The organism is Microbacterium sp. ZW CA_36, assembly GCF_044987475.1.
Classification (GTDB): Bacteria; Actinomycetota; Actinomycetes; order Actinomycetales; family Microbacteriaceae; genus Microbacterium.
Genome location: NZ_JBJDRL010000004.1, coordinates 55,356 through 111,103 on the forward strand (window position 1 = coordinate 55,356; position 55,748 = coordinate 111,103).

The following is a 55,748-nucleotide window of genomic DNA, read 5'->3' on the forward strand; positions in this document are numbered from 1 at the left end:
GCACGATCGCGTCGCGCACGCGCTCGTTGCGGCCGCAGCGACGGGCGACCCGTGTGAGCTGCGACGGATGATGCACGCCGGCGTCGAGTTGACCGTCGACGGCGGCGGAGTCGTGGCCGCACCGCCGGCGGCGCTTCGCGGTGCGCGGGAGGTCACCCGGTACCTGTCCGGTGTGCTGCTCGGCCCCGAGGTGTCGCTGCGCATCGCGTCGGTGAACGGGGTGCCCGGGCTCGTCGTGTGCCGTAGCCGCGTGGTGACCGGGGTCCTGGGTATCCGTGTGCGCAGGCGTCTCGTCGTGCAGGCATGGCTCGTCGTGAACCCCGACAAGCTCAGTCGCTGGCGCGTCGACTGACCCCGCTGTCACAGATCGAGCGCCTGCCCTGTCGTAGCTGATGAGCGCACACCTCCCCGCGCTCCTCGAACGAAAGGCACATCATGGCAAAGGTCGTCGTCATCGGAGGCTCCGGGCTCATCGGCTCGAAGGTCGTCGCGAAGCTCACCGAACACGGGCACGAGGCCGTCCCCGCGTCGCCGAACTCCGGCGTCAACACCATCACCGGCGAGGGCCTCGCCGACGTGCTTCAGGGCGCGGATGTCGTCGTCGACGTGTCGAACTCGCCTTCGTTCGCACCCGACGACGTGATGCAGTTCTTCACCACTTCGACGAACAACCTCGTCGCGGCTTCGCGGGAGGCGGGCGTCGGACACTACGTGGCCCTCACGATCGTCGGGACCGATCGGCCCAACGACATCGACTACTTCGCGGCCAAGACGGCGCAGGAGAAGCTCATCCGTGAGTCGGGCATCCCGTACTCGCTCGTGCACGCGACGCAGTTCTTCGAGTTCATCGGCGGCATCGCCGCGGTGTCGGGCAAGGACGACGGCATCCACCTGCCGAACAACCTCATGCAGCCGATCGCCGCGGAGGACGTCGCGACGGCCGTCGCGCGCACCGCAGCCGGTGGGCCGTTGAACGCCGACATCGAGATCGCAGGGCCCGAGGTCATGGGACTCGACGAGCTGGTGCGCCGCGGGCTGGCGTTCCGTGGCGACCCGCGCGAGGTCGTGACCGACCCCGAGGCCCCCTACTTCGGCGCGCGCATGCACGAGCGCACGCTCATGCCGGTGGAGGGTGTGCAGGTGTTCGGCACGACGCTGGACGAGTGGCTGCCGGCGAACCCGCCGCGCGACTGAACCCGGCAACAGGTCGTCGACCGCAGGCGGACGAAACGCCCCGGCTCTCGGGGCGTTTCGTCTCGCCCGACCCTCGCCAGCCTCGCGGCGACGTCTCAGCGGCCCGCCGCGAGCTGCTGCGTGCCGATCACCGACAGAAGCTGCAGCCGGTCGTAGCTCTCGGTGCCCGGGGTGGCGGTGAGAACCAGCAGCGTCTGGCCTTGTTCGGGATCGACGAGGAACTGGCAATGCATGTCCATCACGCCGACTTCGGGGTGCTGCAGCCGCTTCTCCCGCGGGTGCGTGGAGCGCACCTCGTGCGCCTCCCAGAGCTGTGCGAACTCGGGGCTCTCGGCGAGCAGCGCGTCGACCATAGCGCCGGCGCGCGAGCTGGCGCCGAACTTCGCGTAGGCAGTGCGGATGTCGGCCGTGAAGGCCCGCGAGTGCATCGGGTGGTCTTCCACGGGGTAGACATCCCGGGCCGACGGATCCAGGAACCAGCGGTAGCCGACGCTGCGCATGTACCCGTCGAAGCGGGTCTCATCGCCGAACAGTGCGCGGGCCGCGGGGGTCTGGGCGAGGGTCTCGCCGAACTCGGTCATCACCTGGGCGGGCGTGTCGGCGAGGCGGTCGAGCACGCGCATGAGGCCGGGCGATACGTGCTCGCTGCGCAGCGTCCGCGTCGGCGCGGTGTGACCGGCGAGGCGGAACAGGTGGTCGCGCTCGTCGAGCGTCAGCCGCAGGCCTCGAGCGATGGCGGCCAGCATCTGCTCGGACGGCTGCGGCCCGCGGGCCTGTTCCAGCCGGCTGTAATAGTCCGAGGACATGTCGCAGAGCGCGGCGACCTCCTCGCGGCGCAGACCCGACGTGCGCCGCCGAGGCCCACGCCGGAGCCCGACGTCTTCAGGCTGGAGGGCTTCGCGACGTCGACGCAGGAAGTCGGCGAGCTGTGCTCTGTCCATCATCCGAGTCTGCGGCATCCGTCGGTCCGTAGCCAGGGATCGCGGATCCCTCCGTGGACGGCGGTCACGCCGGCACTCGCACGCCGGTGAGCTGCTCCGACAGCTCCCAGATGCGCCCCCCATCGGCCTCGCTCTGCAGCCGAGAGTACAGCGGCTGCTCGGCCGGCAGTCCGCTCAGGTGGCGGAAGCCCTTGGGTCCGTAGAGACGCCCGCCGCGTGCATCGGGGCTCGTCGCCGCATGAACGGCCGACAGCGCCGCAGAGGACGGGGTGCCGACGAGGATGCCGCGCCGCGACATCGCCCGGATGAACTTCACCGCCGTGGTGTCGTCGGGCCGGCCCATCCCGGGCTGCGCGGACAGCAGGTTCGTCGGCGTGATCCCGGGGTGCGAGAGGTTGCTGCGCAGGCCCCAGCCCGCGGCATCCGACCGCCGCTGCAGCTCCATCGCGAACAGGCCGAACGCGATCTTCGACGAGCTGTACGCCTTCATCGGGTCGTAGCCGTGCTGCCAGTTCGGGTCGTCCCAGTTGACGGCGCCCTGATCGGCGGCGATGCTCACCTGGCTGGTGATGTGTGCGCGTCCGGCGCGGAGGAGGGGCAGCAGCCGTGCGACGAGCGCGAAGTGCCCGAGGTGGTTGGTCGCGAGCTGCAGCTCGAATCCGTCGGCGGACAGCTGCCGAGTGGGCGGGTTCATGACACCCGCGTTCGCGATGAGAAGGTCGATCGGCCGCCCGTCGGCCAGGAGCCGATCGGCGAGGGACGACACCGACTCGAGCGACGACAGATCCAGCGGCAGGACACGGATGTCGGCATCCGGCGTCCGCTCGCGGATCCGCGCCGCGGCGGTCTCGCCCTTCTGCGGGCTGCGGACCGGCATGAGGACGCCGGCGCCGGCGCGCGCGAGGCGTGCGGCGATCTCGAAGCCGACGCCGTCGCTCGCGCCGGTGACGAGGGCGAGTCTGCCGGTGAGGTCGGGAACGGGGATGTCGAGGGTCTTCGGCATGAGGGAGGCTCCTTGTTCGAGGGGTTGCCTCCATGCTCTTGCGTCCGCCGCGGCGGATTCAGGGCGCTGTCATCCGGGGACTGACGATCCCTGGGTATGGACGCGGATCCGGCCAGGGAGGAAGGGCAGCGCCGGTGCCTGATATCGCAGAGCCGGCGCATGGTGGGGCTCGAGGGCGAACTCGGCCTGCCCGAAGCGCCACATCCGGTTGAACAGGAACACCCCGACCACGACGGTCTCGTCCGCCGGGACCTGCCAGGTGCCCAGTCCCCACTGGGCCGGCTGGCCGCGGCCCGCGATCACGAGCGTCGGCTTGATGCGGGCGTAGAGGGCGAACCAGGGCCTGTGCAGGGTCAGTTGGATGCGGCGCGTGCCGTGAGGGGGTGTGCTCATGGCGATCAGGCCGGGAGCACGCAAGCGTGCATGTCGCCGTGTGTGTCTCGTGTGCTCATTCCCGGGTCGCCTCTCGTCGTTCGCTCTCAGGCTAACCGCCGGCCGGGCGGGCGATGTCCGCGGACCGGTCGACGGCTCATCGCGACGGGCGAGGGGGAATGAGTTCGCGGGATGCTGGGCTTTAACACCGAGTGGCTGCTCGATCCGGCAGCCATGAATCTCGTTAGGAGCACCACCGTGCGCGCACTCATCCATTCCACCTTCGGCGACGCGACCGACGTTCTGGAGGTCGCGCAGCGGCCGCTCCCCGAGCCCGGCGCGGGTCAGGTGCGGGTGCGTACGGTGCTCTCCCCGATCCACAACCACGACCTCTGGACGATCCGCGGCACCTACGGCTTCAAGCCCGAGCTGCCCGCCGGCGCCGGAACCGAGGCCTATGGCGTCATCGATGCGCTCGGCGAGGGCGTCGAGCAGCTGCAGGTCGGGCAGCGCGTGACCACCGGCGGCACGTTCGGAGTCTGGAGCGAGTTCTTCGTGACCAAGGCTGCCGGTCTCGTTCCCGTCCCGGACTCCATCGACGATGAGACCGCCGCGCAGCTCATCTCCATGCCCTTCAGTGCGCTGAGCCTGCTCGACTACCTGGACGTGAAGCCGGGGGTCTGGATCGTGCAGAACACCGCCAACGGCGCTGTCGGCAAGCTTGTGGCGCAGTTCGCGGCGGCGCGCGGCGTGCACGTCCTCGGACTCGTGCGGCGCGACGCGGGCGTGACGGAGCTGGCCGGGCTCGGCATCCATGATGTCGTCTCCACCGAATCCGACGGCTGGCGCGAGCGGGCCGCAGAGATTCTGGGCGAGAATGCGCCGCGCGCAGCGGTGGACTCGGTCGGCGGCGACGCCGCCGGCGACCTCCTGTCGCTGCTCGGCGAGGGCGGCACACTGGTCTCGTTCGGCTCCATGGGGTCGAGCACCCTGAAGCTGTCGGCCGGCGACCTGATCTTCAAGCAGGCGACGGTGAAGGGCTTCTGGGGCAGCACGGTGAGCCGGACGATGGATGCCGCCACCCGCGGCGCGCTGTTCGCCGAGCTGGTGCAGCGCATCGGGTCGGGCGAGGTCTCGCTCCCGGTGGATGCCGTCTACTCCTTCGAAGAGGCGCGGTCCGCCGCCGCGGCGAGCGCCGTGCCCGGACGCTCCGGCAAGGTGCTGCTGCGGTTCTGAGCGACGGCGTGGCTCAGAACGCTGCCGCCCGCCGAGGTGCGGGCGGCGGCGGCACTTCCTTCGCCGCGATGATCGCGCCCCTCGGAATGCGCTCGACGCCGCGCTTGCCGTCGACGACCACGGTCTCGGCATCCGCGCTCAACAGCTCGCCGAGCGCGTCCGTCGCCTGCCCGGTCGGCAGCAGGTACCGCACGACCACGCGGTGACCCGGCTCGGGCAGGTTCACCATGCGCCGGGGGCGTAGTCCTTGAGGAACACGCCGAACAGGTCTTCGCCCGCCTCGCCGCGCACGATCGGGTCGTAGACCCGCGCGGCGCCGTCGACGAGATCGAGGGGCGCGTGGAAGCCCTCCTCGGCCAGACGCACCTTGGTCGGGTGCGGGCGCTCGTCGGTGATCCAGCCCGTGTCGACGCTCGTCATCAGGATGCGATCGGTCTCGAAGAGCTCGCGCGCGCTCGTGCGGGTGAGCATGTTGACGGCAGCCTTGGCCATGTTGGTATGGGGATGCCCCGGCCCCTTGTACCCGCGATTGAAGACGCCCTCCATCGCGCTCACGTTCACGATGTACGTGCGGCGCGCAGCGCTGGCCGCCATCGACGGCCGCAGCTTGGAGACGAGCAGGAACGGTGCGGTCGTGTTCGCCAGCTGCACTTCGAGCATCTCGAGCGGGTCGACCTCGTCGACGCTCTGCACCCACGAGTTGGTGTGCTCGAGGTCGGGGATCAGCCCGCCGGCGTCGATCGCCGTGCCTGCGGCGAGGCGCTCGAGCGAGCTGGAGCCGGCGGACATGGCCTGTTCGGTCAGCTCGTCGGCGCGAGCGGCTGCCGCGGCGAGGATCGGGTGGGCGGTCACCGAGCGCTCCAGCGCCTGCGGGTGCCGGTCGTTGGTGTGGCCGAACGTGACGAGCTCGGGCAGCGGCCCGTCCGGCAGAGGCGCGAGCTCGGCATCCACGAGCGGCTGATACGCGCCCGGAGAACGGCGTACCGTCTGGGTGGCGTTGTTGATGAGGATGTCGAGCGGGCCGGCGGCCGCGACATCCTCCGCCAAGCCGATCACCTGCGCGGGATCACGCAGGTCGATGCCGACGATCTTGAGCCGGTCGATCCACTCCGGCGCGTCGGGCAGGCTGCTGAAGCGGCGCACGGCATCGCGGGGGAAGCGGGTGGTGATCGTCGTATGCGCGCCGTCGCGGAGCAGCCGCAGGGCGATGTACATCCCGATCTTCGCCCGCCCGCCGGTGAGCAGCGCGCGCTTGCCGCTCAGATCGGTGCGGGCTTCGCGCTTGGCGTGGCTCATCGCCGCGCAGGTCGGGCAGAGCTGGTGGTAGAACGCGTCGACCACGGTGTACGGCTGCTTGCAGATGTAGCAGCCGCGGGCCTTGAGGAGAGTGCCGGCGGTGGGGGCGGTCGTCGCCGTCGAGATCGGGATGCCGCGCGTCTCGTCGTCGATCCGGTCGGGCGCCCCGGTTGCCGTGGCGGCGACGACCGCACGGTCGGCCTGCGCGATCGCGTCGCGGATCTCACGCCGCCGCACCTTCTTCACGGCCTTGAACATCGCCGCGGTGGCACGGCGGACGGCGACGAAGTCGGGGTGCGTCTCGTCGAGGCCCGCCATGTTGTCGAGCACGCGCAGAGTGGTCGCGAGATCGTCCGGGTCGATGCCGCTCGGCGGCAGGTCGGAGGGGGCGGAGGAATCGGGAAGCACACGTGATTCTACGCCGGGCGCCATGCGCGGTAGCTGTTAGCGTGCCTTCGTGACCACTTCGGATGCCGCCCCGACCCGCGCCCGCAGCATCCGTGTCTCGGCTGCGGTCATCGTCAACGAACGCGACGAGCTGCTGCTGGTGCGCAAGGCCGGCACGACGGCGTTCATGCAGCCCGGCGGCAAGCCCGAGCCTGGCGAGTCGCCGAGCCAGACGCTGAGCCGCGAGCTGCGGGAGGAGCTGGGGATCTCGGTCGATGCGGAAGCTCTGCGGCCGCTCGGCTCGTACACCGCCGCGGCGGCCAACGAACCAGGATTCCTGGTGGTCGCCGACGTGTTCGCCACCGACATCGGGGCGCAGCAGCCGGTGATCGGCGCCGAGATCGAAGAGCTGCGGTGGGTCACGCGAGAGGACGCCGACGGACTCGAGATCGCACCGCTGGCGCGCGAGAACTTCCTCCCGGGCTGAGCCGCGATACGGAGGTCAGGCGGCCGGCTGCGTGTGCACGTCGGTCTCGAAGCTCGTCGCGTTGAGGTCCAGGTAGATCCGCCGCTCCGTGATCGACACGGTCATCGTGTTGCGCCGCTCGAGCACGGCCGTGGCCGCCTCGACGAAACCCGGGTCGAAGCTGTGGAGCAGGATCTCGTCGCCGCGGTGGATCCGCTTCCCGGCCCACGGCGCGGCGACCTTCGCCGGATCGCGGTGCGTGTAGACCCTGGTGCGCTCGGCCTGCATGCTGCCGGTGTGCAGGCGCGCGGCATCCGGAGCCCCCACCTCGATCCAGGCGACAAGGGCACCGGTGAGGTCGCGCACGAGCACCGCCGGCTCGTCGGTGGCCGAGACGCCCTCGCTGAACGCGATGCCCTCCTCGTACTCGAGGCAGTAGGCCAGCACCCTCGTCAGCATGAAGGCGTCGGTCTCTGACGGATGCCGCGCCACACGGACCGACAGATCCTCGTAGACCCCCCGATCGACGTCGGCCAGCTGAACCGCAAAGGTGTACATCGTCGCGCCGACTGCCATAGCGTTCGAGCCTACGCGGTGCGCACGCCGGGTCCGATCGTGCTCGCTCGCTCAGCGAGCGCGGACGGACGTCAGCCCTTCGGCCACTCGATCAGCAGCAGACCCTGCTTGGTGTCGGAGACGGTCACGTGGCCGCTCGCGAAGAAGTACGTCATGCCGTATCCCTCGGCATCCGGTGCGATCGCCGTCTCGGCGCTCTCGGTGATGTAGACACCCGCGGCATCGTCTTCGCGCACCCAGCCCTGCGCGACGAGCTCATCCTGCGCGTCGGCGGCCTCGTCCTCGGAGATCGGGGCCCAGCCGAACATCGCCCCGTGGTCACCGGCGGGGCCCTCGAAGTCGGCCCACATGCACTGCAGGCCGTCCTCGATCTCGGTGCTGCCGATGTAGAGCGGCGACGCCTGCGAGGTCCAGCCGACACTCTCGTAGTCGGCGACGACCGAAGGCCCGATAAGCGTGTCGCACGTCGGATCTTCGGCGGCCCCGGCCTCAGGCTCGGGATCGGGGGTGGCCGACGGCTCGGGAGCGGCGGTTGTCGGCGTGGCCGCGTTGCCCGTCTCCTCTGGTGCGGCTTCCGGATCGGCGGCGCACGCCGACAGGAGGACCGCGGACAGGACGAGGGCGGCAGCGGCGCCGAGGATGCGAGGGGCAGGCATCGGTGAAGTCTCCGTGGGGGAAAGGAGGCGGGTGGGTGTCAGGGGGAGTGGAGCAGGTCGAGATACGCGTCGTGGAGGACGCCGTTCGTAGCGAGGGACGAGCCTTCGGCCAGCGAATCACGGCCGTCGAACGACGTGAACCTGCCGCCCGCCTCCGTCACGATCGGCACCAGCGCGGCGATGTCGTATTCCTTGACGCCGAACTCGGCGACGAACTCGAGGCGGCCCTCGGCGAGCAGCATGTACGGCCACGCGTCGCCGTAGCCGCGGTCACGCCACACCGACGACGTGAGCCGTTCGAGGGCATCGAGCTTGCCGGCATCCCGCCACTGTCCGATGCTCTGGAAGCTCACGCTGGAATCGGCGATCGCATCGACCGCCGACACGCCCAGACGCCGGGTCTGTCCTGACGGCGTCGTGGTCCAGGCGCCGAGCCCCGTGGCCGCCCACCAGCGCCGGCCGATCGCCGGCTGGCTCGCCACTCCCACGCGCGGCACGCCGTCGATCGCGAGGGCGATCAGGGTCGTCCACATCGGGATGCCCTTGAGGTAGTTGGCGGTGCCGTCGATCGGATCGATGATCCACTGCCGGTTCGAGTCGCCCGTGATCCCGTACTCCTCGCCGAAGACACCGTCGGCGGGACGCTCGGTCTCGAGCAGCGCGCGCAGGGCCCGCTCGGTCGCGAGATCCGCCTCGGTCACGTGGCTGGCGTCGGCCTTCAACCGGATGTCGAGATCCGCGGCATCGAAGCGGGACATGGAGGCCGCGTCCGCAGCGTCCGCCAGCCGCAGCGCCAGCTCGAGGTCGGGCCCCAGATCTCCCTCGAACGGCGTGTCGAACGTCGACGAGGGGGGAGTGGTGGGCACGGGTCAAGGATAGCCGGGGCGTTCCCGTCTCGATTTCACGAGACGCGATCGTGATGCTAATGTTGGTCCTCGGTTCGCCACGTTGTGAACTACGCACCTCTAGCTCAATCGGCAGAGCAACTGACTCTTAATCAGTGGGTTCTGGGTTCAAGTCCCAGGGGGTGCACCAGACAAGAAGCCCGGTAGCTCGTTGCAGACGAGGTGCCGGGCTTCTGTCTTTCCGGGCGACGGATTCAGCGACCACACTCTCCGAGCCGCAGCAGTCCCCACCTAGCGAGCTGAGCGGTACTGGACGGCTGTGTTGACGCTGACGGCTGTCACGGCGGCCGCGAGGGCGAGAAGCGCGAACGGAAGCCGGCCTGTTGCCCCGAACAGCAACGGAAGGGCGATGCCGAGCCATGCGCCGACCGCGAGGAACAGGGCGAAGAGAGTCCAGAGCAGGTATCCGACGACTGTCGTGGTCGATGAACGGTTGTCTGTCATGGCTCTCCAATCGAGTGACTACCTGATCGAATGTGACAGGTCTCCTCGCCGCTGGGGTGGGCGCTCGCGAGGGCCTTTTGCGCGAACGGCCGATTCCTTACAGACCTTCTCCGTGACCTCTTATCAAGGTGCTGTGGGGCCGAGTGGCAGGTTACGGTGGCCGTAAAGCGGCCCTCGCCCGACCGGATGATCATGTTCGACGTCATTGACTTCACTCGCGACCCTGGTGGTCTCGGTGTGGTCTTGTGGTGTCGCGCGTGATGATGTCGGAACGGCTGGTGCGGCTTGTGTCGTCGAAGCCCGACACCGCTGCGCGGAAGGAGGCTGCGTTCGCGGCTCTGTTCGAGCAGTTCTGGGTTCGGGTGAGGCGACACGTCGAGGTGTTCGTCGACGATGGGGACGAGGTCGACGAACTGGTGTCGGACGTGTTCGGGTTGGCCTGGGAGAAGCTCAAACCGGACCGGCCGATGGGGTTGCCGTGGCTGCTGCGCACCGCGGACAACAAGGTGCGGGATCGGGACCGTCGGGCGAGGTCCCGGTCTCGTGCCATGGATGCGCTGGTGCAGGGAGCGGCCGTGCAGCCCGGCTCGCTGGATGACTTGGACAAGGTGGCGGTGCGAGATGCCGTCGCCTCCCTGTCCGGCCACGAACGCCGGGTGGTGATTCTGACGTACTGGGATGAGCTGTCCGCCGGGGAGATTGCGGAGACGTTGCGCTGCAGTCCGGGGTCCGTGTGGACGACGCTGAGTCGGGCGCGCGGGAAGCTGCGGGACCAATTGGGGTTGACGGCGGACGGAGGTGAAGATGATGAATGACGACGACCGGCTGACGGCGATGCTGCGTGCTTCGAATCCGGCACGCACGCCGCTGGATGCCGGACCGGACGCGGCGGCGCTGGCGGTGCGTGACCGGATCATGGGTGCCGGGCATGTCCGTCCGCGCGTGCTTCCGCGAGTGATGTGGGTGGCAGCTGCGGCGTTCGTGGTCATCGCTGTTGCGGCGGTGTCGATCCTTGTTCCGCGTGCGCCTGCGGCGGCGGTGACCCCCGCCCCGATCGCTTTCACCTCCGGCGGCACTGTCGAGGAGGTCGTCCGCATGGCCGAGGAGAAGCTGGCTGCGGCTCCGGGACCTGAGGTGTCGTCGAGGTTCGCGCGGTCGGAATCGTGGGGTTTGTCGGTCGATGTGGATGAGCAACGGTCCGAGATCGTCCCGCAGGTGATGACCTTGGAGTGGAACCCCGACCTGTCGGGTCGCATGACGGTCGTCGCGGGGGAGCCCTACTGGCCTGCGGGCGCCGCCCGACAAGGTGAGGGAGAGGCCACCGCGCCCGGCGAGACTCTCTCGGAGATGGAGTTCGCAGCCGGGCAGTGGAACACCCCGGTCGTGGATCTCCCGGGCGCATCCCGCGAAGACATGTTCGCGTTGCTGACCGCGTTCGGGATGCCGGAGTCACCGACGGCGAGCGACGTGATCCAGGCGGTGACAGGCGTGTTCGAGCAGTGGACGCTCACGAACGAGCAGCAGGGGCAGCTGCTGCGTATCCTCGAGGAGTCCGGCGGGATGACCGTCCTCGGATCGGGAACGGACCGTGCTGGCCGAGATGTGGTCGGCCTGGAGACGAAGTCGATCTTCCCGGGTGTGGAGGACATGGTGCTGATCTCCGCGGAGACGGGCCGCATCGTGGGCGTCGAGTCGACGCGTGTGACTCCGGACGGGATCGTCCCGGCCGGGGCGGTGATCTCGTACCGGATGTGGGGCACCGATTGACGGGAAGTGGAGATGATGGGCAGTTCACGCACAAGGCTTGCAGCGATCGGGGCCGTAGCCGCCGTGTTGATCGGCGTGCTGGGCGTACCGCAGGGTGCGTTCGCTTCGACGGGGGAGCTCGTCCCGGAGCCGAGGATCGCCGCGGTCATGGCGGAGATACCCGGTGGAGTGCTCCTCGACGAGAACCACGCGGTATGGCCTGAGCTGGGAATGGCGCTGGAGACGCCGTCAGGGGTGAGCCTGCGGACCATCGGCGGCTGCACGACCGGCAACGTGTGCGTCTTCGACGGATACGGGGCCCAGGGCGCGAAGCTCTCGTGGAGCTCGTGCGGCAATCCGACCGTCGCCGCGTTCACGGTCCGGTCCATCGCGAACGACCGACCCACCGGATACGCGCAGGCCCGGTCGGGAACCACGGTTCACGCCACCGCCTACGCAGGCAGCTACGCGAATGTCTACGGGGCAGTGAACAACGTGCGATGCGTGAGCTGACGGTTCTGCGCGGGCCCCGCACGTAGCAGGACCCCGTCGGCGGCGGGCGCGCACACGACGACAGACCGGCTCGGCGACCGGCGGTCGCCTCAGGCGGCGTCGCCGACGAGCACGGCGGCGGCCTCGTCGGCGGCATCCGCTTCGCGCTCGTCGATGCGGGCGAGGGCGCGCCGGCCGAAGAGGATCGTCGCGGTGGCTACCAGGATGGATGCCGCGGCGAACAGGTACGGCACCGTCGGACCGTACGCGTGCCACAGCCAGGCGGCGAGCGGGGGAGCGGCGGCACCGCCGAGGAACCTGACGGCCGAGTACGAGGACGACGCGACGGAGCGGGGGAGGTCGGTCGCCTCCATGACGGACTCCGTCAGCACGGTGTTCATGATGCCGAGCAGCAGACCGCCGACGATGATGCAGACGACAAGCGCCGTCGCATCCTCGACGAGGATGCCGGCGACGACGAGGTCGATCGCCAGCAGCGGCAGCGTCAGGAGCATCACGGTCGTCCGCGCCAGGAACCGCAGCAGCAGCGGCGCGACCCACACGCTCGTGACCGCCAGCGCGACACCCCAGCCGAAGAACGTGAAGCCGATGCCCATCGCGCCGAAACCGAGCGGGAACGGCGAGAAGGCCAGCAGCACGAAGAAGCCGATGTTGTAGAACAGTGCGGTCACGGCCAGCACCGCGAGCGACGGGATGCGCAGTGCCTTGAACGGCGCGGACAGGCGCACGGGGACGGGCTTCTCGGCGGGTCCGCGCAGCAGCACGAGCACCGCGACGAAGGCGATCGCCATGAGCACGACGACACCGAAGAACGGGCCGCGCCAGCTCAGCTCGCCGAGGAGGCCGCCGAGGAGCGGCCCGATCGCGATGCCGAGGCCGAGTGCCGCCTCGTACAGGACGATGGCCGCGCTGCTCCCGCCGGATGCCGCTCCGACGATGGTCGCGAGGGCTGTCGAGATGAACAGTGCGTTGCCGAGGCCCCAGCCCGCGCGGAAGCCGATGATCGCGTCGACGCTGCCGCTCAGCGAGCACAGCAGCGCGAACACGACGATGAGGGCGAGACCGATGAGCAAAGTCGCCTTCGCGCCGATGCGGCTCGAGATCCAGCTGGTGACGAGCATCGCCAGGCCGGTGACGAGCAGGTAGCTGGTGAACAGCAGCTCCGTCTGCACCGGGCTCGCCTCGAGCGACTCCGCGATGGCGGGAAGGATGGGGTCGACCAGGCCGATGCCCATGAAGGCCACGACGCAGGCGAACGCCACCGCCCAGACCTGTGCGGGCTGACGCCATACCGAGACGGCCGAGCCGCCGTGCGCGCTCATCGGGCCGCCTCCGCGGCGTCGGCGAGGGGTGCGGTGCGCGTTCGATCGAGCTTGCGCGTCAGGACGGCGGCCGTCGTCCGCAGCGCGTCCCATTCCGCCGGCTCGAGGTCTTCGAAGTGCGGCGCGAGGGCGGCGGTCAGCTGCAGCAGCCACGTCTGCAGCGCCTCGAGGCCCAGCGGCGTCACCTCGACGACCGTGGCTCGCGAGTCTGCGGCATCCGTCGTCTTCGCGACAAGTCCGTGCACGGTCATCTGACCGACGAGGCGGGTCATGCCGGGCTGTGTCACGCGGCTGAGGCGGGCGAGCTCGCCGATCCGCAGTGCACCGTGGTCGCGGAGGATCGTGAGCGTGCGCCATTGCGCAGCGGGTGTCTCGTTCGCTGTCTCGAGCGCCGCGACGCGGGTCAGCGCGTGGGCGGCGACGATGAGGGTCTCGATGTCCTGATCGTGTGTCACCGCACAAGCATACCGCGGGTATATACCCATGGTATCCAAATTGGCAGACGTCCCGATTGGGTAACGACACCGTCGAAAGCGGCGCCTCGACTTGCGCCGAAGCCGCGCGTTTCCTAGATTGCAAGAACCTGAATCGGATCTCATGTTTGAGCGAAGCACCGGTTCGAGGCACCAGATCCTTCCAATGGGGAAAGGCACGCACATGCGGGTTACGAAGAAGTTGCTCCTGGGCTCCGTGGTCGTCACGGCAGCGCTGGCCCTGGCGGCGTGCGCGCCGTCGGCAGAGCCGAGCGGCGAGTCCACCGACGGCGGCGGACCCGAAGAGGTCACCGTCGGCATCGTCACGAGCGAGTCCGGTCCGCTCGCCGGCTACGGCAAGCAGTACCTCGACGGTTTCCAGGCCGGCCTGGACTACGCCACCGACGGCACGGGCGAGATCGACGGCACGACCATCACCATCGAGAACCGCGACGACGCGGGCGACCCCGACAAGGCGGTCACCGCCGTCAAGGAGCTCATCGGCGAGGGTGTCAACATCATCGCCGGCACGGCATCGTCGGGCGTCGCGCTCGCGGTCGCCGAGCAGGCCGAGCAGAACCAGGTGCTGTACATCTCAGGCCCGGCCGCCGCCGACGCGATCACCGGGATCAACGACTACACGTTCCGCTCCGGCCGTCAGAGCGCGCAGGATGTCGCGACCGCGGGCACCTTCCTCGACGACATCGAGGGCAAGACCGTGACCGTGTTCGCCCAGGACAACGCCTTCGGTCAGGGCAACGTCGCCGCGGTCGAGGCGATCCTCGGCGGCAAGGGCGCCACGGTCAACTCGGTCCTCGTCGCCGAGGACGCCACCGAGTTCACGCCGTTCGCCCAGCAGGTGCTCGCCGGCACCCCCGACCTCGTGTTCGTCGCGTGGGCCGGCGCCACGTCGGGAGCGATGTGGCAGGCGATGAGCCAGCAGGGCGTCCTCGACGAGATCCCGGTCGTGACCGGGCTCGGCGACTCGGCGACGTTCGGCGCCTATGGCGAGGCATCCGAGAAGATCAACTTCCTGAACCACTACTTCCCGGGTGCTGCCGACAACGACGTCAACACCGCGATGGTGGAGGCGATCGAGGATGCGGGCGGCACGCCCGACCTGTTCAGCCCCGATGGCTTCAACGCGGCGATCATGATCGTCCAGGCGATCAAAGAGGGCCAGGGCGACGTCGACGCGATGGTGTCCGCGCTCGAGGGCTTCGAGTTCGACGGGCCGAAGGGCGCGATGACGGTCCGCGCGAGCGACCACGCCCTCATTCAGGAGATGTACCAGGCCAAGCTCGTCGCGAAGGACGGCACGTTCGTGCCCGAGCTCGTCGATACCGTCTCTGCCGACGACGTGGCGCCGGCCGAGGCCGAGTAGCGGCGGCATCCAGCGAGCCCATGTCGGCGAACGAGCGCAGCGAGACGGCACCCCGCGTGGCGACACGTCTCGTCTGCTCGCTGCGCTCGTCGCTCGACGACCAGGTACAACGAGAGGCACCGCGCCCATGAGCACGTCCGTTCCGTCCGCGCCGCCCGTCGCCGATACCGCGCGCCGCGGCTCGCCGCTGCGCATCGAGGGCCTCGGCCTTCAGATCGGCGGCGCGACCATCCTCAAAGACGTCGAACTCGACGTCGCCGCCGGGTCGCTGGTGGGAGTCATAGGTCCGAACGGCGCCGGCAAGACCACGCTCTTCAACGTGATCTCGGGACTGATGAAGCCCACCTCGGGCCGGGTGGTGCTGGACGACCGCGACATCACCACGGCCTCGGTCCCGGCGCGAGCGCGGGCGGGGCTAGGGCGCACTTTCCAGACGGCGAGCCTGTTCCCGAAGCTGACGGTGCTCGAGAATGTGCGCCTCGCGGCTCAGGTGTCGCTCGGCGGTTCGGGGTCGCTGCTGCGCTTCCCGAGGCGGACGGATGCCGCGACCGAACTGGCACGCGACAAGCTCGACATCGTCGGGCTCAGCCACATGCGCGACGCGATGGCCGGCGATATCTCGCACGGCGACAAGCGCAAGCTCGAGATCGCGGTGCTGCTGGCCACGGAGTCGAGCATCGTGCTGCTCGACGAGCCGATGGCCGGCGTCGGCTCGGGCGACGTGCCCGGCCTCGTCGAGAACATCCGGGTGATGCAGCGCGAGAAGGGCTGCACGCTGCTGATGGTCGAGCACCACATCGACGTGCTGATGGGACTCGTGGAGAAGGTCGCCGTCATGTACTTCGGCACGATCATCGCCTACGACACCCCGCAGCGGATCATGGAGAACCCTCTCGTGCAGAGTGCGTACCTCGGCACCGGGTCGACCGGAACGGAGGCCGCATGAGCGCGGCACCGCCCGATGGGGGAGCCTCCACTCCGCCCGTCCTCACCGTGTGCAACCTGCGCTGCACCATCGCGGGCCAGCAGGTCGTCGAGGACGTCTCATTCGACGTCCCCGCCACCGGCATCACCGCGGTGCTCGGACGCAACGGCGTCGGCAAGACCTCGACGCTGCGCGGCATCCTCGGTCTCATCTCACGCCGCGGCGAGGTCCGCCTCGCCGGCGAGCGCATCGACGGACTGCCCACCCACCGCATCGTGCGCCGCGGTGTCGGGTACGTGCCCGAAGACCGCGAGGTCTTCGCGAAGCTCACCGTCGCCGAGAACCTCGCCCTCGCCGAGCGGCAGCGGCAGCCTCGGCGGGAGTTCGTCGCGGAGCTCTTCCCCGACCTCGTCGCGCGGCGGGACCAGCAGGCGGGCACGCTCTCGGGCGGCCAGCAGCAGATGGTGTCGGTGGCGCGTGCGCTGATCAACGACAACATCCTGCTGCTCGTCGACGAACCCACCAAGGGCCTCGCGCCGAAGATCGTCACCGAGGTCGCCGACGCGCTGCAGGAAGCGTCCAAGACCGTCCCGATCCTGCTCGTCGAGCAGAACCTCGAGGTGGTGCGGCGGCTCGCCGACGACGCCATCGTGATCGCGGGCGGACGCGTCGCCCACGTCGGCAAGGCACGCGACATCCTCGACGATGAAGACCTCACACGCCGGCTCCTCGGCGTTCACGTGGAGCACGCCGCATGAGCACCCTCGTCCTCACCCTCATCACCGGCGTCGGCCTCGGCGCCCTGTACTTCCTGGTCGCGAGCGGCCTCAGCCTCATCTACGGCCTCATGCACGTGCTCAACTTCGCGCACGGCGCGTTCCTCACGCTGAGCGCCTTCATGGGCTGGATGGTGGCGCAGGCGCTCGGCACGGCATCGTGGGGATCCTTCCTGCTGTCGGTGCTCGCGGGCGCCGCCGTCGGCGCGGTCTTCGCCACCCTGACCGAGCTCGTGCTCATCCGCCCGCTGTACGAGCGGCACATCGAACAGGTGCTGGTCACCGTCGGCCTCTCGTTCGCGGCCGTCGCGCTGTTCGAGGGCGTCTGGGGCACCGATCCGATCCACATCGCCGGACCCCCGTGGCTCAAGCAGACCACCGAGGTGCTCGGCGCCCGCATCCCCAACACGTACTGGGTGCTCATGATCGCCGCCGTGCTCGTGCTGGCAGCGCTCGTGCTGTTCCTGCAGAAGACCCGCTACGGCATGATCATCAGGGCCGGCGTCGAGAACCGCTCGATGGTCACCGCGCTCGGCATCGACGTGCGGCGTTCGTTCACCCTCGTCTTCGCCATCGGCGGCGCCGCGGCCGGCATCGGCGGCGTGCTGGCGATGCACTACTCGACGTTCGTCTCGGCCCACCTCGGACAGACGCTGCTCATCTTCGCGTTCATCGTGACCGTCGTCGGCGGCCTCGGGTCGCTCACCGGTGCCGCCGTCGCGTCGGTGCTCGTCGCGGTGCTGCAGCAGTTCGCGAACTTCTACCTCGGCGGCACCGGCGACTTCATCGTCGTGATCCTCCTGGCACTCGTGCTGCTGGTGCGCCCGAGCGGACTCCTCGGGAGGAAGGCATGACCCTTCGACAGGCTCAGGCACCCCGGGGGGATGACTCGGGGGCTCGCGTGCGTCGCTTCGTCCCCGCGATCGTCGGCGTCGCACTGGTGGTCTTCATGGCGGTGCTGCCGCTGCTCAACCTTTCGCTCCCGGGAATCCTGCCGACCCCGACGTACATGCCCGGGACGCTGGCGCTGCTGTCGCTGTGCATGGTGTTCGCCGCGCTCGCGCTGTCGTACAACCTGCTGCTCGGATCGGGAGGGATGCTGTCATTCGGGCATGCCCTGTACTTCGGCGCCGGCGCGTACGGCCTCGGCATCGCCCTCGAACACTTCGGCGTGCCGCTGTGGCCGGGCGTCTTCATCGCCCTGATCGGCGGCATGATCATCGCCCTGGTGACCGGCGCGGTGTCCATGCGGGTGTCGGGCATCCCGTTCGCCATGGTGACACTGGCCTTCGCCCAGGCGGGCTCGGTGCTGGTGCGCCGCAACTCGCAGATCACCGGCGGCGAAGAGGGACTGAGCCTGAACACGGAACAGGTGCCGGACTTCCTCATCGGCGTCGTGAACACGCGGAACCTCTACTGGTTCGCCCTCGGCGTCCTCGTAGTCGTGTACCTCGTGACGCTGTGGGTCGACACTTCGCGCCTCGGCCACCTGGCCCGCGCGACACGCGAGAACGAGCAGCGCGTGCGCGTGCTCGGGCTCTCGCCGTACCGCGTGCGGCTTATCGTCTTCGTGATCGCCGCGGGCCTTGCCAGCCTCGCCGGCGTCGCCTACATGCTGCTGCAGTCGGGCACCGTGCCGCGATCGGTGTCGGCCGACCTCACGATCACCGTCCTCGTGATGGTCGTATTGGGTGGCGTCGGCTTCCGATGGGGTGCGATCGTTGGCGGTGTGCTCTACACGCTGCTCGATCAGCGACTCACGGTGCTCGCCGGATCCGACGCGATCGCCGGGCTGCCCGACGTGCTGCGCGTGCCGCTCTCGGAGCCCCTGTTCCTCTTCGGCGTGCTGTTCATCGTCGTGGTGATGTTCCTTCCGGGCGGCATCGCCGGCACGATCGATGCCGCCGTCCGCCGCCGCCGCGGTGAGAAGGTGCGCGACTCGCTGCGCCGGCTCGACGATGCCGACGAGACTGCCGAGGCGCCCGCCGCGGCAGACCGGGTGGGCGCATGACCTGGACCGCCGACCCCGACATCGACGACGGGCCTCACACGATCGGCCGTTGGATCGTCGACCGTGCGAACCGCTCTCCCGAGCGCATCGCGATAGACGACCGCGGCGTGACCACCGACTACGCGACCCTCGCGGCCCGGGCGACGGAGTTCGCCGACGCCCTGCGCCAGGCGGGCTACGGTCCCGGCGACCGCATCGCCACCGTGTCGGGCAATTCGACCGATCACGTGGTGGCGTTCTTCGCCTGCGCGCTCTCGGGTATCGCGTTCGTGCCGCTGTCGTGGCGGCTCACCCCGCGGGAGCTCGCCGATGTGCTCACCCGCTCCGACCCCGCCCTGGTGCTGATCGAGGACGAGCACGCAGCGCTCGCCGGCGAGGCGCTGCGCGTCGCAGCGGCGGCGGCGCCGGTCGCACCGCTCGGCTCGACAGGGGTGGAGATCTCCGTCCCGCGCGCGGCACGCCCGCGGCTGCGCCGGCCGGTGCGCGACGACGACCCGCTGCTGGTGATCTTCACGTCGGGCAGCGAGGCGGCTCCCAAGGGGGTCGTGCTCACCCATGCGAACTGCTTCTGGAACAACCTCGCGCTTGCGCAGGCGCTGCCGCTCGGCCAGGACGACGTGGTCCTCGCGATGCTGCCCCAGTTCCACGTCGCCGCGTGGAACTGTCAGCCGCTGCTCGCCTGGTGGGTCGGAGCGACCGTCGTGCTCGAGCGGTCGTTCCAGCCGGCCCGCGTGCTGCAGCTCATCGCCGACCGGCACGTCACCGCGATGATGGGCGTGCCGACGCAGTATGCGATGCTCGCCGGCGACCGCGAATGGGAGAAGACGCTCCCTACGGCATCCCTGCGCCTCGCCCTCGTCGGCGGTGCCACGATGCCGGCATCGCTGCAGGAGGCGTGGACAGAGCGCGGCATCCCGCTGACGCAGGGATACGGACTCACCGAGGCGGCGCCCAACGTGCTGCACCTTCCTGCCGCCGAGGCCGCCGGCGCGCCGGGCGCCGTCGGACGGCCGTACCCGCACGTGTCGGTGCGCGTGGTCGACCCTGCGTCGGAGCTTCCGCTCGAGGGCGAGGCCACCGGCGAGCTCTGGGTGCGCGGTCCCAGCGTGTTCGCGGGCTACCTCGGCGATGACGCCGCGACGGCACGGGCGATGAGTGGGGACTGGCTGCGCACCGGCGATCTGGTGTCTCGCGACGGCGACGGCGTCTTCCGTGTGGTCGACCGCCTCAAGGACATCTTCATCTCGGGCGGCGAGAACGTCGCCCCGGCCGAAGTCGAACACGCGCTGAGCCTGCATCCGCTCGTCGCGGCCGCCGCCGTGGTCGGGGTGCCCGACGAGGTATGGGGAGAGCGGGGTGTCGCGTTCGTGGTGCCCGTCGCCGGAGCAGCGCTCTCGGCGGACGAACTGCTCGCGCACGCACGCCGCAACCTCGCGGCGTTCAAGGTGCCCGTGCATGTCGAGCTGGTCGACGAGCTGCCGCGCTCGACGATCGAGAAGCTCGCTCGCTCGCGACTGCGCGATCGAGCCCGGGAACTGGTGGGTCGCTCACGGGAGATCGTGGACGGAGAGAGCGGGCGTGGCGTCATCAGCGCGTCTACGAAGGGGGAGTCTCGATGAGCATGTCCGATGAACTGGTGGACCACCCGGAGGCGCTGGTCTCGTCTGCGACGGGACGACCGCTGACCAAACGGGGCGAGGCGACCCGGGGGCGGCTGCTGGAGGCCGCGGAGCTGGTGTTCGCCGAACAGGGCTACCACGAGGCATCCATCGTCAAGATCACCGAGCGCGCGGGCATCGGACTCGGCACGTTCTACCTGTACTTCGACAGCAAGCAGGCGATCTTCGAGGCGCTCGTGCTCGACCTCAACCGCCGTGTGCGACACTCGATGTCGGAGGCGATGGCCGGGGCATCCTCTCGCCTGGAAGCCGAGCGTGCGGGCTTCGCGGGGTTCTTCCGGTTCACCGCCGAGCACCCGGCGCTGTACCGCGTGGTGCGCGAGGCCGAGTTCGTCTCGCCCGAAGTCCTCCGCACGCACTACACGCGGATCGTCGAGGGCTACGAGGCGGGTCTGCGCGCCGCACAGGCGGCGGGCGATGTCGACCGCGGCCTCGACCCGGAGACCACCGCGTGGGCGCTGATGGGCATGGGCGAGCTGATCGGCATGCGGTTCCTGCTGTGGGAGCGCGACGCCGACGGCAAGCCCCCCGCACAGCTGGACCCCGTGGTGTTCGCCGGGATGACCCGGATCATCGACAACGCCCTCGCCCCCCGATCGGGCAGCGGCGACCGAGAGAAGGAAGCGTGATGGCAGACAAGGACCTCGCGGGCAAGCGCGCCCTGGTCACCGGCGGCGCGAGCGGCATCGGCCTGGCCTGCGCGCACGAGTTCGCGTCGCGCGGTGCGCACATCGTCATCGCCGACCTGAACGCGGATGCGGCGACCCAGGCCGCGACCGCCGTCGGCGGAGAATCCTGGGTGGTCGACCTCGCCGATACGAGCGCGCTCGACGACCTGACGCTCGACGTCGACATCCTCGTGAACAACGCGGGGATCCAACGCGTCGCGCCCATCCCTGAGTTCGATCCCGAGGCATTCCGGCTGATCGTGCGCCTGATGCTGGAGTCGCCGTTCCTGCTGATCCGCGCCGCGCTGCCCGCGATGTACGAGCGGGGCTGGGGTCGCGTGATCAACATCTCCAGCGCGCACGGGCTGCGCGCGAGCGCGTACAAGTCCGCGTACGTCTCAGCCAAGCACGGGCTCGAGGGCCTGTCGAAGGTGACCGCGCTCGAGGGCGCGCCGCACGGCGTCACGAGCAACTGCATCAACCCCGCGTACGTGCGCACGCCGCTCGTCGAGAAGCAGATCGCCGACCAGGCGAAGCTGCACGGGATCCCCGAGAGCGAAGTGGTCGAGAAGATCATGCTCACCGAGAGCGCCGTCAAGCGGCTCGTCGAGGCCGACGAGGTCGCCTCGCTCGCGGGGTGGCTGGCGTCGGACAGGGCCGGCATGGTCACCGGCGCCTCGTACACGATGGACGGCGGATGGACGGCTCGGTGAGCGTGACGGAGGCGGGACACCGGTACCGCGAGATCGATGTTCCCGTCGAGGGCGGGATGCTGCACGCGGGCGTGTGGGAGCCGTCGGATGTCGACGCCGACGCAGACGCGCCGACCGCGTTGGTGGTGCACGGTGTCACGGCGTCCCACCTCGCATGGCCGTTCGTCGTGGAGCGCCTGCCCGGCGTGCGCGTCGTCGCCCCCGACCTGCGGGGCCGCGGTCGCAGCAACGGCATCGTCGGCCCGGCGGGGATGGCCGCGCACGCCGACGACCTCGCGGTACTGCTCGATGCTCTCGCGATCCAGCAGACGCTCGTGGTCGGACACTCGATGGGCGCGTTCGTCTCGGTCGTCCTCGCCCACCGGCACCCGGAGCGCGTATCGAGGCTGCTCCTCGTCGACGGCGGGCTGCCGCTCGACGTCCCGGCCGGGCTCAGCACCGACGAGCTCGTCGCCGGCATCCTCGGACCGACCGCGGCACGGCTGTCGATGAGATTCGCGAGCACGGGGGAGTACCTCGACTTCTGGCGACGGCACCCCGCGTTCGACGGCGCGTGGACGCCTGAGCTGGAGCGGTATCTCGCGTACGACCTCGTCGGCGACGGCGCGGGTGCGTTCCGTCCGGCGACGAGCTACACGACGACCGCCGACGACACGCTCGACATGAATGCCGGCACCGCACTGCCAGAGGCGCTGGCCGGGCTGCAGCATCCTGCCCGCCTCGTCACGGTGCCCCGCGGGCTGCAGAACGAACCTCCCGGACTGTACGCGCCCGCGCACTTGGAGCGGCTGCTCGCCGCCTACCCCGGCGTGGAGCACGAGCGGGTCGACGGTTTCAACCACTACACGATCGTGATGTCGCCCACCGGCGCGGATGTCGTGGCCGCCGCCGCCCGCGAGGAGCTCGCGGCGGCGAGCCTTCGCTGACGGCTTCGGCCCGCCGTCCGGCCCCCCTCGTTAACGAGCGGCGGCGATGCGCGTGGTCAGCTGGTGGGCGTGGGCGAGGAGGGTGCGGCCGAGCTCGGGGAGGCGCTCGGGGCCGAACCGGAACTCCACCCCCGTCAGGCTGAGCGCCCACTGGGGGTGGCCCTCCCGTGTGAAGACCGCGGCGCCGATGCCGTACGAGCCCTCGACGATGAGGCCGGGGTTCACGGCGTAGCCGCGTTCCTGCGTGTCGCGCAGGCGTGTCCGCAGCCGCGGCTCGCTGTGCGACGCACCCCATTCGCGTGCCAGTTCCGGATGACGGTCGAAATAGGCGTCCACATCGTGGGGAGGCAGGAACGCCAGGATCGCGAGCCCGGCCGACGCGACGCCCAGCGGGAAGCGCACGCCCTCGGACAGCACGAACGAACGGATGGGGAAGCTGCCCTCCTCGCGCAGCAGGCACACGGTCTCGTCGCCCCGGCGCACAGAGAGGAACGCGCTCTCCTCGGTGCGCACGGCGAGCGAGCGCACGATGTCGCGGGCGATCCCGGTCACGTCGTAGCGGGATGCCGCGACCGTGCCCATCAGGAACAGCTCGGGTCCCGGCATCCACCGTCCCGTCCGGTCGTCCTGGTCGACCAGGCCCTCCTGACGCAGCGCGGTGAGCAGCCGGTGCGTCGTGGGACGGGTCAGGTCGGCCCGGCGGGCGAGTTCGGCCACCGGCATCCCGTCGTTCCCGCCCGACGTGACCAGGCGCAGCAGGTGTGCGGCGCGCGCGATCGACTGGGCGCCGGGAATGATTCGTTTGACTGCGCTGCCCACAATATGGACGGTACGCCGCGCAGACTCCACATCGCAAGCGCGGGGCTGGCCGGGTGGGCCTGCCGGGCGGAGGATTGTCCGCAACTCAGGAAAATCTGCGCCGTCCGCTCGGGCGGACCGCGCGATTCCGCGACAGAGCGCGCGATCGTCCTGAGTTGGGAACGGTCGAGGCGGCCGCAGAACACACGAGGGAGTGCACGTGATCGACAAGACCTGGGGCTCGGCGGCCGAAGCGGTCGCCGACATCCCCGACGGCGCTTCGCTCGCGGTGGGAGGGTTCGGACTCTCGGGCAACCCCATCGCCCTCATCGAAGCGCTCCTCGCACAGGGGACGAGCGATCTCAGCATCGTGAGCAACAACTGCGGCGTGGACGACTGGGGTCTCGGCATCCTCCTGAACGCCAAGCGCATCCGCAAGATGACGTCGTCGTACGTGGGCGAGAACAAGGAATTCGAGCGGCAGTTCCTCTCGGGCGAGCTCGAACTCGAGCTGACGCCCCAGGGCACGCTCGCCGAGAAGCTGCGTGCGGGCGGGTCGGGCATCGCCGCGTTCTACACGCAGACCGGCGTCGGCACCCAGGTCGCGGAGGGCGGGCTTCCTCGCCGTTACGCGGCCGACGGCAGCATCGCGGTGGCGTCGCCCGTGAAGGACGTCCGCAGCTTCGACATCGCCGGCACGCCTCGCGACTACGTGCTCGAGGAGTCCATCGTCACCGACTTCGCGCTGGTGCACGCGCTCAAGGGCGACCGCCACGGCAACCTCGTCTTCAACAAGGCTGCGCGCAACTTCAACCCGCTCGCGGCCATGGCCGGGCGGGTCTGCATCGCCCAGGTGGAGGAGCTCGTGGAACCTGGCGAACTCGACCCCGACAGCATCCATCTCCCCGGCATCTACGTGCACCGAATCGTGGAGGTCGGATCCGACATCGAGAAGCGCATCGAGCGGCGTACGGTCAGCGTTGCGCAGGCCGCCTCGCGCGAGATGCCGGAAGGAGCCTGAGATGCCGCTGAACCGCAACGAGATGGCCGCCCGCGCTGCTGCGGAGCTCGCCGACGGCTCGTACGTCAACCTCGGCATCGGGCTGCCGACGCTGGTGCCGAACTTCGTGCCCGAGGGCGTGACGGTCGTGCTGCAGTCCGAGAACGGCATCCTCGGCGTCGGGCCGTACCCGACCGAGGAGAACGTCGATCCCGACCTGATCAACGCCGGCAAGGAGACCGTGACGACTCTGCCCGGCGCCGCCTTCTTCGACTCGGCGACGAGCTTCGGCATGATCCGCGGAGGCAAGATCGACGCCGCGATCCTCGGCGCCATGCAGGTCTCGGCGTCCGGCGACCTCGCCAACTGGATGATCCCCGGGAAGATGGTGAAGGGCCCCGGCGGCGCCATGGACCTCGTGCACGGCGCCGCGAAGGTGATCGTGCTGATGGAGCACGTCGCCAAGGACGGCTCGGCCAAGGTCGTGAACGAGTGCTCGCTGCCTCTCACGGGTCGCGGAGTGGTCGACCGCATCATCACCGACCTCGCGGTCATCGATGTGACGGATGCCGGACTCGTGCTGGTCGAGACGGCGCCCGGCGTCACGGTGGCCGAGGTCGTCGCCGCGACCGAACCGGAGCTGCTCGTCTCGGACGAACTTAAGCCGGAGCTGCTCGTCTCGGACGAACCTAAGGTGGAAGCATGAACCACGACGACGTCGTCATCGTCGCCGCTGCGCGGACTGCGCAGGGGCGGCTGAAGGGCCAGCTGGCTTCACTCACCGCGGTGCAGCTCGGCAGCGCCGCGATCCGCGGCGCGCTCGAGAAGGGTGGCATCCCGGCCGACGCCGTAGATGCCGTGCTCGTCGGCCAGGTGCTCGCCGCCGGCAGCGGGCAGAATCCCGCGCGGCAGGCGGCCGTAGGAGCCGGCATCCCGTGGGAGGTCCATTCGGGATCCGTCAACAAGGTGTGCCTCTCGGGACTCACGGCGATCATCGACGGCGCGCGCATGATCACGGTGGGCGACGCGACCGTCGTGGTCGCCGCCGGCATGGAGTCGATGACCCGTTCGCCGCACCTTCTCATGGGCTCGCGCGACGGCTGGGCGTACGGCTCCATCGAGGTGCTCGACCACATGGCTTACGACGGGCTCACCGACGCGTACGACCGCGAGAGCATGGGCGCCTCCACCGAGCGGCACAACGATCGGTTCGAGATCACGCGCGAGGCACAGGATGCCGTGGCCGCCCGATCGCACCAGCGGGCTGCCGCCGCGCAGGCGGAAGGGGTGTTCGACGCCGAGATCGTGCCGGTCGAGATCCCGCAGCGCAAGGGCGACCCGGTCGTCGTGACCAAGGACGAGGGCGTGCGTCCCGAGACGACGGTCGAGACCCTCGCGGGACTGCGGCCCGCCTTCGCACAGGGCGGGTCGATCACCGCGGGCAACTCGTCGCAGATCTCCGACGGCGCCTCGGCCGTCGTCCTCACGACGCGCTCCCACGCCGACGAGAACGGCTGGAACGTGCTGGCCGTCGTCGGTGCCTCGGGCCAGGTCGCAGGTCCCGACAACTCGCTGCACGCCCAGCCGGCGCGGGCGATCGAGCAGGCGCTGGCCAAGCAGGGCATCTCCGCGTCGGACCTCGACATCGTCGAGATCAACGAGGCGTTCGGCGCCGTCGTAGCTCGCTCCCAGGCTGAGCTCGGACTCTCGGACGAGGTCGTCAACCCGCACGGCGGCGGCATCGCGATCGGGCACCCGATCGGGGCGTCCGGCAACCGCCTCGTCGTCCACGCGGTGCACGAGCTCGTCCGCCGCGGCGGCGGCACGGCCGCTGTAGCGCTCTGCGGCGGCGGCGGCCAGGGCGACGCGCTGATCCTCACGCGCTGAGGGCAGTTTCGGTCGTTGAGCGAGCGAGGAACGTGGTCGTTGAGCGAGCTTGCGAGTCGAAACGCAGAGACGAAACGCCTCCCGTGCACGTCGGTGGCTCGATGCGTTTCGTCTCGGTCGCCGGCGCTCGCTCAGCGACCGGGGCGGGGGAGTGGCCCGCCTGAGTCGGGGTCAGGTCAGCGGTCGAGGCGACGCTTGAGCAGCTTCTTCTCGCGGCCGTGCACGGGAGAGTCGTTCGCGATGAGTGCGCCGCGCGATGCCCGGCGCACATCGACGATGGCCCCGACCGCGAGCGCCAGCGAGATGCCCCAGCTGAGCCATGCCAGCGCCATGCGCCAGGTGAACGGCTCGTTCTCGCGGAGGCCTCTCAGCAGCGTCAGCCCGCCGGTGAACGCGGTGAGGATGCCGGTGCCGAAGAGGTACTTGCGCATGAGGCCACGTTAGCGCGGCAGTCGGTCCGGACGCGCCCCTTGACATGGGCATGCGTCGCACGTCAAGGGCGCTCGGCCCGGATGAGGGCGCTGTTAGCCTGGGGCCGTTGCCGAGTCCACGAAACCGTCAGGAGCCCGCGTGACAGAGCCCCACCCTCCCGCGCCCGGCCGAATCGCCGAACTCGTCGTCGTCGCCAATCGCCTCCCGGTCGACCGCGTCGTCGACGGCGACGGCGAGCCAGGCTGGAGACGCTCGCCCGGCGGGCTGGTGACCGCGCTCGAGCCGGTGATGCGCCGAGCCGACGGCGCCTGGGTGGGCTGGCCCGGGCAGCCCGACATCGAGGTCGACCCGTTCGAGTTCGAGGGCACGCATCTGGTGCCGGTGATGCTGACGACCGAAGACGTCGAGCTGTACTACGAGGGCATGTCGAACGACACGTTCTGGCCGCTCTATCACGACGTCATCGCCGAGCCCCGATACCGCCGCGTGTGGTGGGACGCCTACGTGAAGGTGAACCGGCGCTTCGCCGAGGCTGCTGCCGCAGTGGCCGCGGACGGCGCGACGGTGTGGGTGCAGGACTACCAGCTGCAGCTCCTGCCGCAGATGCTGCGCGAAGCCCGTCCCGACCTGACGATCGGCTACTTCCACCACATTCCCTTCCCCGCATACGGCCTGTACTCGCAGCTGCCGTGGCGCCGCCAGGTGCTCGAAGGGCTGCTGGGGGCCGACGTCATCGGCTTCCAGCGGGTCGCGGACGCCGGCAACTTCGCCCGCGCCGTGCGTCGCCAGCTGCGCTATGACACGAAGGCTTCGGGGATCACCGTTCCGAATCCCGACGGTACGAGCCGGCGTGCTCTCGCGAAGGCCTTCCCGATCTCGATCGACGCGTCCTCGTACATCGAGCTCGCCCGTCAGGAGGACGTGAGGGCGCGCGCGAAGGAGATCCGCGAGAGCCTCGGCAACCCCAAGAAGATCCTGCTCGGCGTCGACCGCCTGGACTACACCAAGGGCATCCGTCACCGCATGAAGGCCTTCGGCGAACTGCTCGAAGACGGCAAGATCGCGGTCGAGGACGTCACACTCGTGCAGGTGGCGAGCCCCAGCCGCGAGCGGGTCGCCGCGTACATGCAGCTGCGCGACGAGATCGAGCTCACCGTCGGCCGCATCAACGGCGACCACGACACGATGGGGCACACCGCGATCCGCTATCTCCACCAGGCGTACCCGCGGGAGGAGATGGTGGCGTTGTTCCTGGCCGCCGACGTCATGCTCGTCACCGCCCTCCGTGACGGCATGAACCTGGTCGCCAAGGAGTATGTCGCGTCGCGGATCGACAACCGAGGCGTGCTGGTGCTCAGCGAGTTCGCGGGCGCGGCGGACGAGCTGCCGAGCGCGGTGCGCATCAATCCCCACGACATCGACGGCATGAAGGACGCCATCATGCGCGCCATCGAGATGCCCTCGGCCGAGCAGGGTCGCCGCATGCGGGCGCTGCGGCGCAAGGTGGTGGAGAACGACGTCGCGCGCTGGTCGCAGTCGTTCCTCGACGCCCTCGACGGCGCGCGCGAGCGCAACCGCTTCCCCGCGCTCAATCGCTCTGCGGAGGCACGCGGATGAGCCTCGATCTCGCGGACGATGTGCGCGACGCGATCGCCGGCATCGCCGCATCCGATCTCCTGCTCGTCGCACTCGACTTCGACGGCACGCTGTCGCCGCTCGAGGACGAGCCGATGGACGCGCGGATGCTGCCTGCCGCACGTGACGCCGTGAACGCCCTGGTCGCCGCGCCCGACACGCTCGTCGCGTTCGTCTCCGGGCGGAGCCTCGTCGACCTGCGGGTGATCGCCGAGCACGACGACGCGTCGCGCGTGCTCCTGGCCGGATCCCACGGCGCCGAGTTCTGGATCCCGGGTGAGGGCCTGCAGAGCCACGGTGAGGACGAGGCGGATGTCACGCTCCGCGACACGATGCGGTCGCACGCCGAGGCGGCGACGGCGGCGCTGGACGGCGTCTGGATCGAGCCGAAGACCTTCGGGTTCGGTGTCCACACCCGGCGCGCCACGGCGGAGGACGCGGCGGAGGCGAATCGCCTCGCCGACGAGATCGTCGCGGCGGAGGCGCCGCATTGGCGGCGACGGACCGGGCACAACATCGTCGAATTCGCGTTCCGCCACGAGGGCAAGGACTCCGCGATCGCCGAGCTCCGCGAGCGCGTGGGGGCGACGGCGGTGCTGTTCGCAGGAGACGACGTCACCGACGAGGACGCGCTGGCGAGTCTCGGTGCCGACGACCTCGGCGTGCGCGTCGGCGACGGCCCGACTGCGGCGGCCGTGCGCGTGCCCGACATCGCCGCTCTCGCGGACCTCCTGACGCTGCTGGCGGCGGAGCGGACGCGCCTGCGCGGGTGAGCGACACGCCCGGCGAGCGTGTCTGCGGGCAGGAACGGGGCCTCGCGAGAGCGACCCGCCCCGCGGCAATAGACTGAGCCAATGGCCCAGCCCCATTCGCCCGCCGACAACACCATCGATATCAAGCCCCGCAGCCGCGTCGTCACCGACGGCATCGAAGCCACGACGTCGCGCGGCATGCTCCGCGCCGTCGGCATGGGGGATGCGGACTGGGACAAGCCGCAGATCGGCATCGCGTCCAGCTGGAATGAGATCACCCCCTGCAACCTGAGCCTCGACCGTCTGGCGCAGGGTGCCAAGGAAGGTGTCCACGCCGGCGGCGGCTACCCGCTGCAGTTCGGCACGATCTCGGTGTCGGACGGCATCTCGATGGGCCACGAGGGCATGCACTTCTCGCTCGTCTCGCGCGAGGTCATCGCCGACTCGGTCGAGACGGTCATCATGGCGGAGCGCCTCGACGGCTCGGTGCTCCTCGCCGGGTGCGACAAGTCGATCCCGGGCATGCTGATGGCGTCGGCCCGGCTGGACCTGTCCAGCGTCTTCCTCTACGCCGGCTCCATCGCGCCCGGCTGGGTGAAGCTCTCGGACGGCACCGAGAAGGACGTCACGATCATCGACTCGTTCGAAGCGGTCGGCGCGTGTCTCGCGGGCAAGATGAGCGAGGCCGACCTGAAGCGCATCGAGTGCGCGATCGCTCCGGGCGAGGGCGCGTGCGGCGGCATGTACACCGCGAACACGATGGCGTCGGTGGCCGAGGCGCTGGGCCTCAGCCTTCCGGGCTCCGCGGCACCGCCCTCGGCGGACCGCCGCCGCGACTACTTCGCCCATCGCTCGGGCGAGGCCGTCGTGAATCTGCTGCGCCAGGGCATCACGACGCGCGACATCCTCACCAAGGAGGCGTTCGAGAACGCGATCGCCCTGGCGATGGCGCTCGGCGGCTCGACCAACGTGGTGCTGCACCTCCTCGCCATCGCCCGCGAAGCCGATGTCGACCTGAGCCTGCACGACTTCAACCGCATCGGCGACAAGGTCCCGCACGTGGCCGACATGAAGCCGTTCGGCAAGTACGTCATGAACGATGTCGACCGCCACGGCGGCATCCCGGTCATCATGAAGGCCATGCTCGATGAGGGCCTGCTCCACGGCGACGCCCTCACGGTCACCGGCAAGACGCTCGCCGAGAACCTGGCCGACCTCGACCCCGATCCAGTCGACGGCACGGTGATCCACACGTTCGACGACCCGATCCACGCCAAGGGCGGCATCACGATCCTGCACGGCTCGATCGCGCCCGAGGGCGCGGTCGTCAAGTCGGCCGGCTTCGACGCCGACGTGTTCGAGGGACCCGCGCGCGTGTTCGAGCGCGAACGCGCCGCGATGGACGCGCTCGAGGCGGGAGAGATCGCCGCGGGGGATGTCGTCGTCATCCGCTACGAAGGCCCGAAGGGCGGACCCGGCATGCGTGAGATGCTGGCCATCACCGCGGCCATCAAGGGCGCTGGGCTCGGAAAAGATGTACTACTCTTGACGGACGGACGATTCTCAGGCGGCACAACCGGCCTGTGCATCGGCCACATAGCACCCGAAGCGGTGGACGCTGGTCCCATCGCCTTCGTGCGCGATGGTGATCTGATACGGGTCGATATCGCGGCTCGCACTCTCGACCTACTCGTCGACGAGGCTGAGCTTGACTCCCGCCGCTCTGGCTGGGAGCCGCTTCCCCCGCGCTATACCCGTGGCGTCCTTGCCAAGTACTCCCGACTCGTGCGCTCCGCTGCGGAGGGCGCGACCACCGGTTGAGCCTGGTCTCCGACATCCCGTCCGATCCATCTGTGAGGAATCTCACCATGTCAGCCGACACCGCCGCGGCCGTTCCCCGGCCGCCCGCCCGCACCGCCTCGACGCCCGTGCTCACGGGCGCGGAAGCGGTCGTCCGCTCGCTCGACCTGCTCGGGGTGACCGACGTCTTCGGTCTTCCCGGCGGGGCCATCATGCCCGTCTACGACCCGCTCATGGACGACGAGTCGGTGCGCCACATCCTCGTCCGCCACGAGCAGGGCGCCGGCCACGCCGCCGAGGGCTACGCCGCGGCGTCCGGTCGTGTCGGCGTCGCCATCGCGACCTCCGGCCCGGGCGCCACCAACCTCGTCACCGCGATCGCCGACGCGTACATGGACTCGGTGCCGATCGTCTGCATCACCGGGCAGGTGTTCTCGACCCTCATGGGCACGGACGCCTTCCAGGAGGCCGACATCGTCGGCATCACGATGCCGATCACGAAGCACTCTTTTCTCGTCAAGCGCGCCGAGGACATTCCCGGCGCGATCGCCGCTGCGTTCGAGATCGCATCGACCGGCCGACCCGGCCCCGTGCTCGTCGACATCACCAAGGATGCCCAGCAGGCCGAGGCACCCTTCGTCTGGCCGCCGAACATCGACCTCCCTGGCTACCGTCCGGTGACCAAGGCGCACGGCAAGCAGATCCAGGCTGCGGCCCAGCTGATCGCCGACGCCAAGAAGCCGGTGCTGTACGTCGGCGGTGGCGTGATCCGCGCGCGTGCCTCCGAAGAGCTGCGCGCGCTCGCCGAGACGACCGGCGCACCGCTCGTCACCACGCTCATGGCGCGGGGAGCGTTCCCCGACTCGCATCCGCAGCACCTCGGCATGCCCGGCATGCACGGCACCGTCCCGGCGGTGCTGGCGCTGCAGGAGGCCGACCTCCTCGTCGCCCTCGGCGCGCGGTTCGACGATCGCGTCACCGGCAAGGCGGCGCTGTTCGCGCCGAACGCGAAGGTCGTGCACGTCGACATCGACCCGGCTGAGATCTCGAAGATCCGCACCGCCGACGTGCCGATCGTCGGCGACCTGAAGGACGTGCTCGTCGACCTCGACGCCGCGTTCCGTGCGGTGAGCCGCGACTCCGCTCCCGACATCGCCGAGTGGTGGTCGTTCCTCGACGGCCTGCGCGACGAGTTCCCGCTCGGCTACTCGCAGCCGACCGATGGCCTGATGTCGCCGCAGTACGTGATCAAGCGCATCGGCGAGCTCACCGGCCCCGAGGGCATCTATGCCGCCGGCGTGGGTCAGCACCAGATGTGGGCGGCGCAGTTCATCAAGTACGAGCGCCCGAACGCGTGGCTGAACTCGGGCGGAGCGGGCACGATGGGCTATTCGGTGCCCGCGGCCATGGGCGCCAAGGTGGCCGAACCCGACCGTGTCGTCTGGGCGATCGACGGCGACGGCTGCTTCCAGATGACCAATCAGGAGCTCGCCACCTGCGCGATCAACGACATCCCCATCAAGGTCGCGATCATCAACAACTCGTCGCTGGGCATGGTGCGCCAGTGGCAGACGCTGTTCTACGACGGCCGGCACTCCCACACCGACCTCAACACGGGCCACGGCACGGTGCGCATCCCCGACTTCGTGAAGCTGGCGGAGGCGTACGGCTGCCTCGCGATCCGCGTCGAGAAGGAGGAGGACGTGGATGCCGCGATCCGGACCGCTCTCGAGACGAATGATCGCCCCGTGGTGATCGACTTCGTGGTGAGCGCCGACGCCATGGTGTGGCCGATGGTGCCGCAGGGCGTCAGCAACAGCTACGTCCAGTACGCGCGGGATCACTCGCCCGCCTTCGACGAGCAGGAGGACTGAGGCCATGACGAGTCACGTGCTGAGCCTCCTCGTGGAGGACAAGCCGGGTCTGCTGACCCGCGTCGCCGGGCTGTTCGCACGCCGCGGCTTCAACATCGAGTCGCTCGCCGTGGGCGTCACCGAGGTCCCCGGACTCTCGCGCATCACGGTCGTGGTCGACGTCGACGAGCTGCCGCTCGAGCAGGTCACGAAGCAGCTGAACAAGCTCATCAACGTCATCAAGATCGTCGAGCTCGACCCGTCGGCATCCGTTCAGCGCGAGCACATGCTCGTGAAGGTGCGCGCCGACAACCAGACGCGCTCGAACGTGCTCGAGGTCGTCAACCTGTTCCGCGGGCAGATCGTCGACTACGCGCCCGACGCGCTCGTCGTCGAAGTCACCGGCGACAAGGGCAAGGTCGAGGCCTTCCTGCGCGCGCTCGAGCCGTTCGGCATCAAGGAGCTCGCGCAGTCGGGCCTGGTCGCCATCGGTCGCGGCGGCAAGAGCATCACCGAGCGCGTGCTGCGCGGCTGACCATTCCTATCGAGCGTTTCGTCTCGCTTCGCTCGCTCAACGACCGGTAACACACAAGGAGAAACACGAAGATGGCTGAGATCTTCTACGACGCCGATGCCGACCTGAGCATCGTCCAGGGCAAGAAGGTGGCGATCGTGGGCTACGGCTCGCAGGGTCACGCGCACGCCCAGAACCTTCGCGACTCGGGTGTCGAGGTCGTCATCGCGCTCAAGGAGGGCTCGAAGTCGACCGAGAAGGCGCAGGACGAGGGCTTCGAGGTCAAGTCGGTCGCCGACGCGGCCGAGTGGGCCGACCTCATCATGATCCTGGCCCCCGACCAGCACCAGCGCTCGATCTACAACGAGAGCATCAAGGACAAGCTCACCGCGGGCAAGACGCTGGCCTTCGCGCACGGCTTCAACATCCGGTTCGGCTACATCGAGGCGCCCGAGGGCGTCGACGTGATCCTGGTCGCCCCGAAGGCGCCGGGGCACACCGTACGCCGCGAGTACGTCGCCGGTCGCGGCATCCCCGACATCATCGCCGTCGAGCGGGATGCCTCGGGTTCGGCGTGGGCGACCGCGCTCTCGTACGCGAAGGCCATCGGCGGCACGCGCGCGGGCGTCATCAAGACGACGTTCACCGAAGAGACCGAGACCGACCTGTTCGGCGAGCAGGCCGTCCTGTGCGGCGGTGTGTCGCAGCTCGTCCAGTACGGGTTCGAGACGCTGACCGAGGCGGGCTACCAGCCGCAGATCGCGTACTTCGAGGTGCTGCACGAGCTGAAGCTCATCGTCGACCTGATGTGGGAGGGCGGCATCGCCAAGCAGCGCTGGTCGGTGTCCGACACCGCGGAGTACGGCGACTACGTCTCCGGCCCGCGCGTGATCGACCCGCACGTCAAGGAGAACATGCAGGCCGTGCTCGCCGACATCCAGTCGGGCGCGTTCGCCAAGCGCTTCATCGACGATCAGGACAACGGCGCCGTCGAGTTCCTCGAGCTGCGTGAGAAGGCCGCTGCCCACCCGATCGAGTCGGTCGGCAAGGACCTGCGTTCGCTCTTCGCCTGGAAGCAGCAGGACGAGGACTACGTGGAGGGCAACGCGGCGCGCTGATCCACCTCTTGCCTCGCGCATCGCGTGCGGCTCCGAGAGCCCGGCCCCGAAAGGAGCCGGGCTCTCGCGTTTGCGGGCAATGCCACTTCGCAACGCCAAGACATCGGATGTTTGTGCCAGGATGGAGGCACGCACAGGTGAAAGGTGAGTGGGGTGAGGATGCGACAGCAGTGGTTCGATGAAGCGCGATTCGGGATGTTCGTGCACTTCGGTCTGTACAGCGCAGCCGCGCGTCACGAGTGGGTGCAGAACTACGAACGGCTGACCGACGAGGAATATCGCCCGTACTTCGAGCACTTCGATCCCGACCTCTTCGACGCGCGGGCTCTGGCGCGCCGCGCGAAGGCGACGGGCATGGGCTACGTCGTCCTCACCACGAAGCACCACGACGGATTCGCGCTGTGGGACACCGCCGTCAGCGACTTCAACGCCGTGGCCGCCTGCGGCCGCGACCTGGTGCGCGAGTACGTCGACGCCCTCCGGGAGGAGGGTCTGCGGGTCGGTCTGTATCACTCGCTCCTCGACTGGCACCACCCCGACTTCACCGTCGACTGGAATCATCCTCGCCGCGGCGACGACGTCGCCGCGCTCAATGAGGGCCGCGACATGGCGCGCTACCGCGAGTTCCTGCACGCGCAGGTGCGGGAGCTGCTGACCGACTACGGCCCGATCGATTACCTCTTCTTCGACTTCACTTCTCCGCAGTCGATGGACGGTCTGGCAGGCAAGGGACCGGAGGACTGGGGTGCCGAGGCGCTCCTGGCGATGTGCCGCCGACTCCAGCCCGAGATGCTCGTCAACGATCGGCTCGGCATCCCGGGTGATTTCGTGACCCCGGAGCAGTACCAGCCCACCGCGCCGCTCGTCATCGACGGCGAGCCGCAGGTCTGGGAGGCCTGCCAGACCATGAACGGCTCGTGGGGCTATCACCGCGACAACACCGAGCAGAAGTCGGCGACGCTGCTCGTGCAGATGCTCGCCGACTCGGTGTCGATGGACGGCAACATGCTGCTCAACATCGGGCCGGACGGCCGCGGGGCGATCGCCCCGCGCGACGAGCGCACGCTCTCGGAGATCGGCGAATGGATGCGGCTGCACCGGGGTGCGGTCGTCGGCGCCGGTCATGCGGACATCGAGCCGCCGCGCGAAGGCGTCTACACGCGGCGCGGCCGCCGGCTGTACCTGCACCTGTTCTCGTGGCCGCTGGGGTTCGTGCACCTGCCCGATCTGGCGGGCAAGGTCTCGTATGCGCGCTTCCTCCACGACGGCTCGTGGCTGCGCACGTCGGTCGCCGATCCGGCACAGGTGGCGAGCAACATGACTCCCGCCGGCGAGGCGGAGGGTACGCTGACCGTCCACCTGCCGGTGGTGCGGCCCGACGTGCTCGTCCCGGTCATCGAGCTCATCCTCGACGAGGGCTGACCCGTCAGGCGGTGGGCAGCTCGAGGTTGTCGAGCGCCCACCGCGCCGCGCCGTAGAGGATCGCGTCGGCCCGGGTCTGCGCGGCCTCGATCCGCAGCTGCTGCGTCGCCAGCGGGTGGCACGCCTCGTAGACGCGACTGCGCACCGCAGCGATGAAGGGTTCCGACGCGCTCATGCTGCCGGTGAGGAACACGGCGTGCGGGTTGAAGAAGTTGACCACGCCCGACAGCGCCTGCCCGAGATGCGTGCCCGCGGTGCGGACGATGGTCGTGGCCTCCGGCTCGGCGTCACGGGCGAGAGCCAGCACGTCGACGGTCGTCGCCACGTCGGTGCGTCCTCGCTCGCGCATCTGGCGCACCAGGCTTGCACCGCTCGCGACGGTCTCGAGACACCCGGTGTTGCCACAGGAGCACGGGATGTCGCCGCTGCCGTCGATGCGCGTGTGCGTGATGTCGCCGGCCGCTCCGGTCGCGCCGCGGTGGATGTGACCGTCGACGATGATGCCGCTGCCGATGGCCGTGCCGGCCTTGACGGTGATGCTGTGGCCGGTTGCGCCGAACTGCGCACGGTGCTCGCCGAGCGCCGCGAGATTCGCGTCGTTGTCGACCGCGACGGTGACGGCGTAGCGCTGCCGGAGGTGGTCCCCGACGCGGAAGCCCGGCCAGCCGGGCATGCGCGAGGGCTGGGTGACCGAGCCGGTGACGATGTCGACCGGGCCGGGGAGGCTGATGCCGATCGCGCGGACGGTGGTGTCGCGGCCGAGCTCGTCGAAGACCCGGCAGACGGCGTCCAGCGTCGATTCCGGCCCGTCCGCCAGCACCACGGGGATGGATCGCGTCTCCCGGAGCTCGCCGCTCAGGGAGTGGGCGCCGATGCGCGCGTGGCCGCCGCCCAGGTCGACGGTCAGGACGACGCCGGAGTTCTCGTCGATCCCCAGCAGACGGGGACGGCGCCCACCGCGGGATGTGCCGTCGCCGCGTTCGTCGAGGAGGCCCGCGTCGATGAGCGACTGCACGCGCAGGCTGACGGTCGACGGCGCCAGGCCGAGGGTCGCGGCGAGCTCTGAGCGGGAGCGGGCTTCGCCCCGCGCGATCAGATCGACGATGCGACGGGAGAGCTCCTCGTCGGCGGAAGAGCGGTCGGTGTCCGGGGTCATGTGGCCTCTCGCAGGTGGTGGGGCGGTCCGTGTTTCCGAGACGTGACGAAGTATCACACGTCGATAAACATCCGATGTTCAGGTTGCGTCGCAAATCGAAACCTGCGAGGGTTACTTGCGACACAAGAGTACAAGGTTAGTTCGACAATCGAAACAACCTGATCAAGACTGGCTGACAGAGGAGACATTCGATGAAGAAGTTGCACGTCGGCGCGGTGGCTGCGGCCACCGGCGTAGCGGTGGTGCTGACAGGGTGCGCGAGCGGATCCGGCGGGGACGCGTCCACCGACGGCAAGCCGACGATCGTCGTCGACATGTGGGCGGGAAGCGAGGACGACACGACGGCGCTCGAGAAGCAGGTCGCTATCGCGCAGGAGGAGAATCCCGAGGTCGTGGTCAAGCTCCAGACCGCGCCGTGGAACGACTTCTTCACGAAGCTCACGACGAACATGGCCAGCGGCAACATGGCCTGCGTCACCGGCATGAGCGGCGCTCAGCTGGGCGGCTTCACCGACGGCTTCCGCGAGCTGACGACCGACGACCTCGAGGCGGCGGGCCTCGACTTCGCCGACTTCAACCCCGGCGCCGAAGGAATCCTCAGCTTCGAGGGCGGCCTGTACGGCGTGCCGTTCGACGTCGCGACGATGCTCGTCTACTACAACCAGGACATGCTCACCGCCTCCGGTGCGGCAAGCCCCGAGATCGGTTGGACGTTCGACGACTTCGAGGACATCGCCACAGCCGCCACGACGGATGGCAAGTACGGCTTCGGGATGGGCATGGGCGGCTACCAGTGGATGTCGATGCCCATCGCCTACTCCGGCAAGCAGCCGGCGTCCGAAGACGGCACGCTTCACATCGACGACGCTGACTTCGTGGATGCGGCGTCCTGGTACTCCGGGCTCGTGACCGATCTCGGTGTCGCGGCACCCGTCGCCTCGGCCTCCGACACCGGCTGGGGGGAGAACCAGTACACCGGCGGAAACGCCGCGATGGCGGTCGACGGCACATGGAACGCCGTCAGCTACCTCAACAACGAGTCCGGCTTCGCCGCCGGGATGGCGCCGCTGCCGACCGGGGACCACGGCAACTCGGGGCCGATCCTCGGCTCGGGCTACGGCATCTCGAAGACGTGCGACCACCCCGAAGAGGCCCTGAAGGTCATGGGCTCGCTCCTCGGCAAGGACGCGCAGGACTACATCGCCTCGTCCGGCCGTTCGTACCCCGCGCGCACCGAGTCGCAGCCGCTGTACTTCGACTCGATCGACGAGCAGTACCGCGAGCAGGTCCAGACGGTGTTCGAGTCCGCCTTCGAGACGACGGTGCCGCTCTACATGACGAAGAACTGGGAGAAGCTCGACAGCTACATCCAGCCCAACCTGGTCAGCGTCTACAACGGCCAGATGGAGATGTCGGACCTGCTGGAGAGCGCTCAGACGCAGTTCGGCAACTGACCGGACCCGTTTCCGCATCTTCGCACCTGAGCAGGAAAGCAGATTGATGACGATCACGACGAAACGTCGGGGATCGCTCGCCAGGGCCGAGGCCCGCCAGGCGCTGGGCTTCGCAAGCCCGGCCCTGGTGGGGCTCGCCCTGTTCACGATCGTGCCCGTGGGGCTGTCGATCGTGATGAGCGTCTACGACTGGCCGACGTTCGGCGACCGCACCTTCAACGGCGTCGACAACTACGCCACGCTCTTCACATCGAGCCCGGACTTCTGGCCGGCACTGCGGAACTCCGCCGTGTACACGCTGCTGTACGTGCCGCTCAGCATCGCGCTCTCGCTCGTCCTCGCGATCGGGCTCGGTCCGCGGATCCGCGGCCGCGGCGCCCTGCGCGTGCTCTTCTTCATCCCGGTCGTGGTCCCGATGGTCGCGAACGTCCTGGTGTGGAAGATGATGCTGCAGCCGCAGGGCCTCTTCAACGGGCTCGCGCAGAGCTGGTTCGGCGTGACCCTTCCGAACTTCCTCGCCGACCCGTCCTGGGCGATGATCATGGTCGTCGCGATGAGCGTCTGGCAGGGCCTCGGCTACAACATGCTGATCTTCTCGGCCGCTCTCGAGCAGCTGCCCGAGAGCGTCCTGGAGGCGGCGAGCATCGACGGCGCCCGCGGCTTCCGCCTGATCTGGAGCGTCATGATCCCCATGATCTCGCCGTCGATCTTCTTCGCGACGATCATGACCATGATCACCGCGCTGCAGGTCTTCGCCCAGCCGCAGCTGCTCACCGGCGGCGGACCCGGCAACGCCACCAAGCCGCTCGTGATGTTCATCTGGGAGCAGGGCTTCACCTTCGGCGACCTGGGACTCGCGGCAGCGGCCGCATGGATCCTCTTCGCGATCATCATCGTCATCACCGGCGTGCAGTTCGCCGCGCAGCGCAAGTGGGTGCACTATGAGCACTGATACCGGCATCGACGACGCCGTCGAGCAGACGCTCCTGATGACCTCGGAGGACGAGTTCGTCCCCGAGGAGACCGGGCGTCGCGCCAAGGCCCCGAGAACACGCGGCGAGACGATCCGGCTGATCATCGCGCACGTGTGCGTCTACCTCGCCGCGCTCGTGTTCATCGCGCCGCTGATCTACGCGTTCTTCTCGGCGCTCAAGCCCAACGAGGAGATGTTCTCGATGCCGCCGACGCTGGTCGGCTCGCAACTGAAGTGGGGCAACTTCGCCGAGGTCTTCGAGTACGGCCCCTTCTGGACCTACATCGGCAACTCGCTCTTCGTGGCGGTCGCGGGCACGGTGGTCGTCCTGATCGTGTCCACGACGGCGGGTTACGCGTTCGGTCGGCTGCGCTGGAAGGGCCGCGACGCCGTCTTCGTCCTGTTCCTGGCGACCCTGATGGTGCCGGCCGAGGTGCTGGTCATCCCGATGTTCCAGGTCATGCAGTGGTTCGGCTGGGTGAACACCTACCAGGCGCTCATCCTCCCGTTCGCCTTCACCGCGTTCGGCACCTTCCTGATGCGGCAGTTCTTCCGCGGCATCCCGTTCGAACTCGACGAAGCCGCACGAGTGGACGGATCCGGCCCGGTCCGAACGTTCCTGCAGATCATCCTGCCGCTGTCGAAGTCGGCGGTGGCCGTGCTCGCGGTCTTCACGTTCCTGTCGTTCTGGAACAGCTACCTGTGGCCGCTCATCGTGACGGTCGACTATGCACAGCTCGGAACGCTCCCCGTCGGACTGGCGAGCTTCTCGGGGCTCACCGGCACGCGCTGGGACCTCCAGATGGCGGCCGCCATCATCTCGATGATCCCCACCACGATCCTGGTGATCGTTCTTCAGAAGCACCTGGTGAAGGGCATCGCGATGGCCGGGCTGGGCGGCCGATGAGCGGGTCCGCAGCGTCCTCCGCTGTCGTCGCCGGCGTCGACATCGGAGGGACGAAGACCTCCGGCGCGCTCGTCGCCGCCGACGGCGCCGTGCTCGCCCGAGCGATGCGCGATACCCCGGCACGCACCGGGGGCGCTGCCATGGCCGAGACGGCGGCGCTCCTGGTGGAGGAGCTCGCCGACAGCGCGGGCGTGCGTCCGCACGCGGTGGGCGTGGGCGCCGCGGGGGTCGTCGAGCCCCGCACGGGCAGCATCCGCGCCGCGTCGGACATGTTCGTCGACTGGGCGGGCTTTCCGCTGGGCGCCCGGCTCCGCGAACGGCTGGCACTCGAGGTGCGCGTCGAGAACGACGTCAACGCGTTCCTGCTCGGCGAGACCGCGTGGGGTTCCGGACGCGGAAGCGACGTCCTCGGCGTGATGCTGGGCACCGGCGTCGGCGGCGCGCTCGTGCTCGACGGCAGACTGCGTCACGGGCCGCACGGGGCCGCCGGCGAGATCGGCCACACGCCCGGATACAGCGAACTGATCTGCACGTGCGGCCGCACCGGGCACCTCGAGACGCTCGCGTCGGGCACCTCGATCGCGCGACGCTACGCGTCGGCGACGGACCGGCCGGTCGACTCCGCGCGAGTGGTCGCCGAGCGTGCGCGGGCCGGGGATCCTGCCGCTGTGCGCATGTTCGACGAGGCCGGTCGCGCCGTCGCCCTGGCGTGCATCTCGGCCGCGACCCTCGTCGATGTGCCTCTCGCGGTGGTCGGCGGCGGCGTCGCCGCCGCGTGGGATCTGCTGGCGCCCGCCGTCGCCGCCACGCTCGCGTCCGATCCGCCCGTCTCGGGCGTCCCGCTGCGCATCGTGCCCGGCACACTGCGCGGGGATGCGGTGGTGCTCGGCGCTGCGGCGCTGGTCTCGGCATCCGACCATTCCTTCCCCTCCACCCCGTTCGCAGAAGGTGAGCTCGTCCGTGACGTCGCGTCCTGACCCCGACAAGATCTGGAAGGGGCCGCTCGGCACCCTCCACCCATCCGGCCTCGCCCGGCCGCGGATCGGCATCGGCGGCATCTCGATCGAATCCAGCACGTTCTCACCGCACATCTCCGGCGATGAGGCATTCACGATCCGCACCGGTGACGAGCTCCTCGCGTACTACCCGTTCCTCGCGGACGGTGAGGAGCTGCGGGATGCCGCGGAGTGGGTGCCGCTGACCCATGGGCGGTCCCTCCCGGGCGGCGCCGTCGATCCGCACACATATGCGCGCATGAAGCGGGCCATCGTGGACGGCATCAGCGCCGAGGGTCCGTTCGATGCCTTCTTCTTCGACATCCACGGCGCGATGAGCGTCGTGGGGATGGACGATGCCGAGGGCGACCTCGCGACCGCCGTGCGCGACGCGCTCGGACCCGCCACCCTCGTCTCGGCATCGATGGACCTCCACGGCAACGTGTCGGACGCCCTGTTCGACGCCGTCGACCTCATCACCTGCTATCGGATGGCTCCGCACGAGGACTGGATGAACACCAAGCAGCGCGCGGTGCACAATCTGCTCGAGCGCCTGCGCGGAGCCGGGGGAGCGGATGCCGAGACGCGGCGCCCGTACAAGGCCTGGGTGCGGGTGCCGGTGCTGCTGCCCGGCGAGAAGACGAGCACGAGGCTCGAACCGGCGAAAGGGCTGTACGGCACGATCCCCGATGTCGAGGAGCTCAGCGGCGTCGTCGACGCCGCCGTGTGGGTCGGCTACGCGTGGGCGGACGAGCCGCGCTGCCACGCGACGGTCATCGTGACGGGCGACGACCGCGACGTGATCGCGCGGGAGGCCGAACGCCTCGCGCGCCGGTACTGGGACGCCCGGTCGGACTTCGCGTTCGTCGGCCCGACGGCGACGCTCGACGATGCGCTCGACATCGCGCTGGCGGCCGGTGCGCCCCGGCCGTACGTCATCTCGGACTCGGGCGACAACCCCACGGCGGGCGGTGCCGGTGACGCGTCGTGGACCTTGGGACGCCTGTTGGCGCGGGCGGACCTCGCGGACCGCTCACGCGTCGTCCTGGCGGCATCCGTCTTCGATCCGGATGCCGTGCGCGTCGCACGTGCCGCCGGCGTCGGCGCCACGGTCGCCCTGCGGGTGGGCGGACGCGTGGATGCCGGGCCCAGCGGTCCCGTCGAGATGACCGGCGAGGTCTTCTCCGTCACCGACGGCGACCCCGTAGCAGGAACGCAGATCGTCGTGCGCAGCGGCGCCGTGCACGCCATCGTGACCGAACGCCGGAAGCCCTTCCATCACCTCGACGACTTCCGGATGCTGGGCCTCGACCCCGAGCGCGCCGACATCGTGATCGTCAAGATCGGCTATCTCGAGCCGGAGCTGTACGACCTCGCCGAGGGGTGGACGCTCGCCCTCACGCCCGGCGGGGTCGACCAGGACCTGCTGCGCCTCGGCCATTCGCGACTGCGTCCGGGCACCTTCCCCTTCGTCACGAGCGATCAAGAACCCGATCTCCGCGCCCTGGTCGCACGGCGCCGCGGTACGGAGGCCCGAGCATGAACTTCGAGACCCGCACCGGGCCCGACCTCGGCGATGCGACGCCGGAGTATCCGGACGCGACGGTTCCGGAGTGGTACCGCGACGCCAAGCTCGGCTTCTTCGTGCACTGGGGCCTGTACTCGGTGCCCGCGTGGGCGCCGGCGCATCCGCCCGGCGGCGTCCCCGTCGAGGACGCGTACGCCCACCACCAGTACGCCGAGTGGTACGCCAACACCGTCCGCATCGCCGGCAGCCCGACGTGGCGGCGCCATCAGGAGCTCTACGGCACCGGCACGAGCTACGAGGACCTGGCCGACCAGTGGGATGCCGGGCGCTTCCACGCCGACGACTTCGTCGGCGCGCTCACCGACGCGGGAGCGCGCTATGTCGTCCCCACGACGAAGCACCATGACGGCTTTTGCCTGTGGAACACCGACACGACGACGTTCAACGCCGTCCGGCGCGGTCCGCGTCGTGACCTGATCGCCGAGCTGCACGACGCCACCCGCCGCGCGGGTGCACGGTTCGGCGTGTACTTCTCGGGCGCGCTCGACTGGCACGTCAGCGACTTCCCGCCGATCGAGTCCGACACGGATCTGTTCCGGTTCCGTCGCGCCGACGAGTGGTTCTCGCGGTACGCGGCGGCACAGCTCGATGAGCTCGTCGAGCGATTCCGCCCCGATGTGCTGTGGAACGACATCGAGTGGCCGGACGGTGGCAAGGGCTCCGAGGACTACGCTGTCGCCGCCCTCCTGCGCCGCTATCTCGCCGCGGTCCCCGAGGGCGCCGTCAACGATCGCTGGGGTGTGCCGCGCCACGGATTCCTGACCCGCGAGTACACCCACGTCGCCGACATCGTCCCGCAGCCGTGGGAGTCCACGCGAGGGCTGGGGTACTCCTTCGGCTACAACCAGGCGGAGGATGCCGGCCATTCGCTGTCCGGCACGGAGCTCATCCGCCTCCTCGCCGACGTCGTGAGCAAGAACGGCAATCTGCTGATCAACGTCGGCCCGCGTGCCGACGGGTCGATCCCCGAGCTGCAGGCGCAGGCGATGCGAGAGCTCGGCGCGTGGCTGCGCCGCGACGGCGCGGCGGTCTACGGCACGCGTCCGTGGGTGCGCGCCTTCGAGGAGACCGGTGCGCCGCGCGCCTACACGGCGGTCGACGGCGCAGTGAACGTCATCGCGCTGGATCCCGCCGCGGGGGTGCTCGAGCTCCCCGTCGAACTGGAAGCCGGGCGCGCCCGGTGGCTGGGCGGGCCCGAGGCGGCGATCGGTCGTGCCCCGGGCGGCGCGGCGCGAGTTGTCGTTCCGGACGCGCTCCGAGGCGATGCCGCAGCCGCCCTCCAGGTGGTGCCGTGACCACTGTCGTCGAGATCGCCGTACAGGATGCCGCAGGAGCGCGCGCGGCGATGTCGGCGGGCGCCGACCGGCTGGAGCTCTGCCAGGCGCTCGAGACGGGCGGACTCACACCCTCGATCGCCACGATCGAGGCGGTGTGCGACGCCGTCGGCGCTGAGAAGGTCAACGTGCTCGTCCGTCCCCGCGGCGGTGGCTTCGTGTACGACGCCGACGAGATCGCTCTCGTGGCCGCCGACATCCGTGCCTGCGTCGATCGCGGTGTCGCCGGCGTGGTCGTCGGTGCGCTCGACGCGCACGGCCGCGCCGATCGCGCGGCGCTGCGGCGATGGCGGGACGCCGCAGGTCCCGCGACGTTCGTGTTCCATCGCGCGATCGACGCCTCACCGCGCAGCGCCGAGGTCTTCGAGGCGCTGCTCGCCGAGGGCGTGGACCGCGTGCTGACCTCCGGGGGCGCGGTGCGCAGCATCGACGGAGTCGATCGCCTGGCGGCTTACGCGAGCCTCGCCGGGACGGCGCTCGACGTCACCGCGGGTGGGGGAGTGGCTCCCGAGGACATTCCCCACATCGTGTATGCGGGAGTGCAGGCGGTCCACCTCTCGGCCCGCCGCAGGACGGGGCTGGACGCTGCGTCGGGTCCCGGTGGAGGAGTCGACGGCCACGACGTCACCGACGCCGGCATCGTGGCCGCCGCCGTGGCTGCTGCCCGTTCCTGACGCGCGAGCCCGCTTGCTGAGAGTTTCCTCATCAGCCGGTCCTTGTCGCCGGGCACGCGCGCGTGGTGTGATCCTCGCCATGGGAGAACACATGCCTGATCACGAATCCGACCACGACGTCGACCCTCAGGCGGACACCCCGCCTCGGTCGGGTCTCAGTCGCCGCAACTTCCTCGTCGGCGTCTCGGCGGCCAGCGTCCTCGCCGCGGCGGGCTGGGCGCAGACGCCGAAGGCGGTGGCGGCTGAGGGCGGTCGCAGGTCGGTCACGATCACGATCATGGGCACCTCCGACATCCATGCCAATGCGCTCAACTGGGACTACTACAAGGACGCCGCCTACAGCGACAGCGCGGGCAACACCATCGGCCTGGCCCGCGTCTCGAGCCTCGTGAACCAGATCCGCGCGGACCGCGGCCGTGAACGCACGCTGCTCTTCGACGCCGGCGACACCATCCAGGGCTCCCCGCTCGGCTTCTACTACGCGACCGTCGACCCGGTGAACGCATCCGGCGCCGTGCACCCGATCGCAGCAGGGTTCAACGCGATCGGCTACGACGCCGTGGCGCTCGGCAACCACGAGTTCAACTACGGGCTCGACTTCCTCGACGACTGGATCTCGCAGCTGGATGCCCCCGCCCTGGCCGCCAACGCCGTGCACGCGGGCACCACCGAGCCTGCGTTCCGGCCCTACATCGTCAAGAAGATGCGCGTGCCCGGATACAAGCCGATCCGCGTCGGAGTGCTCGGGCTCACGAATCCGGGCGTCGTGATCTGGGACAAGGGCAATGTGAGCGGTCGCCTCGACGTTCTGGACGTCGTGGAGACGGCTGCCCGCTGGGTACCTGTCATGCGCGCCGAGGGGGTCGATGTCGTCGTGGTGAGCGTGCACGCCGGCGACAGCGGCCTGTCCTCGTACGGTTCCGACCTGCCGGTGGAGAACGCCGCCCGGATGCTGGCGGAGGAGGTGCCGGGCATCGACGCGATCCTGTTCGGGCATGCACACCTCGACAAGCCGGAAGTGCGGGTGATCAACAAGGTCACAGGCAAAGAGGTCGTGATGAGCGAACCGAAGAACTGGGGTCAGCGCCTCAGCGTCTTCGACCTCGAGCTCACCATGGAGCGGGGTCAGTGGGTCGTGGCCGCGGCGAAGTCGCTCACGGTGAACACCAACACGGTCGCCGACGACCCGGCGCTGGTGCAGGTCGTGAAGGCTCAGCACGACGCGGTCGTGGCGTACGTGAACACCCCGGTGGCGACCTCGACCGAGACGCTGTCGGCCGCCGAGTCCTGCTGGAAGGACACCGCGATCCTCGACTACGTCAACCACGTGCAGATCGATACGGTATCGAAGGCGATCGCGGGTACGGCCGAGGCATCCCTTCCGGTCATCTCTCTCGCGGCACCGTTCAACCGTGCGGCGACGTTCCCGGCGGGCCAGGTGACGATCAAAGACGTCGCCGGCCTCTATATCTACGACAACACGCTGCTGGGCTCGGTGCTGACAGGAGCACAGATCAAGGACTACCTCGAGTACTCCGCCAAGTACTTCCTGACGGTGGCTCCCGACGCAGCGGTGGCCCCCGCTACATGGACGAACGCCCTCGGGACACAGGACTACAACTTCGACCAGTTCTCGGGCGTGACCTACGACATCGACATCTCGCAGGCGCAGGGCTCGCGCATCGCGAACCTCGCGTGGGAGGGAGTGCCTGTCGCCGCCGACCAGCGCTTCGTGGTGGCGGTCAACAACTACCGGCAGTCCGGCGGTGGCGGGTTCCCGCACATCGCGGCGGCCCCGGTCGTCTACAACGCCCAGGTCGCCATTCGCGAGGCGATCGTCGCATACGCGTCCGCGACGGGCGTGATCGATCCCGCCGACTTCCACGTGGTGAACTGGAAGCTGGTGCGCGCCGGCATCCCCGTGTTCTGATCCCGGCGGCGAAGGTCCGGCTCCCTCGGGCGGGAGCCGGGGCTTCGCGGGCTCCGGGGACCTCGCGGAGCTAAGTCAGGACGTGAGAGCGGCGCACGTGTCGACTCGCTCTTCATCTGGGAAGTAGGTCGACCATTCCTCCTCCGACAGCTCGCGGCCTGCCAACGCGCACGCGTCCAGCGCCTGCTCGACGGGACGCAGATCCCAGATGCGGATGCCGTCGGGAAGCGCCTCGAGCAGCGTCTCGCCGTCGGCCGTGAGGTAGCCGCCTCGGAGGCGCACGCCTGGCGCATCGCTGTCGAGCGGAGCGGCGAGGGCCACATCCGCCCTGAGGTCGTAGAGCGTGAGCGCATTGTTGAACCCCACACTCAGCAGAGTTCGACCGTCGCTGCTCGCCGATATCAGCTGACTGCCGCCGATCGCCCGGGCCAGCGACGAGATCGGCTCGAGAGTGCGGATGTCGTAGCGGCGCGCATTCTCGGCCTCGATGCCGATCACCTGATCGCTGTCGAGGGCGTGACTCTGCTCGAGGCCGTGGAGCCCGCGAACGAGGAGATCGCCGGTCGAGATGTCGAAGACCGCGGTCTCCGTCGAGCCGATCGATTCCTCCCACCATGTGATGACCGCGCGCTGCTGGTCGGGTGTCTCACTTGCCGAGAGCACATCGACGAACTGCACACCGGGCAGATTCATCGCGGGTCCGAGGGGCGCGCCGGTCGACGGGTCGAAGGCGACGACGGCGTCCGCCCACCACGCGAAGGCGAGGTGAGCCCACCCGCCGGGGACGAGGTGGAAGGATTCCGGCAGGTCGGGGACGGTCAGCGGGATCTCCTCGCCCGCGAGGCGTTGCAAGGACGGTCGGCCGGTGCCGTCGGAGCGGGCCACGACGCCGGAGCCGAGCGGAACGATCAGGTCCGCCTCCTCACCCACCGGTGCATCGCGCTTGAGGTCCCAGAGCTGCATACGACCTCCGCCGACAGGTTGGGTGACCACGACTGATCCCCCGGCCTCCGGGCCGTCGACGAGTTCACGCCCCTTCGCAACGACATCCGCGCCGGCACCCCCGCCGTCGACTCGCCACCGCATCCACATCGAGAAGGTGTCAACAGTGACGAGTAGAGACTCGTCGTCGATCGTCTCGAACTCGGGCGAGAGATTGAGCTGGAGCGCGGTCTGTTCACGCCGCGTCTCTCCGGTCTCCAGATCAATCAGCGCTGCTCCTGCGAACGACCCGCAGGCCACACTCGACTGCGCGACGAGGTGCAGGGTGTTGCAGTTCCGTGTGGGGTCCGCCGTTCGTCGCCACAGCGTCTCGCCCGTAGCGAGAGAAACACGGACGGTGCCGTCCACGCCGGTCGCGACGACACCTCCCTGTCCATCGGAGATGACGGCAGAGCCCGCCATGTCGCCGTCGAGCGGGATGGTCCGTGTCACCGTCAGCGTTGCACGATCGTAGATCAGGATCTCGTCGCCTGCGGCGACGGCTACAGATCGCTCGTCGACGATGGTCAGCCCGAGGTCGCGATCCTCGGGTGTGGGCTGCTCGTCGAGGGCGGCCGGGTTCGACGCGTGGATCTCTCCTGTCACCGAATCGATGGCGATGAGGTCGCCGATGAGGGGATGCGCGAAGTACAGGATGCGTCCGGTCTCATCGAAGACCGGTCGGCTGGACAGCTGGGCCTGGACCATCACGGTAGCCCGCGACAGCCGACCCGTGCGAAGGTCGACGAACGCGACGTGGCTCCAGCAGCATCCGGTGTGGTCCGAGGGACCCGGGTACGCCGGCGACTGGATCGCGACGGTCGAGCCGTCGGGGCTCACCACGACGGTTCGTGTGGCGAACGGCACTGCCGCCGGAAGGTCGAGTTCGACCGGGTCGCGGACCTCGCCGGTGTCGAGGTCGATGACGTGCATCGTCGCCTGGTCCGACCCTTCCGCCTCGGACGAGACGCGCACCGCCGTCGCAGAACCGGGGATCACGTCCATCGCGGGCTGGTACGTGGCCTCCGCCAAATGGGTGTCGACAAGGCCGCCGGTGCTCATCATGACTCCCCGGAGCGCAGAGCGCACGCGAGGGTCTTCCGGCCATCGGCGGAACGCCTCGGCGGCGAGCAGCGCGGCCGTCTCCCGGTCGTTCGCGCGCACGGAGAGCGATGTCGCCACGAGGGCCTCGACGCGTGCGTTCTCCGCCGCAGCCGCCGCTTCCGCGCCCCGAACCGCGGCGAGCCCGCCGCCGAGGAGCGCAGCGACCAGCAGGACACACGCACCTCCGATCGTCCACCGCAGTCCACGGATGTTGCGTCTGTCGCGCGCGGCGCGGTCCGCGAGTTCGCGCACCTCGTCCCGTTCCCGATCGGAGGACGTGTCGAGGAACTCCTGCTCTACCGCGGTGAGGTCAGGCTCGGAGTCCGCCCGCCAGTCCAGCGCCCCCTGCAGCCGAGCCCCACGCATGAGGTCCTCGCTGCGCCGGCCGGATCCGTGCCACAGCTCGGCGGCGGTGGCGACCGTGCCCACGAGACGTGCACCTTCGGCATCATTCTCGAGCCAGCCGTCGAGCCGCGGCCACGCTGTGGCGATCGCCTCGTGGGCCACCGTGATGTCGTCGGCGTCGGTGGTCAGCAGTCGAACCGCCACGAGTCGATCGATCACTCTGCGGCGTGCCGGGTCGGCTGCGAGAGGTGCGAGCGAGGCGGTGCGGCGCACGGAGACGCCGTCCGCACCTCGGTGCACCAGGCGCAGCATGAGCGAGCGGCACGCGGAGGCGTCGTGCGCGTCGAGGGAGCGGTACAGGGACTCGGCCGACTGGGCGATAGCTCCCGCGATGCCGCCGGACGCCTCGTACCCGGCGACCGTCAGGGTTGCCCCCTCGCGGCGGACCCATGTCTCGACCAGCGCGTGCGAGACGTGGGGGAGCGTCGTGCGGCGATCTCCGGCATCCCGCTCGATCACCTCGACCAGCCCGGGCTCGAGCCGCAGGCCGGCACCGACAGCCGGGCACTCGATCGCCCGGCGGAGACCATCGGCAGTGAGCGGGCCGATCGCCAGCACCCCACGGCCGATCGCCGTGCCGACGTACGGCAGGCCCGTCGCACGATCGAGGAATTCGCTGCGCAAGGTCATCAGCACCGCCGAACCGGCAGCGAGCACGTCCGCGACGATCGCGCAGAGTTCGTCTCGCTCCCGCTCGGCGAGCTGGAACACCGCTTCGGCCTGATCGATGACCACGATGTCGGCCGCGCCCCGCTGCTCGATCCGGGCTCGCAGGTCGAGCGCCGCGTCGCGCCCCGCTGTCAGCACGACGACCGTGCGTCCGCTCGTGAGACGCGGGAGCACTCCGGCGAGCACGAGGGAAGACTTCCCGGACCCCGACGCGCCGACCACCGCCGTGAGGGACCCGGGGCGCACCCGCTCCTGGATGTCGTCCACGTCGTCGTCGCGGCCGAAGAACGCGTCAACGTCAGCGGGCGAGTAGGGGGCCAGGCCGCGGTACGGACACGCGTCGCTCACCCGGTGCAGTGTCCTGACGAGGGTAAGTGCCGGGTCCTGTCTGAGCATCGACGCTTCCAGCTCGCGAAGGCGAGCGCCGATGTCGATGCCGAGTTCGTCGACGAGCCGCGCCCGTGCGGCGCGAACGGTGGCGAGCGCCTCGGCCTGCCTGCCCGCCCGATAGTTGGCGATCGCGAGGACCGCCCAGCGCTCTTCGCGCAACGGCGCCGCTCGCACGAGCCGCTCCGCGTCCGCGATCACGGCTCGGTGCTCGCCCTCAGCCAGTCGCGACTCGAGGAGTTCCTCCTCAGCGCTGTCGCGGATCGCGGCGAGTCGCTCGGCCTCGACCGCCGCGGGTTCCCAGTCCACGAGTTCGACGTAGGCGACTCCGCGCCACAGCGCCAGCCCGCGTCGGTACATCTCGACAGCGCGGTCGTTCTCGTCGTGCAGGGCGTGCTGCCGAGCGGAGGAGACGAGGCGCTCGAATTCGAACGCGTCGACGGTCGCGGGATCGATCCCGAGCGCGTACGCCGAGCCTCGGGTCAGAACGGCGGTGGTGCCGAGACCCGCGCGGATGCGCGCCACCGAAGTCTTGACCTGCTGAGGCCACGTGCGAGGCGGATCATCACCCCAGCAGGCCTCCGCGAGCTCGCCCGGCGCAACTGTCCGTCCCACGCGCACGATCAGTGCGGCGAGCACGGCCCGCTCCCGCGGGCTCAGGGCGTGCTCTGTCCCCGTTTCGAGCGGCCCCAGGACCCTGATGGCCATGAATGCAGTGTGGGACGCCCACCACGCCGCGTCAATGACGCGCATGGCCGGCGAGTACCGGATGAGTACCGGTCGACGGCGCGGCGAGTACCACCGGGCGCGAGGGTGGCATCACCGGACGCGGAAGCTGCGTCCGAACAGGGAAGGAGCGGGGGAGCCCAGGTATCACCGCAAGCGAGACCTCACTCAGAACATCACAGCATCGCCGAAGCAGGCGATCAACACGAAAGGAACGGCCATGGACGGGAACACCCTGACATTCACGGCCGACCGGCTCGATCGCGAGCGGGCGGCCAGCCTGAATCGCGAGAACGAGATTCTGCGCAGCATCGCCGATCGCGGCGTCACGATCACGCCCGCGAGCCCGACCGTGCATGCCGTCGCCGGGGTCGGCGTGTGGTTCCGCAACCTCTTCACGAGGCCGCGTCGGCTGCGGTTCTCCTGAATCCGTAGAGACCCGCCGCCCCGAGCGCGGCGGGTCTCACCCTGTCTGCAGCCGCGCGAACGCCCGGCTAGGCTCGCGGCATGTCAGCACGTCGTCCTGTCGAGATCGCTGTCCAAGACCCGGAGGGCGCCCGCGCCGCCATCGGGGCGGGGGCCACAAGGCTCGAACTGTGCCAGGCGCTGGACGTCGGCGGGCTCACGCCGTCGCTCGCGGTCCTCGAGGGTGTGCTGGCCGCCGTCGACCCCTCGACGGTGAACGTTCTGGTGCGCCCGCGCGGCGGCGGGTTCGTGTACAGCGCCGAGGAGGTCGCGCTGGTGTCGGCCGACATCCGTGCCTGCATCGAGCGGGGTGCCGGCGGAGTGGTCGTCGGCGCGCTGACGCCGGCGGGCCGCCTCGATGTCGACACCGTGCGGAGATGGCGGGATGCCGCGGGGCCCGCGACGCTGGTGTTCCATCGGGCGGTCGATGCCTCGGCCGACCCCGCCGCCGTCTTCGACGCCCTCGTCGCGGAAGGCGTCGACCGCGTGCTGACCTCGGGTGGCGCGACCCGGTCGATCGACGGCATCGACGCGCTGGCCGCCTTCTCGGCGCGATCCGGCGGCGCCGAGGTGATGGCGGGCGGCGGAGTGCGGCCGGCCGACATCCCCGCTCTCTTCGCCGCAGGCGTGGACGCCGTGCATCTGTCCGCCCGCTCGCGGGCAGGCCGCGACGCGCCGTCCGGACCCGGCGGCGGCGCGGCCGGACACGATGTGACAGACGCCGGCATCGTCGCGGAGGCCGTCGCCGCCGCGGGCTGAGGTGCGGTCGCGTCGTTTCGGGACGGACGTATCACGGCGCACCGTCGACACCTCGGAAGCGAGTGGGGCCAGCCCCCGCATCGGACACCGATCAGAGGAGCCGTCATGAACGTCGAACCGTGGAGCACCGTCGGACCGGGATCGTCCGCCGCGATCGTTCCGGGCATCCAGTACCTGCTGCGCGCACACGGCCACGCCGTGGCCGTGGACGGAGCGTACGGGCCCGCGACCGCAGAGGCGGTCGGCGCATTCCAGACCGCGCAGGGTGTGCCGTCGGACGGCATCGTCGGGCCGATCACGTGGCCCCGGCTCGTCGTCGCCGTGCACCAGGGATCGACGGGCGACGCCGTGCGCGCCGTCCAGCAGTTCGGGCTCGCGCGCTCGCCGGGGGAGGACCCGCTCGTCATCGACGGGGACTTCGGCCCGATCACGAGGGAGCGCGTCGAGTTCTTCCAGGAGTCGTGGGGGCTCTCGCTCGACGGCGTGGCCGGCCGCGAGACATGGTCGTTCTTCAGCACGTTCGTGCCGGGGGAGCGCCCGTGGGCGCTCGTGAAGCAGGGATCGTCACAGGCGACGAACTGGCGCGTGCTCGCGGCGCAGCACCTCCTGCGCGCGCACGGCGCGACGATCGCCGCAGACGGCGCGTTCGGCCCATTGAGCGGCCAGGCCGTCCAGGCGTTCCAGCAGACCCTGCGGGCCGTCGAGATCTCGACCACACTCGGCCAGCTCGATTGGCCGAGCCTCATCATCACCGTGAAGCAGGGCGACGGCCCTGCGGGGTCCAAGGGTGAGGCGGTGCGTGCGGTCCAGACGCTGCTGGCCGGCGTGACGGTCGACGGCGACTTCGGCCCGCAGACCGACGCGGCCGTGCGGCAGTTCCAGCAGGTCTTCCTGCCGCCGGCGGACGGCATCGTCGGCCCGGAGACCTGGCACACACTGATGCTGCGCCTGTTCGACTGACGGCGGGCGCCCCGCTAGTCGGGTGTGCAGGTCGGGCGCTGATCCTCGCCCGGGAAATACGTCGCCCACTCGATGGCCGTGAGCTCACGGCCCGCGATGTCGCACGCGGCCCTGGCGTGGAGAGCAGGGTCGAGGTCCCACACGAGGATTCCGTCGGCGGTACCCGTCACGAGGCGGCGGCCGTCGTGCGAGAGCTGGGCTCCCCGGGCGAGCTCGGGCGAAGGCGCATCGATCGTGTCGCCGAGCTTGACCGCGCCGTCCAGTCCGTAGAGCGCCGCCCGGTTGTCCCAGCCGACGACCAGCATCGTGCTGCCGTCGTCGCTGACCTGGATCGCGTTGCCGCTGCTGAAAGGCTTTGGGAACGACACGATGGGCTCCAGCGTGTCGAGGTCGTGGCGGGTCAGCGTGGCGTCACTCACGGTGATGAGATCGCCGGTGCCGGTGATGGCGTTGCCTTCGGTGGCGGGCGCGCCATGCGCGAGCAGCTCACCGGTGCGCGGATCGAGCACTGCCGTATAGGTCTGCTGCGGTCCCGTGTCGTAGTACGTGAGGGCGATTCTCGACCCGTCCGCGCTCTCGCTCACGCGGTTGAGGAACATGCGCCCTTCGATGCCGGGCACTTCGAGCGCATCACCGGCCGCCTCGCCCGTCGCCGGATCGACTGCGAAGAACGTGTTCACCCCCGGCGCGAACGCGAAGGCGTGCGGGCCGGGCCGGCCTGGCACGAGAACGATTTCGTCGCCGAGCGCGTCGACGATCACGGGATCCAGGTGCGCAACGGTGTTCTTCCCGGCGTCGAGGTCGTGGTCGGCGACGATCTCGAGGCCGCTTTCGATCGAGAATCGCTCGAGTTCGTCTGGACCGATCCACGACAGCCACTCCTCGGCACCTCCCCGTGGGACGTCCGCCTCGATGTCCCATCGCTGGAAGCCGGTCCCGTCCGCCGACGTCGTGATGGCGACATCCCCCGTCGCATCGAGCCCACCCGCCAGCAGCCGTCCCCGGGCGACGAGCGCAGCCGCCGGACCCGTCCCGTCCAGGCGGCGGTACAGGGTGGTGGAAGCGATCGGCGCGTGAAGAAGCATCTCCTCTCCTCCGACCCGGGGCAGCGGCAGCACATACTCGTCCATCAGCGTGGCGAACTCCTCGCCGGTCCAGGTGCCCGTTGCAAGATCGAGCGCCGCGACGGTGCCCAGGCGCGAGCAGTAGATCACGCCGGAGGATTCGACCAATGCGAGGTACTGGCACGGCCGCCCTGGCGGGACCACGGCGCGCCATGTCATCTCGCCCCGGGTGACGTCGAAGCGCGCGACGCCGTCCGGTCCAGCTCCTATGACGCCCCCCGCGCGATCGCCGACGAGTCCGGCGGAGGTCAGGTCGCCTTCCGTCGGGATGCGCCGCGTGAGCGCGGCCGACGCATCGTCGTAGACGAGGAGAGCCTCAGGCGAGCCGACGGCCACCGCATCTGGCCCGATGATCGCCACACTGTCGGAGTCGCCGTCGACTCCGGTGTGGTCGGCGAGGGCCTCCGGCGACGAGACCGTCACTTCCCCTGTGGCCACATCGATCGCCTGCAGGTCGTGGGTCACCGGGTTGCCCACGTAGGCGACCGAGCCGTCTTCTGGCAGAGCGATCTGGAAGGTCGTGCGCGCGTTCAGCACCTGACTGCTGTGGAGCGCTTCCCCCGTCCCCAGATCCACGAAGAGGAAGTGGTTGCGACAGCACTCCTCCTCGGCCTCGGCAGCCCACATCGGCGTCTGGATCGCGAGGATCTGGCCGCCGTCGCTCACTGCCACGGCGCGGTCCCATGGGGTCTCCGCAGGGACGAGAGGCACGTCGAGCTCACGGGTCACCTCACCGGTGTCCATGTCGACGATCCCACCGTGGAGCCGTCCTCGTCGTCCCGCACGAGCACGGCCTCTTCGCTTCGCGGGATGGGCGCGAGGGCCACGCGTGCGCCTCCGTAGTCGACTCGACGCACCAGTCCGTCAGCGCCCATCACCAGTCCCAGCAGCGCGCTGCGAGTGCGATCGTCGTCTGGCCACCGCCGGTAGGCCTCGGCGGCCAGCAGGGCCGCGAGGTCCCGGTCGGAGTTGCGCTGCACGAGCGCCGACGCCACGAGCGCCTCGATGCGCGCCGACTCGGAGGCCGCCGCGGCCTCCTGACCGCGGACCACGGCGATCCCACCGGCGACGACGGCGGCGGCCAGGAGGCCGGCCGCAGCCCCGAGGGCCGCTCGGAGCGTGCGGTTGTGGGCACGGTCGCGCGCCGCCTGCATCTCGAGCTGCCGCACCGCGGACTGTTCGCGCTCTTCCGATTCGGCGACGAAGCTCCGCTCGGCCTCGGTGAGATCGCCCTCGAGATGCTCCCGGTCGGCAAGGACGGTGTGCAGCCGCGCTCCCCGGAGGAGGTCCTCGTCGTTGCGTCCGTCGGCACCCCACGCGGCGGCGGCAGCCTC

The 55,748-nt window shown here is 69.8% G+C and carries 54 protein-coding genes and 1 tRNA gene (2 of these 55 cut by a window edge); 38 read left to right on the forward strand and 17 right to left on the reverse strand.

Translation table 11 applies throughout. The annotated features are described in order from the left end of the window. Positions 1–352, forward strand: partial view of a hypothetical protein gene (locus ACI3KX_RS03775; RefSeq protein WP_349427213.1) — the 3' portion only. Its footprint begins 68 nt before the window's first position; the window shows 352 of its 420 coding nt (coding positions 69–420); its start codon lies beyond the left edge, outside the window; the stop codon is at positions 350–352. Positions 353–435: 83 nt separating this feature from the next. Continuing rightward, complete coding sequence (locus ACI3KX_RS03780; RefSeq protein ID WP_404907814.1) at positions 436–1,194, forward strand: SDR family oxidoreductase; 759 nt, start codon at positions 436–438, stop codon at positions 1,192–1,194. 95 nt (positions 1,195–1,289) lie between these two features. Here ACI3KX_RS03780 and ACI3KX_RS03785 read toward each other — a convergent pair whose 3' ends face one another. From ACI3KX_RS03785 to ACI3KX_RS03795, 3 genes are all read right to left on the reverse strand, one after another. Continuing rightward, positions 1,290–2,138, reverse strand: a complete 849-nt coding sequence (locus tag ACI3KX_RS03785) for a helix-turn-helix transcriptional regulator (RefSeq protein ID WP_349427217.1) — start codon at positions 2,136–2,138, stop codon at positions 1,290–1,292. Positions 2,139–2,199: 61 nt separating this feature from the next. After that, the gene (locus ACI3KX_RS03790; RefSeq protein WP_349427218.1) at positions 2,200–3,138 is read right to left on the reverse strand and encodes an SDR family oxidoreductase; all 939 of its coding nucleotides are present in this window, start codon (positions 3,136–3,138) and stop codon (positions 2,200–2,202) included. Between the two features lie 69 nt (positions 3,139–3,207). Next, positions 3,208–3,531 (reverse strand): hypothetical protein, encoded by a 324-nt coding sequence (locus tag ACI3KX_RS03795; RefSeq protein WP_349427220.1) that lies wholly within the window; start codon positions 3,529–3,531, stop codon positions 3,208–3,210. 237 nt (positions 3,532–3,768) lie between these two features. Here ACI3KX_RS03795 and ACI3KX_RS03800 point away from each other — a divergent pair, with 237 nt between their 5' ends. Next, positions 3,769–4,746 carry a zinc-binding dehydrogenase gene (locus ACI3KX_RS03800; protein WP_404907899.1) on the forward strand — a complete coding sequence of 326 codons (978 nt, stop codon included), beginning with the start codon at positions 3,769–3,771 and terminating at the stop codon, positions 4,744–4,746. A gap of 13 nt (positions 4,747–4,759) precedes the next feature. Here ACI3KX_RS03800 and ACI3KX_RS03805 read toward each other — a convergent pair whose 3' ends face one another. Together ACI3KX_RS03805 and ACI3KX_RS03810 are read right to left on the reverse strand one after the other, a co-directional pair. Then, positions 4,760–4,975: a hypothetical protein gene (locus tag ACI3KX_RS03805; protein ID WP_349427221.1), complete on the reverse strand. Its 216-nt coding sequence runs from the start codon at positions 4,973–4,975 to the stop codon at positions 4,760–4,762. Then, positions 4,969–6,474, reverse strand: a complete 1,506-nt coding sequence (locus ACI3KX_RS03810) for an SDR family NAD(P)-dependent oxidoreductase (protein ID WP_404907817.1) — start codon at positions 6,472–6,474, stop codon at positions 4,969–4,971. The genes ACI3KX_RS03805 and ACI3KX_RS03810 overlap by 7 nt, the downstream gene beginning before the upstream one ends. A gap of 25 nt (positions 6,475–6,499) precedes the next feature. Between ACI3KX_RS03810 and ACI3KX_RS03815 the strand changes: the two genes are divergently transcribed. Next, positions 6,500–6,916, forward strand: coding sequence for an NUDIX domain-containing protein (locus ACI3KX_RS03815; RefSeq protein WP_363357140.1), 417 nt, complete (start codon positions 6,500–6,502; stop codon positions 6,914–6,916). 15 nt (positions 6,917–6,931) lie between these two features. Here ACI3KX_RS03815 and ACI3KX_RS03820 read toward each other — a convergent pair whose 3' ends face one another. From ACI3KX_RS03820 to ACI3KX_RS03830, 3 genes are all read right to left on the reverse strand, one after another. Continuing rightward, a complete protein-coding gene (locus ACI3KX_RS03820) occupies positions 6,932–7,471 on the reverse strand; it encodes a YaeQ family protein (RefSeq protein WP_404907820.1) in 540 nt (179 codons plus the stop codon). Positions 7,472–7,542: 71 nt separating this feature from the next. Continuing rightward, positions 7,543–8,127: a hypothetical protein gene (locus tag ACI3KX_RS03825; RefSeq protein ID WP_349427226.1), complete on the reverse strand. Its 585-nt coding sequence runs from the start codon at positions 8,125–8,127 to the stop codon at positions 7,543–7,545. A gap of 38 nt (positions 8,128–8,165) precedes the next feature. Further along, a complete protein-coding gene (locus tag ACI3KX_RS03830; protein ID WP_404907822.1) occupies positions 8,166–8,993 on the reverse strand; it encodes an inositol monophosphatase family protein in 828 nt (275 codons plus the stop codon). A 93-nt stretch (positions 8,994–9,086) separates the two neighbouring features. On the opposite strand from ACI3KX_RS03830, the gene ACI3KX_RS03835 reads away from it, so the two are divergent. Then, positions 9,087–9,162, forward strand: a tRNA-Lys gene (locus ACI3KX_RS03835). 101 nt (positions 9,163–9,263) lie between these two features. On the opposite strand, the gene ACI3KX_RS03840 is transcribed toward ACI3KX_RS03835, so the two are convergent. Beyond that, on the reverse strand, positions 9,264–9,476 hold the full coding sequence (locus ACI3KX_RS03840; protein WP_349427228.1) for a hypothetical protein: 213 nt from the start codon (positions 9,474–9,476) through the stop codon (positions 9,264–9,266). Between the two features lie 248 nt (positions 9,477–9,724). Here ACI3KX_RS03840 and ACI3KX_RS03845 point away from each other — a divergent pair, with 248 nt between their 5' ends. From ACI3KX_RS03845 to ACI3KX_RS03855, 3 genes are all read left to right on the forward strand, one after another. After that, on the forward strand, positions 9,725–10,291 hold the full coding sequence (locus ACI3KX_RS03845; RefSeq protein WP_404907824.1) for an RNA polymerase sigma factor: 567 nt from the start codon (positions 9,725–9,727) through the stop codon (positions 10,289–10,291). After that, positions 10,281–11,243, forward strand: a complete 963-nt coding sequence (locus ACI3KX_RS03850; RefSeq protein WP_404907825.1) for a hypothetical protein — start codon at positions 10,281–10,283, stop codon at positions 11,241–11,243. The genes ACI3KX_RS03845 and ACI3KX_RS03850 overlap by 11 nt, the downstream gene beginning before the upstream one ends. 147 nt (positions 11,244–11,390) lie before the next feature. After that, positions 11,391–11,735, forward strand: a complete 345-nt coding sequence (locus ACI3KX_RS03855) for a hypothetical protein (RefSeq protein ID WP_404907827.1) — start codon at positions 11,391–11,393, stop codon at positions 11,733–11,735. Between the two features lie 89 nt (positions 11,736–11,824). Here the strand turns inward: ACI3KX_RS03855 and ACI3KX_RS03860 are convergent, their stop codons facing one another. Next, positions 11,825–13,057, reverse strand: a complete 1,233-nt coding sequence (locus ACI3KX_RS03860) for an MFS transporter (RefSeq protein ID WP_363357149.1) — start codon at positions 13,055–13,057, stop codon at positions 11,825–11,827. Further along, complete coding sequence (locus tag ACI3KX_RS03865) at positions 13,054–13,512, reverse strand: MarR family winged helix-turn-helix transcriptional regulator (protein ID WP_404907829.1); 459 nt, start codon at positions 13,510–13,512, stop codon at positions 13,054–13,056. Before ACI3KX_RS03865 ends, ACI3KX_RS03860 begins: the two co-directional genes overlap by 4 nt. A gap of 202 nt (positions 13,513–13,714) precedes the next feature. On the opposite strand from ACI3KX_RS03865, the gene ACI3KX_RS03870 reads away from it, so the two are divergent. The 9 genes from ACI3KX_RS03870 (at position 13,715) to ACI3KX_RS03910 (ending at position 22,612) form a co-directional block, all read left to right on the forward strand. Continuing rightward, positions 13,715–14,914, forward strand: coding sequence for a substrate-binding domain-containing protein (locus ACI3KX_RS03870; RefSeq protein WP_404907830.1), 1,200 nt, complete (start codon positions 13,715–13,717; stop codon positions 14,912–14,914). 127 nt (positions 14,915–15,041) lie between these two features. Next, positions 15,042–15,860 carry an ABC transporter ATP-binding protein gene (locus ACI3KX_RS03875; RefSeq protein ID WP_404907831.1) on the forward strand — a complete coding sequence of 273 codons (819 nt, stop codon included), beginning with the start codon at positions 15,042–15,044 and terminating at the stop codon, positions 15,858–15,860. Further along, positions 15,857–16,597 (forward strand): ABC transporter ATP-binding protein, encoded by a 741-nt coding sequence (locus ACI3KX_RS03880; RefSeq protein ID WP_404907833.1) that lies wholly within the window; start codon positions 15,857–15,859, stop codon positions 16,595–16,597. The genes ACI3KX_RS03875 and ACI3KX_RS03880 overlap by 4 nt, the downstream gene beginning before the upstream one ends. After that, on the forward strand, positions 16,594–17,469 hold the full coding sequence (locus tag ACI3KX_RS03885; protein ID WP_404907834.1) for a branched-chain amino acid ABC transporter permease: 876 nt from the start codon (positions 16,594–16,596) through the stop codon (positions 17,467–17,469). Before ACI3KX_RS03880 ends, ACI3KX_RS03885 begins: the two co-directional genes overlap by 4 nt. Positions 17,470–17,564: 95 nt before the next feature. After that, positions 17,565–18,626, forward strand: coding sequence for a branched-chain amino acid ABC transporter permease (locus ACI3KX_RS03890; protein WP_349428950.1), 1,062 nt, complete (start codon positions 17,565–17,567; stop codon positions 18,624–18,626). Beyond that, positions 18,623–20,245: a class I adenylate-forming enzyme family protein gene (locus ACI3KX_RS03895; protein WP_404907836.1), complete on the forward strand. Its 1,623-nt coding sequence runs from the start codon at positions 18,623–18,625 to the stop codon at positions 20,243–20,245. Before ACI3KX_RS03890 ends, ACI3KX_RS03895 begins: the two co-directional genes overlap by 4 nt. Beyond that, the gene (locus tag ACI3KX_RS03900) at positions 20,242–20,934 is read left to right on the forward strand and encodes a TetR/AcrR family transcriptional regulator (protein WP_404907838.1); all 693 of its coding nucleotides are present in this window, start codon (positions 20,242–20,244) and stop codon (positions 20,932–20,934) included. Before ACI3KX_RS03895 ends, ACI3KX_RS03900 begins: the two co-directional genes overlap by 4 nt. Continuing rightward, positions 20,934–21,686 carry a 3-hydroxybutyrate dehydrogenase gene (locus ACI3KX_RS03905; RefSeq protein WP_349427245.1) on the forward strand — a complete coding sequence of 251 codons (753 nt, stop codon included), beginning with the start codon at positions 20,934–20,936 and terminating at the stop codon, positions 21,684–21,686. The genes ACI3KX_RS03900 and ACI3KX_RS03905 overlap by 1 nt, the downstream gene beginning before the upstream one ends. Then, complete coding sequence (locus tag ACI3KX_RS03910) at positions 21,683–22,612, forward strand: alpha/beta fold hydrolase (RefSeq protein ID WP_404907841.1); 930 nt, start codon at positions 21,683–21,685, stop codon at positions 22,610–22,612. Before ACI3KX_RS03905 ends, ACI3KX_RS03910 begins: the two co-directional genes overlap by 4 nt. A gap of 30 nt (positions 22,613–22,642) precedes the next feature. On the opposite strand, the gene ACI3KX_RS03915 is transcribed toward ACI3KX_RS03910, so the two are convergent. Then, a complete protein-coding gene (locus ACI3KX_RS03915; RefSeq protein ID WP_404907844.1) occupies positions 22,643–23,431 on the reverse strand; it encodes an IclR family transcriptional regulator in 789 nt (262 codons plus the stop codon). A gap of 199 nt (positions 23,432–23,630) precedes the next feature. Here ACI3KX_RS03915 and ACI3KX_RS03920 point away from each other — a divergent pair, with 199 nt between their 5' ends. The 3 genes from ACI3KX_RS03920 to ACI3KX_RS03930 are packed head-to-tail and all read left to right on the forward strand — an operon-like array spanning position 23,631 to position 26,297. After that, complete coding sequence (locus ACI3KX_RS03920) at positions 23,631–24,431, forward strand: CoA transferase subunit A (protein WP_363357160.1); 801 nt, start codon at positions 23,631–23,633, stop codon at positions 24,429–24,431. Position 24,432: 1 nt separating this feature from the next. Next, the gene (locus ACI3KX_RS03925; RefSeq protein ID WP_404907847.1) at positions 24,433–25,116 is read left to right on the forward strand and encodes a 3-oxoacid CoA-transferase subunit B; all 684 of its coding nucleotides are present in this window, start codon (positions 24,433–24,435) and stop codon (positions 25,114–25,116) included. After that, the gene (locus ACI3KX_RS03930) at positions 25,113–26,297 is read left to right on the forward strand and encodes an acetyl-CoA C-acetyltransferase (protein WP_404907850.1); all 1,185 of its coding nucleotides are present in this window, start codon (positions 25,113–25,115) and stop codon (positions 26,295–26,297) included. Before ACI3KX_RS03925 ends, ACI3KX_RS03930 begins: the two co-directional genes overlap by 4 nt. Positions 26,298–26,473: 176 nt before the next feature. Here ACI3KX_RS03930 and ACI3KX_RS03935 read toward each other — a convergent pair whose 3' ends face one another. Further along, a complete protein-coding gene (locus ACI3KX_RS03935; RefSeq protein ID WP_349427251.1) occupies positions 26,474–26,728 on the reverse strand; it encodes a hypothetical protein in 255 nt (84 codons plus the stop codon). A 139-nt stretch (positions 26,729–26,867) separates the two neighbouring features. Here ACI3KX_RS03935 and ACI3KX_RS03940 point away from each other — a divergent pair, with 139 nt between their 5' ends. The 7 genes from ACI3KX_RS03940 to ACI3KX_RS03970 all read left to right on the forward strand — a co-directional run bounded on the left by ACI3KX_RS03940 (position 26,868) and on the right by ACI3KX_RS03970 (position 35,823). Beyond that, positions 26,868–28,346, forward strand: coding sequence for a trehalose-6-phosphate synthase (locus ACI3KX_RS03940; RefSeq protein WP_404907852.1), 1,479 nt, complete (start codon positions 26,868–26,870; stop codon positions 28,344–28,346). Continuing rightward, on the forward strand, positions 28,343–29,137 hold the full coding sequence (gene otsB, locus ACI3KX_RS03945; RefSeq protein ID WP_363357162.1) for a trehalose-phosphatase: 795 nt from the start codon (positions 28,343–28,345) through the stop codon (positions 29,135–29,137). Before ACI3KX_RS03940 ends, otsB begins: the two co-directional genes overlap by 4 nt. An 81-nt stretch (positions 29,138–29,218) precedes the next feature. Next, the gene (gene ilvD, locus ACI3KX_RS03950; RefSeq protein ID WP_349427254.1) at positions 29,219–30,937 is read left to right on the forward strand and encodes a dihydroxy-acid dehydratase; all 1,719 of its coding nucleotides are present in this window, start codon (positions 29,219–29,221) and stop codon (positions 30,935–30,937) included. A gap of 47 nt (positions 30,938–30,984) precedes the next feature. Next, a complete protein-coding gene (locus tag ACI3KX_RS03955; RefSeq protein ID WP_349427255.1) occupies positions 30,985–32,790 on the forward strand; it encodes an acetolactate synthase large subunit in 1,806 nt (601 codons plus the stop codon). A 4-nt stretch (positions 32,791–32,794) separates the two neighbouring features. After that, on the forward strand, positions 32,795–33,304 hold the full coding sequence (gene ilvN / locus ACI3KX_RS03960) for an acetolactate synthase small subunit (protein ID WP_349427256.1): 510 nt from the start codon (positions 32,795–32,797) through the stop codon (positions 33,302–33,304). A 71-nt stretch (positions 33,305–33,375) separates the two neighbouring features. Next, positions 33,376–34,401, forward strand: a complete 1,026-nt coding sequence (gene ilvC, locus ACI3KX_RS03965; RefSeq protein WP_349427257.1) for a ketol-acid reductoisomerase — start codon at positions 33,376–33,378, stop codon at positions 34,399–34,401. Between the two features lie 159 nt (positions 34,402–34,560). Next, positions 34,561–35,823, forward strand: coding sequence for an alpha-L-fucosidase (locus ACI3KX_RS03970; RefSeq protein ID WP_404907902.1), 1,263 nt, complete (start codon positions 34,561–34,563; stop codon positions 35,821–35,823). A gap of 4 nt (positions 35,824–35,827) precedes the next feature. Here the strand turns inward: ACI3KX_RS03970 and ACI3KX_RS03975 are convergent, their stop codons facing one another. Continuing rightward, complete coding sequence (locus tag ACI3KX_RS03975) at positions 35,828–36,979, reverse strand: ROK family transcriptional regulator (RefSeq protein WP_349427259.1); 1,152 nt, start codon at positions 36,977–36,979, stop codon at positions 35,828–35,830. Between the two features lie 191 nt (positions 36,980–37,170). Here ACI3KX_RS03975 and ACI3KX_RS03980 point away from each other — a divergent pair, with 191 nt between their 5' ends. From ACI3KX_RS03980 to ACI3KX_RS04015, 8 genes are all read left to right on the forward strand, one after another. Continuing rightward, the gene (locus tag ACI3KX_RS03980) at positions 37,171–38,433 is read left to right on the forward strand and encodes a sugar ABC transporter substrate-binding protein (RefSeq protein WP_363357166.1); all 1,263 of its coding nucleotides are present in this window, start codon (positions 37,171–37,173) and stop codon (positions 38,431–38,433) included. Between the two features lie 46 nt (positions 38,434–38,479). Beyond that, on the forward strand, positions 38,480–39,385 hold the full coding sequence (locus ACI3KX_RS03985; RefSeq protein WP_363357167.1) for a sugar ABC transporter permease: 906 nt from the start codon (positions 38,480–38,482) through the stop codon (positions 39,383–39,385). Then, positions 39,375–40,313 carry a carbohydrate ABC transporter permease gene (locus tag ACI3KX_RS03990; protein WP_349427262.1) on the forward strand — a complete coding sequence of 313 codons (939 nt, stop codon included), beginning with the start codon at positions 39,375–39,377 and terminating at the stop codon, positions 40,311–40,313. The genes ACI3KX_RS03985 and ACI3KX_RS03990 overlap by 11 nt, the downstream gene beginning before the upstream one ends. Then, positions 40,310–41,290, forward strand: a complete 981-nt coding sequence (locus ACI3KX_RS03995; protein WP_404907858.1) for an ROK family protein — start codon at positions 40,310–40,312, stop codon at positions 41,288–41,290. Before ACI3KX_RS03990 ends, ACI3KX_RS03995 begins: the two co-directional genes overlap by 4 nt. Next, positions 41,274–42,851: a M81 family metallopeptidase gene (locus ACI3KX_RS04000; RefSeq protein WP_404907860.1), complete on the forward strand. Its 1,578-nt coding sequence runs from the start codon at positions 41,274–41,276 to the stop codon at positions 42,849–42,851. The genes ACI3KX_RS03995 and ACI3KX_RS04000 overlap by 17 nt, the downstream gene beginning before the upstream one ends. Continuing rightward, positions 42,848–44,191, forward strand: coding sequence for an alpha-L-fucosidase (locus ACI3KX_RS04005; RefSeq protein WP_404907862.1), 1,344 nt, complete (start codon positions 42,848–42,850; stop codon positions 44,189–44,191). Before ACI3KX_RS04000 ends, ACI3KX_RS04005 begins: the two co-directional genes overlap by 4 nt. After that, positions 44,188–44,904 carry a copper homeostasis protein CutC gene (locus tag ACI3KX_RS04010; protein WP_404907864.1) on the forward strand — a complete coding sequence of 239 codons (717 nt, stop codon included), beginning with the start codon at positions 44,188–44,190 and terminating at the stop codon, positions 44,902–44,904. The genes ACI3KX_RS04005 and ACI3KX_RS04010 overlap by 4 nt, the downstream gene beginning before the upstream one ends. A gap of 91 nt (positions 44,905–44,995) precedes the next feature. After that, a complete protein-coding gene (locus tag ACI3KX_RS04015) occupies positions 44,996–46,834 on the forward strand; it encodes a bifunctional metallophosphatase/5'-nucleotidase (RefSeq protein WP_404907866.1) in 1,839 nt (612 codons plus the stop codon). Positions 46,835–46,909: 75 nt separating this feature from the next. Here ACI3KX_RS04015 and ACI3KX_RS04020 read toward each other — a convergent pair whose 3' ends face one another. Next, positions 46,910–51,088, reverse strand: a complete 4,179-nt coding sequence (locus ACI3KX_RS04020) for a BTAD domain-containing putative transcriptional regulator (RefSeq protein ID WP_404907868.1) — start codon at positions 51,086–51,088, stop codon at positions 46,910–46,912. A gap of 238 nt (positions 51,089–51,326) precedes the next feature. On the opposite strand from ACI3KX_RS04020, the gene ACI3KX_RS04025 reads away from it, so the two are divergent. The 3 genes from ACI3KX_RS04025 to ACI3KX_RS04035 all read left to right on the forward strand — a co-directional run bounded on the left by ACI3KX_RS04025 (position 51,327) and on the right by ACI3KX_RS04035 (position 53,290). Beyond that, positions 51,327–51,533: a hypothetical protein gene (locus ACI3KX_RS04025; protein WP_404907870.1), complete on the forward strand. Its 207-nt coding sequence runs from the start codon at positions 51,327–51,329 to the stop codon at positions 51,531–51,533. A gap of 80 nt (positions 51,534–51,613) precedes the next feature. Then, complete coding sequence (locus tag ACI3KX_RS04030) at positions 51,614–52,330, forward strand: copper homeostasis protein CutC (RefSeq protein WP_404907873.1); 717 nt, start codon at positions 51,614–51,616, stop codon at positions 52,328–52,330. Positions 52,331–52,435: 105 nt separating this feature from the next. Further along, complete coding sequence (locus ACI3KX_RS04035) at positions 52,436–53,290, forward strand: peptidoglycan-binding protein (protein WP_404907875.1); 855 nt, start codon at positions 52,436–52,438, stop codon at positions 53,288–53,290. A 14-nt stretch (positions 53,291–53,304) separates the two neighbouring features. Here the strand turns inward: ACI3KX_RS04035 and ACI3KX_RS04040 are convergent, their stop codons facing one another. Next, positions 53,305–55,158, reverse strand: a complete 1,854-nt coding sequence (locus tag ACI3KX_RS04040) for a WD40 repeat domain-containing protein (RefSeq protein ID WP_404907878.1) — start codon at positions 55,156–55,158, stop codon at positions 53,305–53,307. Continuing rightward, positions 55,140–55,748, reverse strand: the 3' end of a protein-coding gene (locus tag ACI3KX_RS04045; protein ID WP_404907880.1) for a BTAD domain-containing putative transcriptional regulator. 1,743 nt of this gene lie beyond the right edge of the window; the window shows 609 of its 2,352 coding nt (coding positions 1,744–2,352); its start codon lies beyond the right edge, outside the window; the stop codon is at positions 55,140–55,142. Before ACI3KX_RS04045 ends, ACI3KX_RS04040 begins: the two co-directional genes overlap by 19 nt.

Excerpts from the sequence above, each read along its gene's own strand:
- ACI3KX_RS03780 (WP_404907814.1), top strand. The coding sequence starts at position 436 with ATGGCAAAGGTCGTCGTCATCGGAGGCTCCGGGCTCATCGGCTCGAAG.
- ACI3KX_RS03785 (WP_349427217.1), bottom strand. The coding sequence starts at position 2,138 with ATGATGGACAGAGCACAGCTCGCCGACTTCCTGCGTCGACGTCGCGAA.
- ACI3KX_RS03790 (WP_349427218.1), bottom strand. The coding sequence starts at position 3,138 with ATGCCGAAGACCCTCGACATCCCCGTTCCCGACCTCACCGGCAGACTC.
- ACI3KX_RS03795 (WP_349427220.1), bottom strand. The coding sequence starts at position 3,531 with ATGAGCACACCCCCTCACGGCACGCGCCGCATCCAACTGACCCTGCAC.
- ACI3KX_RS03805 (WP_349427221.1), bottom strand. The coding sequence starts at position 4,975 with ATGGTGAACCTGCCCGAGCCGGGTCACCGCGTGGTCGTGCGGTACCTG.
- ACI3KX_RS03810 (WP_404907817.1), bottom strand. The coding sequence starts at position 6,474 with ATGGCGCCCGGCGTAGAATCACGTGTGCTTCCCGATTCCTCCGCCCCC.
- ACI3KX_RS03820 (WP_404907820.1), bottom strand. The coding sequence starts at position 7,471 with ATGGCAGTCGGCGCGACGATGTACACCTTTGCGGTTCAGCTGGCCGAC.
- ACI3KX_RS03825 (WP_349427226.1), bottom strand. The coding sequence starts at position 8,127 with ATGCCTGCCCCTCGCATCCTCGGCGCCGCTGCCGCCCTCGTCCTGTCC.
- ACI3KX_RS03840 (WP_349427228.1), bottom strand. The coding sequence starts at position 9,476 with ATGACAGACAACCGTTCATCGACCACGACAGTCGTCGGATACCTGCTC.
- ACI3KX_RS03850 (WP_404907825.1), top strand. The coding sequence starts at position 10,281 with ATGATGAATGACGACGACCGGCTGACGGCGATGCTGCGTGCTTCGAAT.
- ACI3KX_RS03855 (WP_404907827.1), top strand. The coding sequence starts at position 11,391 with ATGGCGGAGATACCCGGTGGAGTGCTCCTCGACGAGAACCACGCGGTA.
- ACI3KX_RS03860 (WP_363357149.1), bottom strand. The coding sequence starts at position 13,057 with ATGAGCGCGCACGGCGGCTCGGCCGTCTCGGTATGGCGTCAGCCCGCA.
- ACI3KX_RS03870 (WP_404907830.1), top strand. The coding sequence starts at position 13,715 with ATGCGGGTTACGAAGAAGTTGCTCCTGGGCTCCGTGGTCGTCACGGCA.
- ACI3KX_RS03875 (WP_404907831.1), top strand. The coding sequence starts at position 15,042 with ATGAGCACGTCCGTTCCGTCCGCGCCGCCCGTCGCCGATACCGCGCGC.
- ACI3KX_RS03880 (WP_404907833.1), top strand. The coding sequence starts at position 15,857 with ATGAGCGCGGCACCGCCCGATGGGGGAGCCTCCACTCCGCCCGTCCTC.
- ACI3KX_RS03885 (WP_404907834.1), top strand. The coding sequence starts at position 16,594 with ATGAGCACCCTCGTCCTCACCCTCATCACCGGCGTCGGCCTCGGCGCC.
- ACI3KX_RS03890 (WP_349428950.1), top strand. The coding sequence starts at position 17,565 with ATGGCGGTGCTGCCGCTGCTCAACCTTTCGCTCCCGGGAATCCTGCCG.
- ACI3KX_RS03895 (WP_404907836.1), top strand. The coding sequence starts at position 18,623 with ATGACCTGGACCGCCGACCCCGACATCGACGACGGGCCTCACACGATC.
- ACI3KX_RS03900 (WP_404907838.1), top strand. The coding sequence starts at position 20,242 with ATGAGCATGTCCGATGAACTGGTGGACCACCCGGAGGCGCTGGTCTCG.
- ACI3KX_RS03905 (WP_349427245.1), top strand. The coding sequence starts at position 20,934 with ATGGCAGACAAGGACCTCGCGGGCAAGCGCGCCCTGGTCACCGGCGGC.
- ACI3KX_RS03925 (WP_404907847.1), top strand. The coding sequence starts at position 24,433 with ATGCCGCTGAACCGCAACGAGATGGCCGCCCGCGCTGCTGCGGAGCTC.
- ACI3KX_RS03930 (WP_404907850.1), top strand. The coding sequence starts at position 25,113 with ATGAACCACGACGACGTCGTCATCGTCGCCGCTGCGCGGACTGCGCAG.
- ACI3KX_RS03935 (WP_349427251.1), bottom strand. The coding sequence starts at position 26,728 with ATGCGCAAGTACCTCTTCGGCACCGGCATCCTCACCGCGTTCACCGGC.
- otsB (WP_363357162.1), top strand. The coding sequence starts at position 28,343 with ATGAGCCTCGATCTCGCGGACGATGTGCGCGACGCGATCGCCGGCATC.
- ilvD (WP_349427254.1), top strand. The coding sequence starts at position 29,219 with ATGGCCCAGCCCCATTCGCCCGCCGACAACACCATCGATATCAAGCCC.
- ACI3KX_RS03955 (WP_349427255.1), top strand. The coding sequence starts at position 30,985 with ATGTCAGCCGACACCGCCGCGGCCGTTCCCCGGCCGCCCGCCCGCACC.
- ilvN (WP_349427256.1), top strand. The coding sequence starts at position 32,795 with ATGACGAGTCACGTGCTGAGCCTCCTCGTGGAGGACAAGCCGGGTCTG.
- ilvC (WP_349427257.1), top strand. The coding sequence starts at position 33,376 with ATGGCTGAGATCTTCTACGACGCCGATGCCGACCTGAGCATCGTCCAG.
- ACI3KX_RS03970 (WP_404907902.1), top strand. The coding sequence starts at position 34,561 with ATGCGACAGCAGTGGTTCGATGAAGCGCGATTCGGGATGTTCGTGCAC.
- ACI3KX_RS03975 (WP_349427259.1), bottom strand. The coding sequence starts at position 36,979 with ATGACCCCGGACACCGACCGCTCTTCCGCCGACGAGGAGCTCTCCCGT.
- ACI3KX_RS03980 (WP_363357166.1), top strand. The coding sequence starts at position 37,171 with ATGAAGAAGTTGCACGTCGGCGCGGTGGCTGCGGCCACCGGCGTAGCG.
- ACI3KX_RS03985 (WP_363357167.1), top strand. The coding sequence starts at position 38,480 with ATGACGATCACGACGAAACGTCGGGGATCGCTCGCCAGGGCCGAGGCC.
- ACI3KX_RS03990 (WP_349427262.1), top strand. The coding sequence starts at position 39,375 with ATGAGCACTGATACCGGCATCGACGACGCCGTCGAGCAGACGCTCCTG.
- ACI3KX_RS03995 (WP_404907858.1), top strand. The coding sequence starts at position 40,310 with ATGAGCGGGTCCGCAGCGTCCTCCGCTGTCGTCGCCGGCGTCGACATC.
- ACI3KX_RS04005 (WP_404907862.1), top strand. The coding sequence starts at position 42,848 with ATGAACTTCGAGACCCGCACCGGGCCCGACCTCGGCGATGCGACGCCG.
- ACI3KX_RS04015 (WP_404907866.1), top strand. The coding sequence starts at position 44,996 with ATGCCTGATCACGAATCCGACCACGACGTCGACCCTCAGGCGGACACC.
- ACI3KX_RS04020 (WP_404907868.1), bottom strand. The coding sequence starts at position 51,088 with ATGGCCATCAGGGTCCTGGGGCCGCTCGAAACGGGGACAGAGCACGCC.
- ACI3KX_RS04025 (WP_404907870.1), top strand. The coding sequence starts at position 51,327 with ATGGACGGGAACACCCTGACATTCACGGCCGACCGGCTCGATCGCGAG.
- ACI3KX_RS04030 (WP_404907873.1), top strand. The coding sequence starts at position 51,614 with ATGTCAGCACGTCGTCCTGTCGAGATCGCTGTCCAAGACCCGGAGGGC.
- ACI3KX_RS04035 (WP_404907875.1), top strand. The coding sequence starts at position 52,436 with ATGAACGTCGAACCGTGGAGCACCGTCGGACCGGGATCGTCCGCCGCG.
- ACI3KX_RS04040 (WP_404907878.1), bottom strand. The coding sequence starts at position 55,158 with ATGGACACCGGTGAGGTGACCCGTGAGCTCGACGTGCCTCTCGTCCCT.